This is a genomic window from Vibrio sp. D431a (assembly GCF_030248655.1).
GTDB lineage: Bacteria > Pseudomonadota > Gammaproteobacteria > Enterobacterales > Vibrionaceae > Vibrio > Vibrio alginolyticus.
In genome coordinates this window covers 57672-115342 of record NZ_JAHGAP010000017.1, presented here as the reverse complement: position 1 = coordinate 115342, position 57671 = coordinate 57672, and the positions used below count along the sequence as shown (strand labels likewise).

Below are 57671 nucleotides of genomic sequence, written 5' to 3'. Positions count from 1 at the left end.
TGTCGCCAAGAGCGATAAGCATCTCGAGTTTCGTGCAAAAGATCGAACATAGCCTCTAACTCCTCAGACTCCGCAGTCAACTCACCGGCTTTCGCTTTTTTGTCTATGGACATAGCCAGTTCACAAAGGCGATCTGCCCCAAAGCTCGCAGCACTACTTTTCAACGCGTGGCTGATTTCTTTTGAGTAAGCTAATCGCTCTGCCCCCTGCAGTTGGGATAAGTTCTCGATATAGGTATCCATTTCTCCTAGGAAGATATCGAACAGTACAGGTACGTTGTCACTGCCAATTTCCATCGACAGTTCATCTATTTTTTGCTGATTTAATACATTTACACTCATACTTTTTGCCGCTCTTCCTTGCCGTTCCATGCCTGTAACTTGCGGTAAATCGTCGACGGACTGACATCAAGATATCCCGCCGCTCGAGGAATATTGCCATCACATGCTTCAATCGCTTGCTCGATTGCCATTTTTTCCGTCATCCATAATGGCATAATCTCAGATGCGGTCATCGCTTTCGGCTCAATTAATTTAGCCACAGACGACGGACGGTCAAGCGGTTGATTCAACGGTGGCGGTAACATGTCCAACGTAATCTCTTTACCGTTGTTTAGAACAACGATGTTGCGTAGCACGTTTTGTAACTGACGAACGTTACCCGGCCACTCATAGCTGTTGAATCGCTCGATGACATCAGGCGCAAAACGTATGAAGCTTTTTCCTTCTTCGTGTGACATGTAACCTAGCAGTGAGTCTGCAATTTCAATAACATCTTCGCCTCGTTCGCGTAAAGGCGGTAAATGCAAAGGAATGACATACAAACGATAGTACAAATCTTCACGGAATCGACCTTCTTGTACCTCTTTCCAGGGATCACGGTTAGTGGCACACACAAAGCGCACATCCACGCTCTTCATTTTTGAGGAACCCACTTTTTGGAATGTGCCCGTTTGAATAAATCGTAGCAACTTGGTTTGTAAATCCAAGTCCATCTCACAAAGCTCATCTAGAAAAAGTGTGCCGCCATCCGCTAACTCAGCTGCCCCTTGACGATCATTCGCAGCGCCAGTAAAGGCCCCTTTTACGTGACCAAACAGTTCACTCTCAATCAAATCTTTTGGAATTGCAGCACAGTTAATTGCAATAAAAGGTTTGTCACCACGTTTACTTGCTGCGTGAATAGCCTCGGCACATACCTCTTTACCAGTACCACTTTCACCTGTGATAAAAATACTCGCTTTACTGCTCGCCGCTGAATCTATCGTACGGTAAACCTGCTGCATGGTTTGGCTACTGCCGATAAACCCCTGATAGCTCTGATTACCTGGATTATCGGCTTCATTTTTTAGCTTGGTCGCTTTACGAATGGCATTGTTAACCGTGACACGTAAACGGTCTGCTTCACACGGTTTGATTAAAAAGTCTTGTGAGCCATGACGCATGGCCTCGACAGCGGTATCGATAGAACCGTGAGCGGTCATAAAGATTATAGGTACGTCGGGATGACTCTTTTTAACGGCATGTAAAACGTCCATCCCCGTCATATCTGGCAGACGGAGATCGAGTAAAATAAGATCTGGAATTCGATGATTTAGGCTCTCAATGGCATCCCTACCTGTGCCGACGATATTGATATCTATGCCAAGCGGTGTCAGGTATGAGCGGTACAGAGCCGCAACAGATGCGGTGTCCTCGACCATTAAAAGGTAACGAGACTTTGGGCCTTCGGGTTTTTGTTGCATAACCTAGCTATTATTTTGTTGTGTTTTAAACAATAATCGCATTACGCTTTGCATTTTGCAAATAACATTAGCTAAATTATGGGCAAAGGAAAAAATTCAAAAATAATATCAATTATTTAAAAAGTGGCACAAACCATGCTGTAACGATAATGACCCCTCGGGTCACCTAGCCAACTGACGTTGTTAGTGAACGATATGTTCACAAAACAAGCCAATAGACCCGACTGCCTATTGGCTTCTTTTTTTTTACAAGCGGCCTAAAATGCTTGGATAGCTAAATCGGTAAGTTTGTTCAACTATTTGCGATGAACTGCGCTCGTAGTTTTTCAATCTCGTCACGCTTTTGTGCCGCTAACTCAAATTCTAAATCTTGCGCATGCTGATACATCGCCGCCTCCAGTCGACTGATTTCTTTTTCTAGCTGCTGAGGGGACAGTGCCTCGTAAGTTTGCGAAGGCTCCGCCACTTTCGATAATGGTACCTGTTTAGTGTTACGCTGGCGTTTAGACTTAGTGATATCGCCAAGTTCCATGATGTCTTTGATATTTCGTTTGAGCGCTTGTGGCGAAATACCCATTTCTTTGTTGTACGCTTCCTGCTTCTCGCGACGACGGTTAGTTTCATCCATCGCCTTTTTCATTGAGTTGGTGATTCGGTCAGCGTATAAAATCGCCTTACCTTCGATGTTTCGTGCAGCACGACCAATGGTCTGAATGAGTGAGCGTTCAGACCGCAAGAAGCCCTCTTTATCCGCATCCAAAATTGCAACTAACGAGACCTCTGGCATATCCAGGCCCTCTCTCAATAAGTTTATTCCCACCAGCACGTCAAATTCCCCAAGACGAAGGTCACGGATAATTTCCACACGCTCAACAGTATCAATGTCTGAGTGTAAATAACGTACCTTAACATCATGTTCGTGAAGGTATTCGGTGAGATCTTCAGCCATTCGTTTGGTCAGTGTTGTAACCAGAACTCGTTCATCTTTAGCAGCGCGAATACGGATCTCAGACAATAGGTCGTCGACTTGGGTCGCTACTGGGCGAACTTCCAACTCAGGGTCAAGCAAGCCTGTTGGACGAACGACTTGATCCGCCACATCACCCGCCGATTTTTCTAGTTCGTAATTTCCGGGCGTAGCAGAGACGAAAATCGTTTGTGGCGCTAGTGCTTCAAACTCCTCAAACTTCAGTGGACGATTATCCAAAGCTGAAGGTAACCGGAAACCAAACTCCACCAGCGTTTCTTTACGCGAACGGTCACCTTTATACATGGCACCTATCTGCGGTACTGTCACGTGAGATTCATCGATGATCAACAAGCCATCATGAGGTAAGTAGTCAAACAGGGTTGGTGGCGGCTCACCTTCCGAGCGTCCACTGAGATAACGAGAATAGTTTTCGATACCGGAGCAAAAGCCCAACTCATTCATCATTTCGATATCGAATTGAGTGCGCTGGCTAATTCGCTGCTCTTCCAGTAGCTTGTTGTTATCTAGAAGCTGCTTTTTGCGCACTTCTAGTTCGACTTTAATATTTTCAATCGCTTCAAGAATGCGATCTCTTGGCGTGACATAGTGCGTCTTGGGATAGATGGTATAGCGCGGCAAGTCTCGTTGTTTGACCACGCCTGTCAATGGGTCGAACACACTGATGCAATCCACCTCATCGTCAAACATCTCAACGCGCACAGCGTCTTGGTCTGATTCGGCTGGGAAGATGTCAATCACTTCACCTCGAACACGGAATTGGCCACGCTCAAATGCAACGTCATTGCGCGAGTATTGGAGCTCCGCTAGGCGACGAAGCATATCACGCTGATCAATCACATCTCCACGTCGCAAATGAAGCATCATTTGTAAGTAGGATTCCGGATCACCCAAACCATAGATAGCTGAAACCGAAGCAACGATAATAGCGTCTTTCCGTTCCAATAAAGCTTTAGTGGCAGACAGTCGCATTTGCTCAATGTGGGCGTTAACCGAAGCGTCCTTTTCAATGAAAGTATCTGTTGTGGGAACGTATGCTTCAGGTTGGTAGTAATCGTAGTAAGAAACAAAATACTCAACCGCATTATTAGGAAAGAATGACTTCATCTCACCATATAACTGAGCAGCAAGCGTTTTGTTTGGCGCAAGTAATATTGCAGGTCGTTGGGCTTGAGCAATCACATTCGCTAGTGTGAAGGTTTTACCTGAGCCTGTGACCCCCAACAAGGTTTGATGTGCTAGCCCAGCATCGAGCCCCTCAAGCAACTGATTGATCGCTCCTGGTTGATCGCCCGACGGCTGATAATCGGAGACCAATTCATAGACTTTACTCATACCCTTCCTCAATTTTACTGCGCTTTGGCTGTATATATATACACCTTAGCTAATGAAATCTACGTCTATCGAGAATTTAACCATCATTGTTAATAAATTTTCTTGTTTGTCTAGAATGCTATAGCCATACAAAAGTGACTCTGATATAGTACTTCGCCCTAGTTGAAGAGCTACACACATTCTTCACATTATAGTTTCCACAACTTTTCCCCAAAAATTAGCTTAAAACTTTCTTATCCCCAAAAGATTGATTTTTATCCACTTTGAATACCTTTTGATTAACATCGATAAATCTCTGTTTTATTTGCTTATTTTACGCATAACTCTGACTAAAGATTCATTAAATAAAAACTTAGTTGCATATCAATTTTCTTTACCCAGATCTCATCAACATACTTATCCACAAATTTAGTGGATAACTAACCTCGAGCCTTTACTGGCAAGCCATACAGAAAAGTAAAGCCCTTAACTCAATATTTTTTTCTAAAAATGTATTTTTTTACTGTTGACAGTAGTTTGAGTGCTCGGTAAGATTCTTCCCGCTTTCAAGCAAAGCAATTCCTCCTTAGCTCAGTTGGTAGAGCGACGGACTGTTAATCCGCAGGTCGCTGGTTCGAGCCCAGCAGGAGGAGCCAGATTATAGAAAAGCCGTGTCGCAAGACACGGCTTTTTTTGTATCTTAATCGCCATGAAATCTAAGCCAATCTAGGCGTCATAAAATCACACCGAAATAAGTTCAAATTACAGAACTCATAACATTGTCATAGATAGTGTTCTCACAGTACCACACATTTAATTCTGTCTCTTTTCTAGCAAAAAACAATCATAACCAATTGAATCTATTATTAATGCAATTTAATCATTGAAAAAATGAAAAGCATTCATTTTACTCATACCAAATAAATCCATACGATTAAAAGGGTTAAGAATGGTTCCGTCCTACTCGTCGCCTCCATTCTAATTATCAATAACTTAGGGATTTACTTATGACTATTCCGACAACTGACATGCTAGATGCATGGGCTGGATTTACTGCTGGTGAATGGCAAAACTCTGTCAACACTCGTGACTTCATCCAAAAAAACTATACACCCTATGAGGGAGACGAGTCTTTCTTAGCCGAGGTTAGCAAATCCACTTCAGCATTATGGAACCAAGTGCTTGAAGGCATAAAACAAGAAAGCCGCACACACGCCCCTATTGATTTTGACACAGACTTGCCCTCAACAATCACTTCCCACGATGCAGGCTACATCAACAAAGATCTGGAAAAGATCGTTGGCTTACAAACTGATCAACCGCTAAAACGTGCAATCATCGCCAATGGCGGGATTCGCATGGTAAAAAACTCGTGCGAAGTTTATGGCCGCGAATTGGATCCAACGGTTGAAAAAATCTTCACTGAATACCGTAAAACTCACAACAAAGCGTGTTTCGACCTTTACACCAAAGAAATTCTAGCCTGTCGTAAATCCGGCATCATCACGGGCCTTCCTGACGCTTATGGCCGTGGTCGTATCATTGGTGACTATCGCCGTCTCGCCCTATACGGTATCGACTTCTTAAAAGCAGACAAAAAAGAACAATACAATTCAACACAAACGTTCTTAGAACAAGGCAACGATCTTGAGAAAACACTTCGTCTTCGCGAAGAAATAGCCGATCAAGTTCAAGCACTTGAAGACATTCGTCAAATGGGTCTGAAATACGGCATTGATATGTCGCTACCTGCAAAAACAGCACAAGAAGCGATCCAATTTACCTACTTTGGCTACCTAGCGGCGGTTAAATCGCAAAACGGCGCAGCAATGTCACTGGGCCGTACTTCGACTTTCCTAGACGTCTATCTAGAGCGCGATATCGCAAACGATTTGATTGATGAATCACAAGCGCAAGAAATGATTGACCACTTCATCATGAAGCTACGCATGGTTCGCTTCCTACGCACACCAGAATACGATTCATTGTTTTCTGGCGACCCAATCTGGGCAACCGAAGCCATGGCAGGTATGGGTGTTGATGGCCGTACACTAGTATCTAAAACGACATTCCGATACTTACATACGCTACATACTATGGGCCCTGCTCCTGAACCAAATATGACGATTCTTTGGTCAGAGCAATTGCCTGAAGCGTTCAAACAATATGCTGCAAAAGTGTCGATTGATACCTCTTCGGTTCAATACGAAAACGACGATCTAATGCGTCCTGATTTCGACAATGACGACTACGCGATTGCCTGTTGTGTGAGCCCGCAGGTTGTTGGTCAGCACATGCAATTCTTTGGTGCACGTGCCAACCTTGCAAAAGCACTGCTTTACACCATCAATGGTGGTATCGATGAAAAATCGAAAGCGCAAGTGGGTCCGGTAGTGGACAAAGTTCAAGATGAAATTCTCGACTTTGACGCTTTGATGCCTCGTTTCGACAATATGTTGGAGTGGCTAGCAACGCAATACGTCACAGCGTTGAACATCATCCATTATTCGCATGACCGTTACAGCTACGAAGCATCACTGATGGCATTGATGGATCGCGACGTGCACCGCACGATGGCGTGTGGTATTGCAGGTCTGTCTGTTGTTGCAGACTCTTTAGCAGCAATTAAATACGCAACCGTGAAACCCGTTCGTGATGAAGATGGCATCGCCGTTGATTTTAAAATCGAAGGTGATTATCCAAAATTTGGTAACAACGATGCCCGTGTTGATGACATCGCTTGTGATCTAGTTGAGCGCTTCATGAAGAAAATTCAGAAGATGCACACCTACCGCGAAGCAGTGCCAACTCAATCGATTTTAACAATCACATCTAACGTGGTTTACGGTAAAAAAACGGGTAATACACCAGATGGCCGTCGCGCAGGTATGCCTTTTGGACCGGGTGCAAACCCAATGCACGGTCGTGATGAAAAAGGGGCGGTTGCGTCTTTGGCATCGGTATCTAAACTGCCGTTTGCTTACGCGAAAGATGGTATTTCTTACACCTTCTCAATTGTGCCTAACGCACTGGGTAAAGATGAATTAAGTCAGAAGAAAAACCTAGCCGCGCTAATGGATGGTTACTTCCATCACGAAGCAAGCAACGAGGGCATTGCGATTGAAGGTGGTCAACACCTTAACGTCAACGTTCTAGACCGAGAGATGTTATTGGATGCGGTTGAACATCCAGAGAAATACCCTCAGTTGACGATTCGAGTGTCTGGTTATGCGGTACGTTTTAACTCTCTAACGACAGAGCAACAGCAAGACGTCATCACTCGTACCTTCACGAATAAGATATAAACACAGTCCATCAAGCACTCAGAAAGTTTAAATAATTAGCTTGTAAATATGCATTGCCCGCCTCTCTTTTCTACCTGGGAGAGGCGGGCTTTTTTTAAAATCACACATTAGATGAAAATTAATAGGTAGTATCCTCTCGCTAACAATACATTCAGCAAACGATTCAATTTCTTATTGATTCATCAAAATAGATCAAATAGACGACTATTTTTCCATCGTGTATGTAAAACCACATCGTTCACTGGTTGTTATTGGTGTCACAAAACACGATAATATCAAGATCGGATTTTAAGAACGTAATAACTATGACCGAATATGTTTTGTTGTTGGTCGGCACTGTGCTGGTGAACAACTTTGTACTGGTGAAGTTTTTGGGCCTATGTCCTTTCATGGGCGTGTCCAAAAAACTGGAAACAGCAATAGGTATGGGCTTAGCGACAACTTTTGTGCTAACGCTCGCGTCAGTGTGTGCGTATTTAGTGGAAAGCTATATCCTTCGTCCACTGGGTATTGAGTACCTTCGAACCATGAGTTTTATTTTGGTGATAGCCGTTGTGGTGCAGTTCACCGAAATGGTTGTGCACAAAACCAGCCCGACGCTTTATCGCTTGCTTGGCATTTTCTTACCGCTGATCACAACAAACTGCGCAGTATTGGGCGTGGCACTTCTTAACATTAATGAAAACCATAACTTTATTGAATCGATCATCTACGGCTTCGGCGCCGCTGTTGGTTTCTCATTGGTGTTGATACTTTTTGCATCCATGCGAGAACGCATAGCCGCCGCCGACGTTCCTGTACCTTTTAAAGGTGCATCAATAGCAATGATTACAGCAGGTTTAATGTCACTCGCCTTTATGGGCTTTACAGGTTTGGTGAAGTAAGCGATGAGTACGATTTTAATTGCGATTATCGCGTTAGCGGTTCTGGCTGCGATTTTCGGCGCGATACTTGGTTTTGCTTCTATTCGCTTTAAAGTAGAAGCGGACCCTATTGTGGATCAAATCGACGCCATTTTACCGCAAACTCAATGCGGTCAATGTGGCTACCCTGGTTGCCGCCCTTATGCTGAAGCAATTGCAAATGGCGACCACATCAACAAATGTCCACCTGGTGGTCAGGCAACAATCGAAAAGCTCGCCGACTTAATGGGTGTTGAGCCAGAAGAATCTGCGCACGATCTCGACAGCAAAATTCCAACCGTTGCGTTTATTCATGAAGACATGTGTATTGGCTGCACTAAGTGTATTCAGGCGTGTCCGGTGGATGCAATTGTAGGCGGAACAAAGGCGGTCCATACCGTAATCAAAGACGAATGTACGGGCTGTGACTTGTGTGTTGCCCCATGTCCGACTGATTGTATTGAAATGATTCCTGTGGCAACGACCACAGAAAGCTGGAAGTGGCAACTTCACTCCATTCCGGTACTTAACATTACGGATGCTGCCGACAATGCAGCGAACGTGAAAGATTCAATTAAGTAAGGTTTCACATGTTGTCTTTGATTGAACAAATTCGTACAGGCGCGCTTTGGGATTTCCCAGGTGGTGTGCATCCGGCAGAAAATAAAAAGCAGTCCAACAAAACTGAACTCGCTCATGCGGCTATCCCGTCAGAAATTGTATTGCCGCTAAAACAGCACATTGGTAAAGCGGGTAACCTACTGGTTGCCGAAGGTGACTACGTATTAAAAGGTCAGCCATTAACGCAATCGGAGACCGGCTTTACGGTTCCAGTGCATGCTCCAACATCAGGTACGCTCACCGCGATTGAGCCACGAACTGTCGCGCACCCTTCTGGGTTAAGTGAGTTGTGCGCAGTCATCACGCCTGATGGGAAAGATGCATGGTGTGAAAGAAACCCCGTCGCAGATTACCAACAAGAAACCCCTGACGCACTGATTGATATTATTCGTCTCGCTGGTATTTCTGGTATGGGTGGCGCAGGCTTCCCTACTGCAAAAAAAATCCAATCAGGTTTTGCTCGTACCGAGATTCTTATCGTTAATGCAGCAGAGTGCGAGCCATACATCACGTCTGATGACAAGCTCATGCAAGAACATGCCGAAGAGCTTATTCAAGGTATCGAAATTGTCGAACATATCCTGACACCAAAGCTCACGATTATTGGCATTGAAGACAACAAGCCAGAAGCAATCAAAGCGCTAGAAGCTGCGGCTATAAACAAAGATATCGTTATTCGCGTTATCCCAACTAAATACCCTTCTGGCGGTGAAAAACAGCTGATCAAAATTTTAACCAATAAAGAAGTACCAAGTGGCGCGATTCCAGCCGATATTGGTATTTTGGTTCAGAATGTTGGTTCTCTTTACGCTATAAAACGCGCAGTCATCGACGGTGAGCCGATGATAAAGCGCATCGTGACTCTCACTGGTAAAACCTTCAAACAACCACGCAACGTTTGGGCATTGTTAGGGACACCAGTACAAGCACTGTTGGATGAGTTTGGCTATAAAGCAGATAAGAAGTTACAGCGTTTAATTATGGGTGGGCCAATGATGGGCTTTACCCTTCCTCACTCCCAAGTGCCGATTACCAAGACAGCAAACTGTATCCTTGCTCCGACTCGTCGTGAGATCTCTCCGCACCAGTATGAGATGGAATGTATTCGCTGTAGCCAATGTGCCGAAGCGTGCCCTGCTTCGCTGCTGCCTCAACAACTGCAATGGCATGCGAAAGCTGAAGAATATGACAAACTCGATGAATTAAACTTAAAGGATTGTATCGAGTGCGGCGCTTGTGCGTTTGTATGTCCAAGTGAAATTCCGCTCGTACAGTACTACCGCCAAGCGAAAGCAGAAATTAGAACTAGAACACAAGAAGCGGAAGCTGCAGAGCGAGCAAAAGTGCGTTTTGAAGAGAAAAAAGCGCGTATGGAACGCGAAAAAGCAGAACGTGAAAATCGCTTCAAGAAAGCTGCCGATCAGCGCCGTAAAGAGATGAAGTCTTCTGGCGGCGATGATGCGATAGCAGCAGCAATCGCACGAGTGAAAGCTCAAAAGACAGAAACCACAGAAAAAGCAGAGCCAGCAGTAAAACCCGCCGTAGCGGCAGCCATTGCCAAAGCGAAGGCGAAACAAGCTGCAGCAGCTAAAGCAGGCTCTAGTGAACCTGATAACTCAGAAATGGCAAAACTGCGCGAAGAACGCAAACGTCTTGCTCGCGAACGTAAAGCGCAAAAAGAACAAGGCGAAACGCCAGACAATAACGCTGATGATAAAAAATCGGCAGTTGCGGCCGCCATCGCCCGAGCTAAAGCGAAAAAAGCACAACAAGAAGATTCAACTGAATCTGTAGAATCGGAAACGTCTGCACAGCAAGACAGCGATCCGAAGAAAGCCGCGGTTGCTGCTGCCATTGCACGTGCCAAAGCACGTAAAGCGAAGCAAGCAGACTCAACTGAAGCGGAAGAAGCTGAAGCACCTACTGAGCAAACCGACGATCCGAAAAAAGCCGCCGTGGCTGCTGCGATTGCACGTGCCAAAGCACGAAAAGCGAAGCAAGCAGACTCAACTGAAGCGGAAGAAGCTGACGCACCTGCCGAGCAAACCGACGATCCGAAAAAAGCCGCAGTTGCCGCTGCAATTGCTCGAGCCAAAGCGCGCAAAGCGAAGCAAGCAGACTCAACCGAAGCGGAAGAAGCTGACGCACCTGCCGAGCAAACCGACGATCCGAAAAAAGCCGCAGTTGCCGCTGCAATTGCTCGAGCTAAAGCGCGAAAAGCGAAGCAAGCAGACTCAGCTGAAGCGGAAGAAGCTGAAGCACCTGCCGAGCAAACCGAAGATCCGAAAAAAGCCGCCGTGGCAGCTGCCATTGCACGTGCCAAAGCGCGTAAAGCGAAGCAAGAAACGCAAACAGAGCCTGTTGAAGAAGCAACTTCCGAAGAACCAGAAGTGGATCCGAAGAAAGCCGCGGTTGCCGCAGCAATTGCGCGCGCGAAGGCTCGTAAAGCGAAACAAGCAGACTCAACTGAAGCGGAAGAAGCTGAAGCACCTGCCGAGCAAACCGACGATCCGAAAAAAGCCGCCGTGGCTGCTGCCATCGCTCGAGCCAAAGCGCGCAAAGCGAAGCAAGAAACGCAAACAGAGCCTGTTGAAGAAGCAACCTCCGAAGAACCAGAAGTGGATCCGAAGAAAGCCGCGGTTGCCGCAGCAATTGCGCGCGCGAAGGCACGCAAAGCGCAACAAGAAGCTAATAAAAATAATACTGAGGAGAACGAGTAGTGTCGTTTTTTATTGCCAGTTCACCGCATACCCACAGTCGTCGTAATACGCCAGACTTAATGAAATGGGTGGCACTTTGCGCACTTCCAGGTTTAGTAGCTCAAACCTACTTCTTTGGCTGGGGTACGCTGATTCAGCTGATTTTTGCCATTGCAGTCGCTGTATCCCTTGAAGCCTTAGTCATGATCTGTCGTAAACGCTCACCAATGAGAGCGCTACGTGATAACAGTGCAATAGTTACCGCTTGGTTGTTAGCCGTTGCTATACCACCATGGTCTCCGTGGTGGATTATGGTGATCGGGCTTATTTTTGCGATAGTAATCGCTAAACACCTCTATGGTGGCCTTGGACAAAACTTATTCAACCCTGCAATGGTCGCTTATGTGGTCTTGTTGATCTCTTTCCCAGTACAAATGACGAGTTGGAGTGCACCGACATCACTCATACCTGATCATGTAAATTTTGCAGATACACTCTCTTTAATTTTTACGGGCTATGATTACGACGGCTTATCACTTCAGCAAGTTCGCTCAGGTGTTGACGGTGTGACAATGGCGACACCACTTGATGCATTTAAGACTGGCATTCTTACAGGTGCCACTCCAAGCGAAGTAATGTCGCAGCCGATATTTGATGGCTTAGGTGGTATTGGTTGGCAATGGGTAAACCTTGCTTACCTTCTTGGCGGCATAGTCATGATCAAAAAGCGTATCATCCAATGGTATATTCCAGCAGGTTTCCTTGCGAGTCTGACTCTGTTTAGCCTAGTGTTCACGTTGCTGACGCCAGGGGAAACTGCGTCGCCAATTTTACACTTGTTATCTGGTGCAACCATGCTTGGCGCATTCTTTATTGCAACCGATCCCGTTTCGGCGTCTACCACCGTCAAAGGACGTTTAATCTTCGGTGCGCTTATTGGTGCTTTGGTCTTTATCATTCGCAGTTGGGGCGGTTTCCCAGATGGTGTTGCATTTGCAGTGTTGCTTGCAAATATGTGTGTGCCACTGATCGATTACTACACCAAACCTAGAACTTACGGTCACTGAGGTAAACATGTTAACCGCTATTAGAAAAAATGGTCTGACACTCGCGATATTTGCCTGTGCAACAACCGGATTAGTCGCCCTTACTCAGTACCTAACAAAAGACCAAATTAAGGTACAAGAGCAAAAACAATTACTTTCTGTTTTGAATCAAGTCATTCCAGAAAACATGCATGACAACGCACTCACGCAAGCTTGTACAATGGTCACGTCTCCAGATCTGGGGACATTACGTGCGATGCCAGCCTACCTCGCCACGAAGAATGGTGAACCAACAGCAATCGCAATAGAATCTATCGCGCCAGATGGCTACAATGGTGAGATAAAAGTGATTACTGGGATTGATAATCAGGGCAATATTTTGGGGACACGCGTCCTAAACCACCAAGAAACCCCTGGTCTGGGCGATAAAATCGATCTTCGTGTCACCGACTGGATCCTGAGCTTTACGGGCAAACAAGTCACGGAAAGTAACTGGAACTCATGGAAAGTTCGTAAAGATGGTGGTGATTTCGATCAATTTACTGGTGCAACGATCACGCCTAGAGCCGTCGTAAAAGTGGTGCGAAATACCGTTAACTACGTAAACCAATCTCGTGAAGACATTCTTAGCCAGCCTTTGGGCTGTGAAGGAGAGCAGTAATGAGTGAAAATAAATTGCTGATGAAAAACGGTATGTGGAGCAATAACCCTGCTCTCGTACAGCTGCTGGGTCTGTGTCCACTACTAGCGGTTTCTTCCACGATAACCAATGCCTTAGGTCTTGGTATTGCAACCTTATTAGTGCTGGTCGGCTCCAACGTCACGGTTTCTCTTATTCGTAATTACGTACCAAAAGAGATCCGCATTCCTGTGTTCGTGATGATCATTGCCTCTCTCGTTACCTGTGTTCAGTTATTGATGAATGCCTATGCGTATGGTTTATACCTATCTCTTGGTATCTTTATTCCTCTGATTGTAACGAACTGCATTATTATTGGCCGAGCAGAAGCTTACGCGTCAAAAAATGATGTTGCACCCGCTGCGCTAGATGGTTTGTGGATGGGCCTTGGTATGACGAGCGTCTTGGTTGTTTTAGGTGCCATGCGCGAATTAATTGGTAATGGCACACTATTCGACGGAGCAGACCTTCTCCTAGGAGACTGGGCTTCAGCTCTACGGATCCAAGTTTTCCAATTTGACAATAGCTTCCTGTTAGCGCTTCTCCCACCTGGTGCATTTATCGGTGTTGGGCTGTTGATAGCGCTCAAAAATGTCATAGATAATTCAATTCAGGCACGTCAACCAAAAGAAGAAAAACCAACCATAGAACGTGCTCGCGTCACTAACGCATAACAAGATAAGGCTCTGTCATAGGAGCCTTTTTCATAAACCGCAGAGACGGTATTGGAAGTCAGCAATGAACAAAATAAAAAGAATCGAAATTCTTGAGCGATTACGAGAAAACAATCCGAATCCTCAAACTGAGCTTAACTGGAGCTCCCCTTTTGAGCTGCTAATCGCTGTATTACTATCAGCTCAAGCAACCGATGTAAGCGTCAATAAAGCCACCGACAAGCTTTTCCCTGTAGCGAATACACCTCAAAGCATTCTTGATTTGGGAGTCGATGGCTTAAAAGAACACATAAAGACCATCGGTTTGTTTAACTCAAAGGCAGAAAACACAATCAAGACTTGTAAGATCTTGTTGGAAAAACACAATGGTGAAGTTCCTGAAGATCGTGCAGCGTTAGAAGCGCTGCCAGGCGTAGGTCGCAAGACCGCAAACGTCGTGCTCAACACCGCTTTTGGTTGGCCAACTATTGCCGTCGATACGCACATTTATCGCGTGTCGAATCGCACTAAATTTGCGATGGGAAAAACGGTTGATGATGTCGAGCAGAAGCTATTAAAAGTTGTGCCAAAAGAGTTCAAACTCGATGTGCACCACTGGCTCATTCTTCATGGTCGTTATACGTGCGTAGCAAGAAAGCCTCGCTGCGGTAGCTGTATTATCGAAGATTTGTGCGAATATAAAGAGAAAGTATACCCAGATAGCTAATGCTATTTGTAAATCAAAGCTAGGAGCAAAAAATGTCAAACGGTCGAATTCTCCACACTATGCTTCGCGTAGGTGATCTAGACAAATCCATCAAGTTTTACACTGAAGTTATGGGCATGCAGCTGCTTCGTACTAACGAAAATAAAGAGTACGAATACACGCTAGCGTTTCTTGGTTATGGTGACGAATCCCAAGGTGCAGTGATCGAACTGACTTACAACTGGGGTAAAACTGAGTATGACCTAGGTACTGCTTTTGGTCATATCGCCATTGGTGTTGATGATATCTACACAACTTGCGACGCTATCAAAGCGGCGGGCGGTAATGTGACGCGTGAGCCAGGTCCAGTAAAAGGCGGAAGCACGCACATTGCATTCGTAAAAGACCCAGATGGTTATATGATTGAGCTTATTCAAAACAAGCAAGCTTCATCAGGTCTTGAAGGCTAAGCGGCACTTCTAATAATCACTTGTACTGCAAGTTGAACTCCGATTACAGGCAGGTCTGCGATCTGCCTGTCCTTTTATAAACAAAACCCTTTACTTGATAATAGTTATCGTTTAGATTTATCCGCAACTTCGATATGCGGGATTACGATAATGATCAGTGAATGGGAAAAACACACACTTCTAGCCGATACGGCACTTCAACTAGATGACCCTGTTCGCAGCATTCTTCATTACCAGCAAGCCCTAAGCCTGAGTGAAGATATCAGCGAATGTGTGGAAATTGAGGCGGACGAGCGATTATTAATTTCTGTGATTTCTTGTCATAACTTAGCTCAGTTCTGGCGTTGGGCTGGAGATACTGACTATGAACTCAAATACCTTCAACTGGCCTCTGAGAAGGTCTTAACACTTATCCCACAATGCCCAAATAAAGAGTGTGCAAGCTTTATCGACTCGATAGGATGCTGTACTAAGGCGTTGATAGACTTTATGAAGCGTCACCCTAATCCGGCTATTGCCAAACAGGTTGAAAAAATCGATACCGCCACCAATTGCGAAGTCATTGCCAAATTCCGCTTAAACTAACATTCAAATTATACAGCAGGAATCACCGAAACGTGCTTGGCAAAATACCACTAAAATATTATTAACAACGTCAGTAAATCAAAAATGCCGAAGCTTTCAGCTTCGGCGTTTTTATATGCATCACACTTGGGTTCGCCCTAGAGATATCACGACTCGGCGGTTTTTGTCTTTTCCTATTGGCGAACCGTTATCTGCAATAGGACGACGCTTGCCGTACCCTTGCACTTGAATTCGATCTTCCGGTAGCCCTAGAGACTGAAAATAGTCACGAAGTGACTCTGCACGTCGCTCTGATAAACTTTGACTCGCACTTTTACCATCGGTTGAATCTGTGTAAGTCGCCACCAGCACGAGATCGATATCTTGATTATGTCGGATATAATCTGCAATTTGTGATAAACGCTTTTTAGAGGCCTTGGTTAACTGATCACCTTGTCTTTCGTAGTGCAAAATCGTAAAAGCAATGTCCTCAAAACTGTATTTCAATAAGTTGGAAATACAGTCGCTAAACGCGTTGTACTTGTTTTGAAATAGTACTGATGACAATGCGACTTCAATTCTCTGATCTCGGCTCTGCCAATCTTGGTAACTAAAAGTCGGATAACGGCCTTTTTCCAGCTCAGACAAAATGCCCCATGCTGTTTGCCCTCCGACATAACCATCAAACTGTTTAAAAAACTTTAGGTTTGTAATTCGATCGGCGTGTTCACCTGGTCGCCAAGGTGGCGGCATAGAAATGAGACTGACGTTACGTGTTTCTCCCATCGGGCGACGCATTTTTAACTCAAAGTCTAAATTGATTTTTTTGTTCGCACGAGATGAAAATACCGCATCTCCAAAGCTTGGAATGGGGTGTACAAGCTGACATTCTAATGGTGTATTGACCACCATTTCCCATTGAGATTGCTGTGGAGTTGCAGCATAACGTTTGCCCATCAAAGCGAAGCTGCTTGTGCTAAACAACGAAAATACAACACCACTGGTAATCAGCCATTTCTTCATCTAATACTGTCTCTTAAACGGCAGTCTGTTGCCGTCAATTTGCATCAATAAAACCACTTCAACCGGCATGCAAAAATCTCGCCAATATAGGGTTATATGTCACACTGCCATTAATGTGAGCCACCGTGTTCCAATCACCTTAACCGCCACTTAGCGTTTTACTTCCTCATGTTTTATCGGTTTACATGATGCAAAGTATGGCGAATAAACGTCTACATAATATGCAATACAAACTTATTGATTGGATGCAAAATAGAATTCCGGTTTTCTCTTAAATTGCGGTTTTTCTCATCGGTATAATCTGCAATAATGCAGCCTTCGTCACACAAAAATAAGCCAACATGACACTAGAAAATGAAGCTCTAACCTTGAAAAAACGCTTTCGTGGTTATTTCCCTGTGGTAGTAGACGTTGAGACCGCTGGTTTCAATGCTCAAACTGATGCACTTTTAGAAATCTGTGCCGTTACGTTGAAAATGGACGAACATGGCGTGTTGCATCCGGCCTCCACCATTCATTTTCATGTGGAACCATTTGAAGGCGCTAACTTAGAAAAAGAAGCGCTTGAATTCAATGGTATTCGTGACCCTTTCAGCCCTCTTCGTGGTGCTGTTTCTGAGCAAGAGGCGCTAAAGGAAATTTATAAGCTTATTCGCAAAGAACAAAAAGCCGCAGATTGCTCACGTGCAATTATGGTTGCTCATAACGCAGCATTCGACTTGGGTTTTGTAAATGCAGCAAATGAACGCTGTAAACTAAAAAGAGTCCCTTTTCATCCCTTTGCTACTTTTGATACGGCTACATTAAGTGGCCTTGCTTATGGCCAAACAGTTCTCGCTAAAGCTTGCAAAACAGCCGGGATGGAATTTGATAACCGTGAAGCACACTCTGCGCTTTACGATACACAAAAAACAGCAGAATTATTCTGCGGTATTGTCAACAAATGGAAGGCCCTCGGCGGTTGGCCGCTTGTCGACGAAGAATAATAAGTAAACACAACATATTAGGAAAAGTATGAATCCTGTCGTTATATCAGTGTGCGTCATGCTCGTGTTAGCATTGATGCGCGTAAACGTGGTGGTTGCCCTCACGTTTAGTGCCATCGTAGGCGGCCTAGTCGCAGGCATGAGCCTTGGGGATACGGTTGCCGCATTTGAAAGTGGTCTAGGTGGCGGTGCAACTATCGCGCTAAGCTACGCCATGTTAGGTACTTTCGCTGTTGCCATCTCGAAATCAGGCATCACGGATCTACTGGCCAAAAGTGTTATCAAGCGCTTAAATGGCAAAGAAAACTCCGCCTCCACTACTGGCTTAAAGTACGCCGTGTTGGTGGCATTAGTGCTTGTTACGATGTCGTCTCAGAACGTAATTCCGGTCCATATCGCCTTTATTCCAATTTTGATTCCACCTCTTTTGGGCGTATTTGCGAAACTTAAGCTCGATCGACGTTTGGTCGCGTGTGTTCTTACCTTCGGTTTGATCACACCTTACATGATCTTGCCTGTTGGTTTCGGCGGTATTTTCTTAAACAACATTCTGTTAAAGAACCTACATGACAACGGTTTGGAGAATGTGGTTGCAAGCCAAGTCCCAACCGCCATGTTACTGCCTGGTGCAGGTATGCTGTTTGGTCTATTACTGGCTATCTTTGTTAGCTATCGTAAACCGCGTGTCTACAAAGAAACTGAGTTGACTGTCGTTGACGAAACCGATCATGTCATCAATAAAAAGCACATCTTGGTTGCGGCACTTGGTATTGTCGCTGCATTGGGTGTTCAGCTTTACACGGGTTCAATGATTATCGGTGCTCTAGCTGGCTTTATGGTGTTCACTTTCGGCGGCGTTATTGCATGGAAAGAGACGCACGACGTGTTCACTAAAGGTGTACACATGATGGCAATGATTGGCTTCATCATGATCGCAGCGGCAGGTTTTGCAGCAGTAATGAAGCAAACTGGCGGTGTTGAAACACTAGTACAATCGCTATCAACCAGCATCGGTGACAATAAGCCTCTAGCTGCACTACTGATGCTGATCGTTGGTCTATTAGTAACAATGGGCATTGGTTCATCGTTCTCTACGATTCCAATCCTTGCAACTATCTATGTGCCTCTTGCGCTAGCATTCGGTTTCTCGCCGATGGCAACGATTGCACTGGTAGGTACTGCAGCTGCGTTAGGTGATGCAGGCTCTCCAGCTTCTGACTCTACATTAGGCCCTACATCTGGTCTAAATGCCGACGGTCAACATGAGCACATTTGGGAAACAGTCGTTCCAACCTTTATCCATTACAATATCCCTCTAATCATCTTTGGTTGGATTGCAGCAATGGTGCTTTAATACTATTGTTTGGATGGATATACATTAGTTACGAAAAAGCCGCTCAATGAGCGGCTTTTTGTTATTCATAACTGTGGTTATTGCGCTGGCATATTGTCAATAATACGCTCACGAATCAGCTTCAAGGTTGGTTCTGTCGACAGGTAATCGATGGCAATCGGAAAATAAGCGTCGTTAATTTTAAGAACCAAGCTAGGGTAAGAGCTCACTCCTAGGCTCTTTGCAAGGCTCAATTGATCTTCGAATACACCTTCTAAGAAAGAGCCATCCATGTCATTCTTGAATTGCTGAACGTTCAAGCCAATTTCTCTCGCTAGTTGCAAGTGAGTGGCTTCTTCATGAGGAGGCATCGCACGTAAGTAATACGCATGCTGAATCGCTTCTAGCATCTGCTCATAAGAATCTTGAAAGCCCGCTGCAATAACCGCACGACAAGATTGGTAAGTGCTTCTAACTGGCGTACAAAGCTTCCAGAAATCGTAGTTAAACTTAGTGCCTAACTGGCGCTCAATCTGCTTCCAAATACCTTCGAGTTTTTGTTGCATCTCGGGCGGCATCGGTAAATTAGTATCTGGCGCAAGACCACCAACCACATACTCAAACTGAATCACACCTGGCAGTTGCTGTTTTAGTTTATCCAGCGTTGGTTTGTAACCCCAACACCAACTGCACATTGGGTCATGCACGTAGTAAAGCTTTATGTTCATTCCACTAACCTAAAAAGAAAAAGGAGCCAGTACGGCTCCTTCGTATTCTATCGCTAAATGTGAGTATTTACGAATTACTCAGCTTGATCTTCAGCGCGCGCTGCTGCTTCTTTGATTAGAGGCTGCAGTTCACCTTTTTGGAACATTTCTAGAATAATGTCACAACCGCCGATAAGCTCACCTTCAACCCATAGTTGAGGGAAAGTTGGCCATTGCGCGTACTTTGGTAACTCAGCACGGATATCTGGGTTTTGCAGAATGTCTACGTAAGCGAACTTCTCACCACATGCCATTAGTGCCTGTGACGCTTGAGAAGAGAAACCACAGCTAGGTAGTTTCGGTGATCCTTTCATGTACAGCAGGATTGAGTTTTCAGAGATCTGCTGTTTGATTTTGTCGATAGTTTCCATCGCTTCCTCATTCATGGGTTTGAACTTTATTTATTTGCCACATTCTACTCAATAACGACAGAATAAAAACCATATAATTAATAAGGCTTAATTTTAGATTGCTCATTGGCGAGCAATGCAGCACTTCACCACTGCTAACCTCTTAAAATATTTTCATATCGGGGTTTTAATAAAGTAAAAACTTGCTAAAATACTTAGCAAGTCAGCCTTAAAGGCGACATAGCTATAAAAAAACACTGGAAGCAATCGAAAGGTCATCCTTTCAAATCAATGGAGAATCGAGTAATGGCATTTGAACTACCAGCTCTTCCTTACGCGAAAGACGCACTAGAACCACACATCTCAGCAGAGACTCTAGACTACCACCACGGTAAGCACCACAACACTTACGTTGTTAAGCTTAACGGTCTTATCCCTGGTACTGAGTTCGAAGGCAAAACTCTAGAAGAGATCATCAAGACTTCTACTGGTGGCGTATTCAACAACGCAGCGCAAATCTGGAACCACACGTTCTACTGGCACTGTCTTGCTCCAAATGCGGGCGGCGAGCCAACTGGCGCAGTTGCAGACGCAATCAACGCAGCATTCGGTTCTTTTGAAGAATTCAAAGCGAAGTTTACTGATTCAGCAATCAACAACTTCGGTTCTTCATGGACTTGGCTTGTTAAGAAAGCTGATGGCTCTCTAGAGATCGTTAACACTTCTAACGCTGCTACTCCTCTAACAGAAGAAGGTACAACACCACTTCTAACTGTTGACCTATGGGAACACGCGTACTACATCGATTACCGCAACGTACGTCCTGATTACATGAACGGCTTCTGGGCTCTAGTAAACTGGGACTTCGTAGCTGAGAACCTAGCGAAGTAATATACTTCCCCCTAAGTTCAATTTAGTCTTATTCAAAAGCTCGCTATTTAGCGGGCTTTTTTGTTTCGCCTTCCCTAGCACCTTTAAATAATTCCCTCTTTTACTAAAGTTCTTCTTATCCACGCCGTTAAAAGAGCATCGAGCGAGGAACATCATGCAAATTCATACGTTAGACAAAGCTGCAATTATCAACGAACTTCAGTTCGGTAATGGTATTAACCATGCCGTACACGAAGGTCGTCGTGCGGATTTCTCGCTGATTCTGTCTATGTTCTCTAATGATGTTCGCGATGTGGTCCCAGTTGAAGAGGTCCAGGAAGTCATCACCAGTGACAGTATTCTTCGCCAACAATTGGGTTTATCGCAACCTCAAGCTCTTCGCTCTGATAGCAGCAGCTATGAACTCGCAGCTGAACAAGCGAAACAGTTTCACGATGCAGGATTGCCTTCCGCAAAGCTGAGCCATTACCTAAAACCAGATGCGCTGACTTACCTGCCTGAAGACACATTCAACCTACCAGAGGAGGTTTATCACAACCTATCTGGTCATGAGCGACGCAGATTGGGCGAACGCAACAAACAACTGATCCCAGATGCTGGGCTATATAATCAGCTAGTGACGGCTCAACGTCAGCATCAAATTCAAGCTAAAGCATAGAGATCCGCTTTTTATCCAATAGCTTGCAATACCTACACGTCAGAAATGTGACATCTTACAAATTACCGCACAATAGTCCTCACTCGAAAGCGTTAGTTTGAAGCCTTTCACACTGAACCCAACGAATTTCAACCATGCTATTAGCACAAACCACTGGTGTATTGTTTTTCACATATGGATACAGTGAAGGTGCTATGGATATCAAAGAATCAATTATTCTCGTCACGTCTGCAGGTTCGGTTATAGGAAGAACCTGTGCAAATCACTTTGCTCACCTTGGAGCAACGTTGATTCTTTGTGACCAAAATTCTAGCGCTTTGAGAGCGAGCTATGAGCAAATCAGCGCTTTCACTGACAAAGTGTATGCGATGAATGTGTGTAGTGATAACACAACGTCCATTAACTTATTGTTTGACCAGATAGAATCACAGCTACGTGCGACACCAGATGTGATTGTTAATTGCTGGACCAGCTCCCCTATGCCTGGCTTAATGGCGCCAGAACCAATGAGTACTTACATTGATCACTTGTCGTCTGCGGCACGCTTCCTTTATACCTACGGCCAAGTAGGAGCAGAGCGCTTTCGAGCCAGAAACAAGAAAGGCGTCATTGTTAATGTCATTTCTCATGACAACCATGAAGACTTTACGGGAGTTGAAAGCATGGCGGCGTTGGTGTCCGGTTTTACTCACAGCTGGGCAAAAGAACTCACACCATTCAACATTCGAGTGGGCGGCGTTATTCCCTCGGTAAATCATACAAAAGAAGAGCTCAACGAGAGGCACTGGGCTGAGATCCAAGACGAACTAGTCCGCAACACAGCATACATCGTCGCGAATGAATACTTCAGTGGCCGAGTAGTTGCGACCGAAGTGTAAGCATACACAGCAACTCTGTTTTCCCGAGCCAGATGTAACTCCTGCACCAAAATAAAAAAAGCCCCAGTCATTTGACTGGGGCTTTAACCTTTTCCCGATTAAGGTTCCGTGCTAGCGAAAACCTTGCTCACTCGATTTTTTAATTACGCGTCAGCTTTTTCTTTCTTTGCTTTAGGTGCTGCTTTTGCTGCTTCTTGGTCTGCTTTCTTCTTGATAACAGTTGTACCTTCGAAAGTTTCGCCTTCAACAAATGCTTTACCGTAGTAAGAAGCCATCAACACATCTTTAAGTTCGCTGATTAGAGGGTAACGTGGGTTCGCACCAGTACATTGGTCATCGAACGCTTCTACTGCTAGCTCATCCAGTTTCGCAATGAAATCAGACTCAGCAACACCAGCCGCTTGGATAGACATTGGGATGTCTAGGTTAACTTTTAGCTCATCCAACCATGCTAGTAGACGTTCAATCTTCTGAGCAGTGCGGTCACCTTCTTGGCTTAGGCCTAGGTGGTCAGCAACTTCAGCGTAACGACGACGTGCTTGTGGACGGTCGTATTGAGAGAACGCAGTTTGTTTAGTTGGATTGTCGTTCGCGTTGTAACGTACCACGTTAGAGATAAGTAGTGCGTTAGCTAGGCCGTGTGGCAAGTGGAACTCAGCACCCAGTTTGTGAGCCATTGAGTGACAAACACCTAGGAATGCGTTCGCAAATGCAACACCAGCGATAGTAGCTGCGTTGTGTACTTTCTCACGAGCGATTGGGTCATTTGCACCGTTCGCATAGCTTGATGGTAGGTACTCTTTTAGCATCTTAAGTGCTTGAAGAGCTTGGCCATCTGAGTATTCGTTAGCAAGAACAGAAACGTAAGCTTCTAGAGCGTGAGTTACTGCATCGTAACCACCAAATGCTGTTAGAGACTTAGGCATGTTCATTACTAGGTTCGCATCAACGATTGCCATGTTTGGCGTGATTTCGTAGTCAGCTAGTGGGTATTTAGCACCAGTCTTGTCGTCAGTAACAACCGCGAATGGAGTAACTTCTGAACCAGTACCTGAAGTTGTAGTGATACATACAAGCTCAGCTTTTTTACCCATTTTAGGGAACTTGTAGATACGTTTACGGATGTCCATAAAGCGCATTGCGAGTTCTTCAAAGTGAGTTTCTGGGTGCTCGTACATTACCCACATGATTTTCGCAGCATCCATTGGTGAACCACCGCCTAGCGCTAGGATAACGTCAGGTTGGTAGCTAGCCATTTGAGCTGCACCTTTTTCTACTACAGATAGTGTTGGGTCAGCTTCAACATCGAAGAATGTTTGAACTTCCATGCCTTGAGCTTTAAGTAGGCTTACTACATCATCTGCATAACCGTTGTTGAATAGGAAACGGTCAGTTACTAGGAATGCACGTTTCTTACCTTCTAGGTCGCCCAGCGCGATTGGAAGGCTACCACGACGGAAGTAGATTGACTTAGGTAGTTTATGCCACAACATGTTTTCAGCTCGCTTCGCTACAGTTTTCTTGTTGATTAGGTGTTTAGGACCTACGTTCTCAGAGATAGAGTTACCACCCCAAGAACCACAACCTAGCGTTAGAGATGGCGCAACGTTGAAGTTGTACAAGTCACCGATACCACCGTGAGTAGTCGGGATGTTGATTAGGATACGAGCTGTCTTCATCTTGTCACCGAAGTAACGGATACGGTCAGCGTTAGTATCTTGGTTAGTGTAAAGACCAGATGTGTGGCCGATACCACCGATCTCAACCATAGTTACCGCTTGAGCAACCGCGTCTTCGAAGTTGTCAGCACGGAATAGACCTAGTGTTGGAGATAGTTTCTCGTGAGCAAATGCGTCATCGTAAGAAACTTTACCCAGACCTTCACCAACAAGTACTTTAGTATCTGCAGGAACCTTAACACCCGCCATTTCAGCGATTGCATGTGCTGGCTGACCTACGATTTTCGCGTTTAGCGCGCCATCGATAAGAAGAACTTTACGAACTTTTTCTGCTTCTGCTTTGCTTAGTACGTAAGCTTTGTGAGAAGCAAAACGCTCTTTTACTTCGTCGTAAACTTCGTCAACTACAATTGCAGCCTGCTCAGAAGCACATACTACGCCGTTGTCGAAAGTCTTAGACATAAGGATAGAAGCCACTGCACGTTTGATGTCAGCAGTTTCATCGATAACAACCGGAACGTTACCTGCACCTACACCGATTGCTGGCTTACCAGAAGAGTAAGCGGCTTTAACCATGCCAGGACCACCAGTTGCAAGGATAAGCGCGATGTCATCGTGTTTCATTAGAGCGTTTGAAAGCTCAACAGAAGGCTGGTCGATCCAACCGATGATGTCTTTTGGTGCGCCTGCTGCTACTGCTGCATCTAGAACGAGTTTAGCTGCATCGTTAGTTGAGTTTTTCGCACGTGGGTGTGGTGAGAAGATGATACCGTTACGAGTCTTCAAAGAGATTAGAGATTTGAAGATCGCTGTAGAAGTTGGGTTAGTCGTTGGTACGATACCGCAGATGATGCCTACAGGCTCAGCGATAGTCATAGTACCTAGGTTGTCATCCTCTTCTAAGATGCCACACGTTTGTTCGTCTTTGTATTTGTTGTAGATAAACTCAGAAGCGAAGTGGTTCTTGATTACTTTATCTTCAACAATACCCATACCAGATTCTTCTACCGCTTGTTGAGCTAGCGGGATACGGGCCTGGTTAGCTGCAAGCGATGCTGCACGAAAGATTTTATCTACTTGCTCTTGAGAGTAAGTAGCGAACTCTTCTTGCGCTTTCTTAACGCGAGCAACCATTGCATCTAGTTCAGCCATATTAGTTACAGGCATAGGGAATCTCCTAAAATTAACAAATATTAAAAACTTTTTACTAAGGCTATTACTTATCGTTTTTACTGTTTATCAGTCACTTAGAAAACAAACGTCTTAGTAAATTGCTTTCAGGACTGAGTATAATATTTCAGAGTGTGAAAAAAATTGACTTGGATCAGTTCTCACCACCTAAATACTACCAAAGTGGTGCCTCATCACACCAAAATGACATAAATCACTGATAAACAAATAAATTAACTTTCATTTTTTATTGAGTAAAAAAGAAGCAAATGGACAAATAAATAAAAGAAACTACAACAACCTGTAAAAAAGTTTCATTTTTGACCAACAAAATTACATGTAGGCCCAATTCTTTGTGCTACTGAGAGTATATCGAACCGAATACATCTCTCTACAAACCACCTTGGTTTTTATCAAAAATGTGCGAATGTTAACGTTTATGTAAAACAGTGCAATTTATCAGCAACTTTATAGGTAACATTTCCTTTCCAGATTAGATACAGTTTATTAAAGAATTAGTTTTTCTCACTTAAATGGCAGGTAATGCGTTAGTTTTTTTCATTTCTTACAACCTAACTTTTGCCTTACATTACGCCCAAATTACCCCTTCTCCTTTTCACTAATGTGAGCTTTGATGAGTAAGCAACATGCAAACTTTTGAACTTGCTATCTTCTTGCAGTTTTTTCTCGGTTTGGTCGCCGCAGTAAACCCTGTTGGTATCATGCCTGTGTTTGTGTCACTAACCGGGCATATGACACCCGACGAAAAGCGCAATACGGCAACAACAGCAAATGTGGCTGTTGCGATCATCCTGATCATTTCGCTTTTTGCTGGTCAGTTACTGTTAGACATGTTCAGTATTTCTCTGGATTCGTTTCGTGTGGCTGGCGGGTTGCTATTACTTAGCATCGCATTCTCGATGATGAGCGGTAAACTGGGGGAAGATAAGCAGAACAAACAAGAGAAAACGGAATACGTCAGTCGTGAACAGATTGGTGTGGTCCCTCTTGCAATGCCTTTAATGGCAGGGCCTGGTGCAATCAGTTCGACTATTGTTTATGGTGCACGCTACCCAAGCATGTTCGATACCGTGGGCATTAGTATTACGATTGGTTTGTTCTGCCTTTGTTCATGGCTATTGTTCCGCTCTGCCCCATTGATCGTACGATTTTTAGGTCAAACTGGAATCAACGTCATTACTCGTATCATGGGTTTGATATTGGGCGCGCTTGGCATAGAGTTCATTGCGAATGGCTTACGCAACTTATTTCCAGGATTAGCCTGAGTTTCTATAAAATTGTATGATAGAGCGATTCAACAATGGATCGCTTTGTCATGACGACTGACTCTCTTAAACATACTCTATATGTCACCATTTTTGGTACTCATACCAAAGCTGGTAAAACGTTCGATATTGCTCTCATTATCGCGATCATCAGCTCGTTAATCGTACTGGTGTTAGATTCGATACCCTCCGTTCGGGCCGAGTGGGAAAAAGAGCTGAAGTTTATTGAATACACATTTACTGGCCTATTCACGATTGAATACCTTCTAAGGCTTTATTGCTCTCCTAAACCTGCCGCCTACGCAAAGAGTTTTTATGGTGTCGTCGATTTACTTGCGATTTTGCCCACTTATTTAGCACTCTTCTTCCCATCCGCTTCGTTTATGGGTGTGATCAGGGCGCTGCGAGTGATGCGAATATTCCGCATACTCAAGTTAGTCCGATACCTCCAAGAGTCCAATATCCTCTTACGTTCACTGCTTATGGCGCGCAGAAAGATTTTTATCTTCTTTAGTTCCGTCGCCATTATGGTAACGATTTTCGGCTCGTTGATTTTTATCATTGAAGGACCTGAAAACGGATTTACTAGCATTCCTAAGAGTATTTATTGGGCGATCGTGACCATCACAACGGTTGGGTATGGTGACTTGGTCCCTCAAACAGACCTAGGTAAAGGGCTTGCATCACTCACCATGTTACTGGGTTATTCCATTTTGGCGGTACCTACAGGTATTTTCACTGCCGAACTGCACCAAGAGATGCAATCGCACAAAGTATTGGTGAAATGCCCAAACTGCTCCCACGCAGGGCACGACTCTGACGCAATTTACTGTAAACATTGTGGTAGTGAACTGGCCGATCCAGACAAAAGAGTCGTTCGAACGGAAGACGACGCATGAAAAAAGAGCTCCCTAAGGAGCTCTTTTATTTTGTCATCAAATAAAGGATTGATGTGATTATGCTTTCTCAGACAGAATAATTCGCAGAGTACGACGCAATGGCTCCGCAGCACCCCAAAGCAGTTGGTCACCAACAGTGAAAGCATTTAGGAAATCATCACCCATTGCCATCTTACGTAAACGACCCACTGGTACAGACATTGTGCCCGTAACTTTTGCCGGTGTTAGCTCTTGAGCAGTGATGTCACGGTCGTTAGGAATCACTTTCACCCAATCGTTATGAGTGGCGATGATTTCTTCGATTTCGTCCATTGGTACATTTTGTTTAAGCTTGATAGTAAGTGCTTGAGAGTGACAACGCATCGCGCCAATACGCACACAAGTACCGTCAATTGGAACAGGTGAACTTTGAGAACCCAAAATTTTATTCGCCTCAGCGCCCGCTTTCCACTCTTCTTTACTCTGACCATTATCGCGCTTCACATCGATCCATGGGATCAACGAACCAGCTAGTGGCACACCGAACTTATCGGTAGGGAAAGAGCCGCTGCGCATTGTATCCGCGACTTTCTTATCGATATCTAGGATAGAGCTTGATGGGTTTGCAAGTTCAGAGCTAACAGAGTCATTGATAACGCCCATTTGCGAGATCAATTCACGCATATTTTGCGCACCAGCACCAGATGCGGCTTGGTAAGTCATTGCGCTTGTCCACTCAACAAGGCCTTTCTCAAATAGACCACCTAGCCCCATTAGCATTAAACTAACCGTACAGTTACCACCGACAAATGTGTTCGTGCCACCGTGGATGCCTTGTTGGATTTGCTTTAAGTTCACTGGATCAAGTGTGATGATCGAATCTTCAGCCATACGTAGCGTAGAGGCCGCGTCAATCCAGTAGCCTTTCCAACCAGCCTGACGAAGTGCAGGGAAAACTTTTTCTGTATAGCTACCACCTTGACAGGTGATTACCGCATCAAGCTGTTTTAAGCTTTCAATATCATACGCGTCTTGCAGTAAGCCTGCGTCTTTTCCTAAGTTAGGAGCAGGAATACCAACTTGAGAAGTACTGTAGAATACTGGTTCGATTAGGTCGAAGTCTTTCTCTTCAACCATACGCTGCATAAGGACTGAACCAACCATACCGCGCCAACCAACTAAACCAACTCTCATCGTATTAACTCTCCATGTATTAAAAAAACCTACCCCATAGTTAATTTTTCACAGCAAAATCTCAACCCCTATTTTGTAAATAAGCGCGTTTTTTAACCTTTTCCTCTGAAAAACCGGGTTACACGAGATCTTTTAGTGTTTGGTTTGCGGTTTTAACCATTTTTCAAGTAGGGAAAGCACTTTAGCCCCCTAATTGGTCTTACCACTCAATGAGAAAATAACACATGAAGCACAATAATTTCACATTACACAACATTTAAAACCAAAAAAGTTAAAACAAACTAACAGTTAATTTCACAAGCAAACGTTTTTACCGACGAACATCAAGATAAAACACCAAATGTTCGAAATATAATTTTTGTTAATGTATGTTATGCGCGATTACAACAAGGAGCGCCTTCCTCTATTGCTCCAAGATTGACAGAGGCACATATGAAGCAAGTTACACCACGCCTACCAAGCTTGATACAGGTATTTATCTCGCTCGGTTTATTTCTCCTGCTGGCATTTTCGTTCACAGCCAAGCTAGACCTACCGATTCAGCTAGCGCTATACATCGGTTGGTTCATTGTCATGATATTGGGCATAAAGCTTGGCCATCAGTATAAAGATCTGGAAAAAGCAGCACTAAATGGCATTTCCAATGGACTTGGAGCCGTTTTAATCCTTTTGGCCGTTGGCGCGCTTGTAGGTACTTGGATCTCTGGTGGTATTGTTCCAACCATTATTTACTACGGCCTTAAAGCAATCCACCCTTCCATCTTTTTGCTCGCGACCATGATCATCTGTTCATTGACTGCGCTAGCGACCGGCACATCTTGGGGTGCGGCTGGCACGGCAGGTATTGCAATGATGGGTATCGGTCAAGGTCTTGGTGTTCCTGCGCCAATCACTGCAGGTGCCGTACTTTCAGGCTGTTACTTTGGTGACAAAATGTCGCCTCTATCGGATTCAGTAATCCTTGCTTCATCTATGTCTAACGTTGAAGTGATGGAACATATTAAAGGCATGTTGCCGATAGCACTCATTAGCTACATTATTACAGGCATTATGTTTACTGCATTTGGCTTCCACTACGCAGGTCAAGTTGACATGAGCCAGGTAGACTCTGTCATCAAAGCGATGGAACAGCAGTTCTACATCACCCCTTACTCATTTGTTCCTGTGATCATCGTATTGTCACTTCTAGCGATGCGTATGCCTTCATTCCCAGTGATCAGTTTTGGTTCTCTGCTAGGTATTATTTGGGCAGTGATGATCCAAGATGTCGATTTCCTAACCGCGTTCAACACGGCTTGGGCTCCGTTTGCAATCTCATCTGGCGTAGATTTCATTGACTCAATCCTTAACCGTGGCGGCATGTCTTCAATGCTTGGGTCGGTAGCGGTTATCGTATTTGGCCTTGGTTTTGGTGGTCTACTAGATAAAGTAGGCGTGCTAGAGACTATCGCGAAGCTGTTTGAAAAACGCGTTCAAAGTGCAGGTTCATTGGCAACAAGCACAATTGGTACGGCCTTTATGGGCAACGTATTTGGTTCAGCGATGTACGTTTCACTTATTCTGACCCCAAAAATCTGTGCGAAGAACTACGACCGTCTAGGCTACAAACGTAAGAATTTGTCTCGTAACGCAGAATTTGGCGGCACGCTAACCTCAGGTATGGTCCCTTGGAGTGACAACGGTATCTACATGGCCAGTATTTTGGGTGTTGCTACACTGTCTTATGCCCCGTTCATGTGGCTGAGTTTTGTATGTATCATCGTAACGATCTTCACTTCTTACATGGGTTGGTTTGTTGATAAGTGCGAACCAACAGCAGAAGCAGTTGAAGAAGCTGAAGGCGAATTAAAGCAGCAAACCGCTTAATTTCGCAGAGATAGGAAGAACCTCCCTTTCGAATTCAATACTAAAAAAGAGCGCTTTAAAGCGCTCTTTTTTTATTTCCAAAACAAATCGTTAGCTTTGTTTGACTGGCGTTTTCACGGCTGCACGCTTCCCAAACCAATAGCCCAAGCCAAGCGGTGCAAAGAATATAACGGCAATGAACAGAATAAAGTAGATGATGGTACTTTTGACAAGTTCAATCAGCTTAGTCATTGCGAGATTCACAACCTCTTGCGACACTCGATCCATATCTTGAGCAAACTTCTCGCGCTCATGGGTAATGATCTGTGCGATTTCTTGGCGCTCTCTGGCAACCATCAGCTCTATAGCTTGGCGTTCTTCACCCAACTGAGATAAACGCGCCTCCGTCCTTTGATCGATATCGTCAACCAAAGGTTGTAACTCCAGCGCCATTTGTTCTGCCAAATAACGCATGTACTCTGGGTTGTTATCGATAAAATCCCTCATCGAATCAGCGGTAACTTGCAAACTATTGAGCGCCGCATTGACTTTTTCGATACTGGCAGAGCTATTCAAGGCCAACAACTGCGCTTTCCACGTCATAATTTTTGGTGTCTGTTCTGATACCAGACTTAGACGATCAGAGACATCCCCAAGTGCTTCTGGCATCGTGCCTAGCGTTGTAACGGCTTCCTCTTCGCTAATTTGGTTTGCATCTAACCACCTACGGTAAGCCGGAGTCCTAATCATGCTTAAATCAGCGAATGGATGCTGCTTGGCGAACTCTGCAACAAACGTTTGTGTCTTGATGTATGCTTCTTTCTTCAATAAAGATTGAGCCAGTTTATCTACCTCTTTCGCTAAATAAACGGAAACTAACTTGGCCTCATCAGACGCAAAGAGCTCATTACCAGAAGCGGTAGTAAAGAACTGTTCCATTTGCAGCGTGAAAGTCCATGTATCAATCAGTGCAGCCATTGGGGACACTTGATACGCAGAAGCTTGGATGCCTTCTTCAGCATTTATCTTCCAAAGTAAAATATAAGATTGATGAACTTTATCATGAGGATCATATTGTTCGTGTAGTGCATCTGCTGCTTGCTCAACCTGAGCAAAAAACTGCTGCGCATACTCACGAGTCAAAAGACGCATATTGAGCTCTTGTTTGGTAAGAGGGACGGTTTGACTCTCGATCTTGACTTCGAGCAGGGAGCACCCTGAAAGCATCATAACCAGCCCTATCAACATCATTGAAGACATTCGGCGAACGGACATGAAAACACCTTTAACAAATTGTATAGAACAGGAATAAAGCGAACTAAGTCATATAGTTCGAGCCTTTATTACCTCAACTCTTATGACATTAAGTCAGAGCAATATCAATCTGTTAGCGCTTCTGTTATCTTTTCACTATTGAGAACATTATTAGCAAAAAGTATGGTTTGTTTTAGGACATCATCTAAACATGCCAACTTCTCTTCCGGCACTTTTTGCCCTTGTTTAATCAACAGTTCAATATCACCCGAAATACAGTGCAATGGCATTGCACCTAAACTCCCTGAGACCCCTTTAAGACTGTGTGCGGCTCTTTGCGCTTGCTCTTTATCCTCTTCTAACAGCTGATACATTTTAGTGCCATCGCCAGAGTGATCCTGAATAAAGACCTCCAGTAACATCCGCACAGCGCCCTCGTCACCAGACAGAGAATCTAACATTTTATTGATATCTATGTACGGCTCACGTTCCACTACTTCCACTTGTGATGAATTCACCTCATTACAACTTTCTTCGTTCATTTGGACGTTTTGAAAATTTTCTGACTGAGCTGAGGGAACAGCGTTAGCTCCATTTTCATCATCGCCAACTTGCTCTGACTTTTTATCATCGGTTCTGGGTAGTGGTATCGGTTGAATCGTTTTTGGGGAGAAGGCTCCCCATGAAATGAGGAAAAGGAGCAAACCACTGATTACAGACAACCAAACAATAAAAGTCATTAGCTTCTGTTCCAACTGATCATTTATCGAAGTTAACTGGTTCGGGAAATCTGGATTAAGCAGTTGATTGGATAAATAACTACCCTGTGCCTGAGCAGATAGTGCGCTTGAGGTTTGAGCAAGCTGGCGCTGAAGAGCACTTCGCTCTTCGGGAGAGAGCGTCTCTGATTCAATAAAAAGTCGGTCTAAGTCACGGTAAGTATCGCTATTCGTTGCAGAGTCACTAAAGACAGACTCAAAAACAAGCGCACCTAAGCGATAGTACATTGCCTGAATTTGCTCAGAGTTTTCTGTTCGAGCACGGCTGCTTCGTAACTGTTCTGCTAACGAAACCAATTCACTGTCACTTCTTACAAAAGCTCGAGCACTTTCTAAAAATCGGTCGGTCGTATAAAGTAATTGAGTGATGTCTGGTGTGATTTTCCCTTCAGAAAACTCACTTTCAAGCTGTAAGCGAACTGCATAAGCCAACTGAAGTTTCAGTGAAATTTGGTCGACGTGTTTAACACGGTAAGGCAGATCGAAGTTAAAAAAGTGCCTGACTTCTTCAACTTTACTTCCTAACTCATTTACAGTCGAAATCGTTTGAATCGTTTGTTTGGCTTGCAGCCAAATGCCAAGTGCTAAAACACACCACAAAACGAACCAGAACCAAACAAACCGCCGTATTCCTTCTTTTAGCTTCAGCAACACTTGCCCCTCGCATATCTCCATTAATTACAAGCATATACTATGGATGTTTCTTATTCACATAAAAAAAGAGAGCCGTTTGCTCTCTTTATTTAACGATATGATTTTAATTGCGACTTAACTGATCTTTTAGATTTGGAGGCGTCCCTTTAATCGTTAAGGTATCCGTCTCTGGATCATAAAAAATACGCTCGCCAAGTAAGAGACTATCGAAGCTAATATTCAAACCACCACCAGCTCCAACAAATTTAGTCAGTTTGCGAACCGTCGCACGATCACCTGGGAAAGACTCTTCAAGTTCGTACCCTTGCTCTTTGGTGAAATCCATAAAGCTCGTGCCATCTTGGCTTTGAGGAAGCTCTCCGGAAAGTTCTGAGATTTGAACTTCATCACCGGATTTAATTTGCTCATTGCAGTAGTCGTAAACTTGTTTCTTGTACTCGTTCACTTCTTGCTTTTCTAGCTTCGAGTCAGCACAAAAATCATCCACCGCCTGCATCAACACTAAGTTTTGTTGTTTAGTATCTAAGCCAATATCCGCTTGCAGAAAATCTAGGAAGAAGTCCGCCACTTTACGGCCAACGCGTCCTTTAATGTATTGCAGATAACGATTGGATTCCTTGTCGGTCTCGTAGCTCGACAGGTCGATGCGTGCGGCAATATCCATTTTGGTGATATCTAAGTAATCTGTCGCACTGATGTCCAAACCTTCGGTCACTTTTAAACTTTGATTCATTGGTAGGATACCGATGAACAAGTAGTCCGTTGCTAAACTCTGATACTCAGCGAAAACCAAGATACCTTCATCCGCAAATGGGTACTTAATCAACTCTTCTTTCAAGCGATTTGCACTAATTTGTGAGAAGTCGTAAAAATCTCGCTCTCCTTTGCGCATTTCTTGAAGCCAAAATTGAAATTCGCTGTCTGACTGGAAAGCGCCAAAACCTTTACCAGCTTTAGAATGGAATACTCGGTGAAGCTCAGCGACTAAGTTTTCTGTAGATGCATCGTTCTCTAATGATGCTGGACGAAAGTTTACAACCAGCTCGTCCTGATCGTTTTTGCACAGTTGATGCAGAATAACGTTTGAAAGATGAAGACTCATAGTGATTTTATCTTGCTACAAGGTTTTAGTTGATGGGCATTGTAGGTTATCATAAGCCGCTTTTACTATCATTATTAGAGTCTTTATGCCGATTACATCTAAATATACTGACGAGCAAGTAGAAAAAATTCTTGCTGAAGTAGCAACAGTTCTTGAAAAACACGCTGCTTCTCCTGAGTTGACGCTAATGATTGCCGGAAATATCGCAACCAATGTCTTAAATCAACGTGTTGCTGCTTCACAACGCAAAGCGATTGCTGAAAAATTTGCTCAGGCGCTGATGTCTTCTTTAGAAACACCAAAAACACACTAATCACGGACAATAGAACACATACATGGTAGACAGCGGAAACTCATACGGCGAACGTGTATCTCGACTAGTTGGTTGGGGTCACTGGTTTGCATTCTTCAATATCGTTGCATCGATGTTGATAGGCACACGCTACATTGTTCAGTCTCCTTGGCCCGAGACGTTACTTGGTCAGTTTTATCTGGCGGTTTCTTGGGTTGGTCACTTTGGCTTTCTAGTTTTCGCACTTTACTTGCTTGTTCTATTCCCGTTGACGTTTATCCTGCCATCGCGGAAGTTGTTCCGTTTGGTGGCAGTGATTTTCGCAACCGTTGGGCAAACCATATTATTAATTGATACCCAAGCGTATCAGTCGATCAATTTGCACTTAACTCCCGTTGTCTGGGAGTTACTATTCAGCGAAGACAAAAGTGCGCTCAGCACTGACCTACAACATTTATTTGTTGTGATGCCGCTGATCTTCCTTATTCAACTCGCACTATCCGAATGGGTATGGCGAAAACAGCGCAAACTATCTCATAAGCACGTAGGACGCCCTCTCGCGGCCGTCTTTTTCCTCAGCTTTATGACCAGCCATTTGGTTTACATTTGGGCAGATGCGTATTTTTACAACCCAATTACTAGCCAGCGTTCAAACTTCCCGTTGTCTTACCCGATGACAGCGAAGAGTTTTATGGAAAAACATGGTCTACTTGACCGTGAGGAATACCTAAAACGTTTAGCAGAAAACGAAGGCAACGTAGAGTTAGTCAACTACCCTCTTGAAAAGCTTGAGTTTAACCGCCGAGTTAATAAGCTCAATGTGTTGATGATCAGCATAAACAATTTACGAGCGGATGCGCTGAACCAAGAAGAGATGCCTAACCTCTATGAGTTTGCTGAAAACAATCAGAACTTCCGTAATCATTACAGCTCAAGTAATGATACATACGGGGCCTTTGGTTTGTTCTATGGCTTACCGACCAGTTATGCATCAAGCATCAAGGCGCAAGGTGCTTCCCCAGTATTGCTCGATGTACTGAAAGATCAGGGCTACAACTTTGGTTTATTCAGTGGCAGTGGGTTTGAAGATGATCTCTACTCAGAAATTATTTTCCGCGACTTGAACTTAGCGGAAGACCTAGATGGCACGCAAGCTCATACCGATAAACAATCTATCGCAAACTGGAATACATGGTTAGCAGAGAAAGCAAGTCAGCCATGGTTTAGTTACATCGAAGTCACCACCGTTGATAATTTTGAATCGATTCCTTCAAATAATGACGAAGAAATGCCCGCAAGTGAGCGATTCAAAAAAGCTTATGAATATGCAGTGAAGTCGGCGGATAGAACTATCGCCGGTATTATTGATGAACTAGAAACGACGGGACAACTGACAAACACCATCGTAATCATCACTTCTAATCACGGTAGTGAATTTAACGAAACCAATACGAACAGCTGGGGAGCAAACAGCAACTACAGCCGTTATCAATTACAAGTTCCGATGGTGATCCATTGGCCTGGAATGCTGGCTGGCGAATTTAATCACAGCACAAGTCACTTGGACCTCTCAGTTACACTGTTGCAAGATATGCTCGGCGTATCTTCCAACCCATATGATTACAGTAGTGGTCGCAACCTATTCGATGAAAGTCGTCGTCGCTGGATCTTGGCGGGCGATACTCGCGAGCTTGCCTTAATTACTAGCTCGCAAACCACAGTGATCGATAAGTTTGGCAACTACAAGCTGTATGACAAAAACTACAAACGACTTAGAGATGATGCACCGAAGTTGCCAGTTTTGATGCAAGGTTTAACTGAGTTACAGCGTTTTTATTCTAAAAACGATTAATACCTAGCAATCCATATACTATTCAAACTCCCCTTTTTGGGGAGTTTTTGTTTATTTAAACAACACAAACCACAAATTTGCGCAGTAAACATCCAATCAGTTCAACTAGGGGTTTACAACATTTTCAAAGCCTTATATTATGCGCCTCAACAATGGAGAGATGGCTGAGTGGTTGAAAGCACCGGTCTTGAAAACCGGCATACGTTAATAGCGTATCTAGGGTTCAAATCCCTATCTCTCCGCCACTTTTAGAAAAAGCCCGCTAAGAAATTGGCGGGCTTTTTCGCATCTCCAGACTTAAAAGATTTGTACAAATCACTTATCACTTCTTGAACGCAACTAAGCACTCCGCCACACTCCGAAAGAACCCACAAAAAATTAATGCCCTTTTCGTTCGTTCCAGTGTTGAATCAATTTGATATTTACATCTAGTTGTATCTACTCATCAATAAAGACTTCTTTAGCGGCATTGATAAGCTGCAAATGGATTGGGACGAGGTCAGCATGATTCGTTCGATATCCACCTCCAACGACAGCTGCGACAGGGATACCTCGAGATTTCACTGTTTGCATTAAAAATCTATCACGTTCTAAAATCCCTTGAGTCGACACATCAAAATATCCAAGCTCATCGTCTTGATGTATATCGACACCAGCATCGTAGATAACTAAATCAGGGCGATGAAGATTAAGTGCCATATCGACCACTTCTTTAAACGCCATTAAAAAGTCCTCATCACCTGTTCCTCGCACCAAAGGCACATCGAGATCAGACTGAGGCTTCCTCGCTGGGAAGTTTTTATCACAGTGGAAAGAAAGCGTGATGATATCTGGCTCATCGTCACATAAAGTTGCTGTTCCATCCCCATGGTGAACATCACTATCAATGATCAATACTTTATCGACATGCTCGACTTCGAGCGCTTGCCTGGCCGCGATCACTAAGTCATTAAATAAACAAAAACCACTGCCAAACTCTTTGTGTGCGTGGTGATACCCACCACTCAAATGAATGGCCACACCGTACTCAAGTGCCTTTTTTGCGGTCAGAGCCGTGCCCGCTGCTGACGTTAGCGTTCTGGTAATGAGAGACTCACTCCAAGGAAAACCTATTCGGCGCATCTTCGCAGCTGGTATGTTTCCACTAACAAGTAACTCGACGTATTCCTCGTCATGAACACGTTTTACTTCCCCAACAGTTAATGCTTCGGGCTGGAAAAACTGCGTGTGCTCTTTCCAGTTATCTTTCTCTATATGCACCAATACCGATTCATAGAGGTACTGGTATTTCATAATTGGGTAACGATGCCCCTCTGGCAACTCAAGTTGAGAATAAATCGGGTGGTAGATAAATGGCAGCATGAGAAATTCTTAATAACAATGGTAACGAAATAGTATCAACTGAAAGGGTTGAATAAAACGCAATTTAATTGATAATGATTTTCAATATCAATTAAATTTAATATACATATGAATTCTACTTTCTTTGCTATTCTCGGCGCACTGTTTGGCTCTCTTTGTGCTCTGTCCCTATTTTCATCTCTCGTTGTTGGTGCGTGGTGGTTGGTTGATTTTATTGTGCTTAGCTAACACAATGACTTTCAACTGAAATCAAAAAAACATAGGTGTTTGTATGAGTCAAACCGTCTTTATTACCGGAGCAAATCGCGGCATTGGCCTTAGCTTAACTGAGCTGTACCTGAAGCAAGGCCACCAAGTACATGCTACTAGCCGTTCCTTAGAGAACAGTTCAGAACTACAAACTCTAGCCTCACAATTCAGCAATCTAGTTTTGCACGAACTGGATGTCACGCACTACGAACAAGTCGCTAAGCTTGCCGATAAACTCCCTGCCATCGACTTACTCATCAATAACGCAGGATATTACGGCCCCAAGGGATATGGCTTTGGAAATACTGACGTAGAAGCATGGCGTAAAGTCTTCGAAGTAAACACCATTGCTCCGTTAAAACTGGTTGAGTACTGTTACCCTCGCTTACAACAAGGCAAGATGAAAAAGATTGCTTGTATCTCATCAAAAGTCGGCAGTATGACCGAAAATACGTCCGGCGGCGGCTATATTTATCGCTCATCGAAAGCGGCGCTTAACTCGGTTGTTAAAAGCTTAAGTAATGATTTAACACCTGAAGGGTTTACTGTTTTGGCGCTTCACCCTGGTTGGGTAAAAACGGCGATGGGCGGGCCAAATGCTTTGATAGATACGCAAACCTCCGCGCAAGGCCTAGCGAACGTGATAGAACTGAGCACACCGCAGCTTTCAGGTCGATTTATTAACTACGATGGTACTGAGTTACCTTGGTAGCAGCATTAAGACACAACCATCACTAAACCAAATACCATCAAAGCCAGGCTTCATAATCGTGACTTGGTTGGCAAACATAATGTTCATCAGTGATCCACCAGCATAATTCGCGCAATCTAACTTGAATTTATCTACATCCAATCCAGACTTAGGAAAAAGTAGAACAAATAAGGAGAAAGCTCGATGGCAGCAGATAGGGATTTGGTTAATTTTAGCGAAGAGCACGAACTAAATTACTGCTTGAGAAGTGCTGGTAAACGCCAAACTCAAGCGAATCGAGATACATTAGTTGACTTGGGCAACCAGGTGAAAGAGGTACTGGACAAACGCGTGTTAACTCAAGGTGAAGTAAGAGGCGCGATCCAAAACCACGGTGACCTGTTCGAGTAATCTATTTTCAAGCATGCGCGGTGTTTAATTACACCGCGCTTGTCCTATGCCTGCTTACCTTTGGTTGCACGAGATTTAGTCGCGCCACCATTCTTTGAATAACTGCGCTTTTTACGTTTAAACGCAGGACGTTCCACCTTGGGTAAATGACGTAATGAATCAGGGATAGGGCCTGCTTTTACTTGTGCCATCAAGCTATCAATGCGTTGTTCCAGTGCTTGCATGAACGGCTGATATGCTTGATTTCTCTCTGCCATACCTTGTAACTGGTGCTCCCAATGAGCCGTCATATCAGGGTATGTTGAATCTTCTGGCAAGGCATGAATGAGACCTCTTCCCGCAGGAGAACTGAGAATTGACTTACCTTGACGCGTAAGCAGTTGGCGTTTGAACAGCGTGTCCAAAATACCAGCGCGAGTCGCTTCCGTGCCTAGCCCATCAGTGTCACGAAGGATTTTTTTCAGTTCTTTATCCGCAACATAACGGGCGATCCCGGTCATCGCTTGCAACAGCGATGCCTCGGTAAAATGCTTTGGTGGCTCGGTTTTTCGGTCTTTTATTTCCCCTTCACGACAAGTTAACACGGTGCCTTCGGGTAGCGGTGGCACGGCATCAATACCTTCATCTTCCTTGTCAGTTTTGCCCATTAGCGCTTTCCAACCCGGCGAAACTAACTGACGACCTTTCGCGACAAACGTACCACCAGCGATATCGAAAACCAATTTCGCTTCTGCGTAAACCGCCGCCGGATAGAACTGCATGAGGTACTGGCGCGCAATCAATTGATACACTTTCATCTCATTGCCGGAAAGCGCATTCACATTAGCTTGCTTCGGTGTAGGGATAATCGCATGGTGTGCATCCACTTTTTTATCGTTCCAGGCTTTGGACTTTAATGTTAAGTCTGCTCCCTGAACGGCAACTTGCAACTCTTTTGCGTTATTCGCAATAGCAGTTGTCACCGTCCCTGCTTGTGAGTAGTGTTCCATCGGCAAATAGCGACAATCTGAACGCGGGTAAGTGATCAGCTTGTGCTTTTCATACAATGCCTGACAAGTATCTAGTACTTGTTGCGCACTCATACCATAGCGCTTCGCGGCATCGATCTGTAAAGCAGATAACGAATAAGGTAATGGTGCTGATTGCTTGGTTTGCTTTTGTTCCGACTCTGTCACTTTTGCGGGTTGATTTGCAATACGGTTTGCAACATTTTCTACCAACTTACGGTTTAATACTCGACCTTCTTCGTCCTGCCAAGGCTTGCATGCCTCACTTGGCTTCCAACGAGCACGAATATCAAAAGTACCATTGGCATCTTGATATGGGATCAGAGCATGTAGGGTAAAATAGTCCTTCGGGACAAAGTTTTCGATTTCTTCATCACGACGCACCACTAAGCCAAGAACTGGCGTTTGCACTCGCCCTACCGAGAGAACACCTTGATACCCTGCTTTTTGACCAAGCAAGGTATAAGCACGAGACATGTTCATACCATACAGCCAATCAGCCCGAGAGCGGGCCAATGCAGAAACTGAAAGTGAGATAAACTCGCGATTACTGCGCATAGAACTGAGTGCGCGTTTAACCGCAGGTAAGTTCAAGTCGGAAATCAGCAAACGCTGTGTGGATTCCTTCTTGGTTTTAGATAACTTGTAATAGTCCAGAACTTCATCAACTAACAGCTGACCCTCTCGATCTGGGTCTCCTGCATGAATGACTTCGTTAGCTTCTTTGAGCAATTTACGAATCACTGTTAATTGCTTACTTGCGCTTTTCCTCGGTCTGAGCTGCCATTGCTGCGGAACAATTGGTAAATCTGCCATATTCCACTTTTTATAACGCTCATCGTAAGCGTCAGGTTCGACTTGTTCGAGCAAATGGCCGATACACCAAGTAACGATATCCCCGTTCCCACAGCGGATGAATCCTTGATCTTTCTTTTGAGGGTTTGGCAGTGCAGCGGCAATCGCACGGCCTAAGCTTGGTTTTTCAGCAATAAACAGACGAGACATAACGTTTTGGAAATAAATATAATTAGGGCCACATTAACGAATGTAGCCCTAATAAATCAAGAAAAACTGTATAAATAAACAGTCAGTTTATTTAAGTTTTTAGTTATAGGAATTCAACAAACTGAGAAAGGTCACGCTCAGGAACTTTCATCGGTGTACAACCAGGCGTGCCTAAGTACAAGAAACCAACAATCTCATCGTCACCCTCTAAACCAAATGCTTGATGAACTTCTGGATGGAACATCCACTTACCTGAGCGCCAAAACCCTTGAAAGCCTTGCGCTACAGCTGCCATTTGCATCGCTTGTACAGCGCATCCCGCAGATAAGTGTTGCTCTAGTGCTGGTACTTTCTCATGTTCTGTTACTTTAGCAATCACCGTGATCACCATTGGTGCGCGAAATGGGGCATTCTTTACCTTTTCGACCACCGCTTCATCACTATTTTCAGCTTCTGCCGCTTTTACCAATATATCTGACAGTTTTTTCAAACCATCGCCCTGTGCGATAACGAAACGCCAAGGGGTTAATCCCGCATGGTCAGGCGCACGAAGGCCAGCACGAATGATGTTCTCAAGTGCTTTACCTTCTGGAGCAGGCGCGGATAACTTCGCGATAGATCGGCGATTGAGCAAAAGATCGAGAGCGTCCATGAAAGAATCCTTATTGAATATCGTTGTTATTTTGTTTACGCCACTTTAGCACAATCTGCTCCTGCGAATAACAACCGGTTTTCTGTGGGCTTGATAACGTGCTTCACTTAACATCAATCTGGGTTTAATGTTAATTTATTCGCGAAATGAATAAGTTGAACATAGGCAGGTTGATGAACAAGGACAAACAAAACAGCATTTACGAAAAGATCGTTAATGACGAAGATGCCCGTGCCTGTAAGGCGATTCCTGAATCAGCTTGTCATCAAGTTCCCGGCAACTTTCTTAAAATAATTCTCGCTCAGTTTTTAACGAAAGTCGGCGATGCGTTAATCAATCCTAAAGTCACGTTGCCGTGGATACTACAAAGTCTCGGGGCACCGGTTTACTTAATTGGTTGGCTCGTTCCTATTCGTGAATCAGGTTCCCTTATCCCACAACTTAGCATCGCGCACTACATCCGACGCATTCCAGTAAGAAAATGGGTCTGGGTAATTGGCAGCATCTTGCAGGCTCTTTCCATATTTGCAATCGGAGTGGTCGCATTAACTCTGACAGGAGCTGCTGCGGGTTATGGTGTAATTGCATGTCTTGTGATCTTCAGCCTCTCACGCGGTTTAAATTCCGTCGCATCAAAAGATGTATTGGGCAAAACCATCCCTAAAAACCAACGAGGTCAAGTCAACGGCTGGTCTTCAAGTGCTGCTGGCCTGGTTACGCTGCTTTTCGCGAGCCTTCTGGCACTAGCCTGGTTATGGGACGTAGAGCCGACAGAGCGCTTTTACGGTCTGAGTTTAGGCTTAGCGGGCGTCATATGGCTCATCGCGGCATTCGTCTATGCGCGAATTAATGAGTATGCCGGTGAGGTAGACGGTGGTCGAAATGGCGTCCTCGAAGCATTTAAACAACTCGCGTTACTTAAGACAGACGTGACCTTTCGTCGATTCGTTATCACGCGGACACTATTTTTATGTTCTGCGCTGAGTGCACCGTACTACGTTGTGCTGGCACAGCAATCTCTGGGTGGACAGCTCTGGGTGCTAGCTCTCTTTATGTTTGCGAGTGGCTTAGCCTCCTTTGTGTCAGGTCCTTTCTGGGGAAGAATGTCCGATCGCTCTAGCCGCAGTGTGATGGTCATAGGCGCAATGATGAGCGCGCTACTTGGTGTTGTGTTATTTGTTTACGATACATGGGTCACCGCTAGCCAAAGCTTCCTATTCGTGATTCCTCTGCTTTACTTTTGTGTTTGTATTGCCCACGACGGAATACGAGTCGGACGAAAAACCTATTTAGTTGATATCGCAGAAGGTGACAAACGGACGAGCTATGTAGCCGTGAGTAACACAGTGGTTGGGATAATGCTGCTTCTAATGAGCTCTCTTGGTGTTATGTCGAACTTCTTGAGCCTTTCAGCTGTGGTGTTAGTGTTCTCTTTTATTACTTTTGCTGGCGTGGTAATGGCCAAACAACTGCCAGATATCAGTGACTAGTTCTATACAAAAAAAGCTGCGCTCAAAGCGCAGCTTTCATGGTAAACACACATTAAAAAGCTAGAGTTTTACCGCCAATTTAACACCTTGACGAATCGCACGCACAGCATCAAGTTCACCCGCATGGTCAGCTCCGCCAATGATATGAATCTTCTCTCCGAGTTCAGACCATTTATCTTCAAATGGACGAACAGACTCTTGCCCCGCACAAATGACGACTTTGTCCGCGTTCAATAATTGTTCTTTTCCGTCTACATGAATGTGCAAACCTTGATCATCAATTTTATCGTAAGACACACCACCGACTAAATGTACGCCCCGTTTTTCAAGGGTACGTTTATGGATCCAACCTGTCGTTTTACCCGGACCTTTACCTACACGACCTTTACGACGCTGAAGTACCCAGACTTCTTTATCGCTGACCGCATCAGGGTAAGGATATAAACCACCCGGCTGAGACATCTCCTTGTCGATTCCCCATTCATGCAACCAGTCATCCAACGTTTGTCCAACTGGCTCTGTGAGCATGGTCGCGACATCTACGCCAATGCCACCAGCACCAACGATAGCCACTTTCTCACCGACTGGCGTTTTGTCTCGAATGAGAGTTTGATAGTCGACGACTTTCTCTGGGTTATCAATTCCATCAATATTGACTTTACGTGGCTCAACACCCGATGCCATCACTATCTCATCGTATTCTGTGAGTAAGTCATAGTTCGCTTCCGTCGATAAGTGCAGATTCACGCCTGTTTCATCAATACGGTTAGCGAAATATCGTATCGTCTCCCGAAACTCTTCCTTACCAGGGATCTGCATCGCAAGACGGAACTGACCACCGATGCGGTCGTTCTTTTCGAACAAATCAACCTTATGGCCACGTTCAGCCAGTGTGGTCGCACAAGCCAAGCCCGCAGGTCCAGCACCAACAACTGCAATGTTTTTCTTTTTAAAGGCTGGTTCAACAACAATTTCGGTTTCATAGCACGCTAGAGGGTTCACTAAGCAACTGGCGCGCTTACCTTTAAACACGTTATCTAGACACGCCTGATTACAACCAATACACGTATTAATAAGCTGCGCTTTTTCCTGTTCGGCTTTAGCAACAAAGTAAGGATCGGCCAAGAATGGGCGCGCCATCGAAACCATGTCGGCATGACCGGAAGATAAAATGCGTTCTGCTTCATCTGGCGTATTTATACGGTTGCAAGTGATAATAGGAACCGAAACGTGAGGTTTAACTTTTTCCGTAACCCATGTAAACGCACCGCGTGGTACTTGAGTCGCAATGGTCGGAATTCGAGCCTCATGCCAACCGATACCCGTATTAATAATCGTGACGCCAGCCTCTTCAAGTGCTTTCGCCAATTCGATAACGTCTTCAAAAGTGCTGCCCTGCTCGACAAGATCCAGCATAGAAAGACGGAAGATGATGATGAACTTGTCACCCACCGCCTTGCGTACCGCTTTAACAATTTCTAGCGGAAAACGCATACGTTTTTTATAGCTGCCACCCCATTCGTCGTAACGCATATTAGTACGTTTACATAAGAATTGGTTTATCAAGTAACCTTCCGAGCCCATTAACTCGACGCCATCATAACCAGCAAGCTGTGCTAACTCCGCACTATTAGCAAACGCGTCGATGGTTTTCTTTATCTGGCGGTCGCTCATTTCACTCGGAGCAAACTTTGCAATCGGCGCTTTAATGCCAGATGCACTTTGCGAGAATGGATGCATTGCATAACGCCCAGCATGGAGAATTTGCAACGCAATTTTACTACCGTGCTTGTGCACCGCTTCTGTCACAACTTTATGGGCTTTAGCATGTTTTGGCTTGCTGAATTCAGCACTCAACGGGTGTAAACGACCGCGTAAGTTAGGTGAAAAACCTCCGGTTACAATCAGTCCGACACCGCCTTTCGCGCGTTCTTCATAAAAAGCAGCGAGCTTGTGTAATCCTTCTTTGTGCTCTTCTAAGCCCGTGTGCATTGATCCCATCAGAACTCGGTTTCGTAATTGTGTGAAACCGAGATCCAGTGGCTTTAATAGGTTTGGGTACATGGCAGACATCACTTAACATCCATTGTTATTATCATGGTCTGACCAGATTAAGCCTGCTCAACCAAAAAATCAAACAAGCGTTTACATTTTTGTAACACCGATCAATCTCGTGTGAAAATATGCCAATTGTTGAGTGGTCGTGATAAGCTAAAAAAATGTTATCTTTTGAGATCTTAGAGATAAGAACCCATACTTTGTTAGACTCGGCGTAACTATCTCGTTATGGAGACAAGATGAAAAAACTCTTCAAATTTATTGGTTTGATATTTAAAGGGATATGGAAAAGTATCACTTTCATCAGACTCGCACTGGCAAACCTAATTTTCTTGCTGATGATTGCCGTTTTCTACTTTGCCTTTACTTATACCGGAGACGGTCAACCTGTCGTCGAAAAAGAATCGGCATTGGTGATGAACCTTTCAGGCCCAATTGTCGAACAAAGACGTTATGTAAACCCAATGGACTCTTTTGCTGGTTCCCTTTTGGGTAATGAGCTACCGAAAGAAAACGTCCTTTTCGATATCGTTGATACTATTCGCTACGCGAAAGACGATCCTAAAGTATCTGGATTAGTGCTAGCACTGCGAGACATGCCAGAAACAAATCTCACGAAACTACGTTACATCGCGAAAGCGTTGAACGAATTTAAAGCGTCAGGCAAACCCGTTTACGCCGTAGGTGATTTCTACAACCAAAGCCAATATTACTTGGCAAGTTACGCCGATAAAGTTTATCTGGCACCTGATGGTGGTGTATTGATTAAAGGTTACAGCGCTTACTCAATGTACTACAAAACGTTACTTGAAAAGCTTGACGTTTCTACTCATGTTTTTCGCGTAGGTACTTATAAATCCGCTATCGAACCGTTTATTCGTGATGACATGTCCGATGCGGCGAAAGAGTCAGCAACACGTTGGGTTACTCAATTATGGAGTGCTTTTGTTGATGACGTAACAACAAACCGAAACATTGATGCGAAAGTGCTTAATCCAACCATGGATGAGCTGATTAACGAGATGAAGTCTGTAAATGGCGATATTGCTCAGCTCGCAGTCAAATTGGGGCTAGTGGATGAACTTGCGACACGCCAAGACATTCGCACTCTATTCGCAAAACAGTTTGGTAGCGACGGCAAAGACAGCTACAACGCGATTGGTTACTACGACTACCTTGCAACGATTCGTCCCGATTACACACTACCTCAGCACGACATCGCCGTTGTTCTAGCCAGTGGCGCGATTATGGACGGTCAACAACCTCGCGGAACTGTTGGTGGTGACACGGTCGCAAGCTTGCTGCGTCAAGCACGCAATGATGAAAAAGTGAAAGCGGTCGTGTTACGAGTAGATAGTCCAGGAGGCAGTGCCTTTGCTTCTGAAGTGATTCGTAACGAAGTAGAAGCTCTGAAGCAAGCAGGTAAGCCGGTTGTTGTATCCATGTCGAGTTTGGCCGCTTCTGGTGGTTATTGGATTTCAATGAGCGCAGACAAAATCGTTGCTCAGCCAACAACCCTGACGGGCTCCATTGGTATATTTAGTGTCATCACCACGTTTGAAAAAGGCTTTAGCAAGTTAGGTATTAATACTGATGGCGTTGGCACATCGCCGTTCTCAGGTGACGGTATTACCACTGGCCTTTCTGAGGGCGCGTCTCAAGTGTTCCAATTAGGTATCGAGCACGGTTACAAGCGCTTTATTTCTCTAGTTGGCGAGAATCGCGATATGTCTCTAGAGGAAGTTGACAAGGTTGCTCAAGGTCGAGTTTGGACTGGCCAAGATGCACTATCCTTTGGTCTTGTCGATCAAATGGGTGACTTTGATGATGCTGTAGAGCTAGCGGCGAAACTAGCGAACGTGACCGATTACGGCATTTACTGGGTAGAAGAGCCTCTTTCACCTACTGAACTATTTCTGCAAGAGTTTATGAAACAGGTGAAAGTCTCTCTAGGTATTGATGCAACAAGCTTGCTACCAAAAAGTCTTCAACCCGTAGCTCAACAATTCGAACAAGACGCAAGCTTGCTCCAAAGCTTCAACGATCCTAAAGGTCAATACGCATTTTGTTTGAACTGCCAAGTGCAGTAGTTTTTCCATCAATATTACAAAGGGCACTTCTACTTGAAGTGCCCTTTTTATTAGGCTTTGCATCTCCTCAGATGACTTTCTGATGCTGTGCGTATAGCCTCGCATCTCAAGGTTATTTAGGTATATAATCCCCGCCTCTGTTCCCCTACACGAAAGAAAAAACGATGACTAGAAAACACATCTACATCGCTTACACCGGTGGTACCATCGGAATGCAAAAATCCGACCACGGCTATGTGCCTGTTGCTGGCTTTATGGAAAAGCAATTAGCAAGCATGCCCGAATTCCATCGTCCTGAAATGCCGGATTACACCATCCACGAATACGACCCTCTGATTGACTCATCAGATATGACACCTGCTGACTGGCAGCAGATTGCGAATGATATTCGTGACAACTATGACAAATACGATGGTTTCGTTATTCTACATGGTACTGACACCATGGCGTACACTGCGTCCGCATTGTCTTTCATGCTTGAAAACCTTGGTAAGCCAGTGATTGTAACGGGTTCACAAATCCCTCTCGCAGAGCTGCGTTCTGACGGCCAAGCAAACCTATTAAACGCGCTACATATTGCGGCAAACTACCCGATCAACGAAGTAACTTTGTTCTTCAATAATCAATTGATGCGTGGTAACCGCAGCACAAAATCTCATGCAGACGGTTTTAATGCCTTTACTTCACCAAACCTTCCTCCACTATTGGAAGCTGGGATCAATATTCAAGTTAGCAACAGCGTAACCGTTGGTGCACAACCAGAAGGTGAGTTTAAGGTTCACAACATCACGCCACAACCAATCGGTGTGATCACCATGTACCCTGGTATTTCACACGAAGTTATCCGCAACACGCTTCGTCAGCCCGTGAATGCGATGATTCTTCTGACTTTTGGTGTCGGCAATGCTCCTCAGAACCCTGAGCTGCTTGGTCACCTGAAAGAAGCCTCTGAGCGCGGCGTTATTGTTGTCAACCTGACTCAGTGTTTGGCGGGTAAAGTGAATATGGGCGGATATGCCACAGGTTGTGCGCTCGCAGACTCTGGTGTTATCAGTGGCTTTGACATGACGCCCGAAGCGGCGCTGGCAAAACTACACTACCTTCTAAGCCAAAACCTTTCTTACGAAGAAGTAAAAGAGAGAATGCAACAAGTACTGCGTGGTGAAATGAGCCTGTAAGTTCAAGCTTTCTACGATCTAAAAAGCCCAATACAATTTGGGCTTTTTTCTTTCAAAATCAAAATAATAAAATTTTGAGAAATAAGGCGTAAGGATTAATCAATGTTCGGATTCACACGAACAATATCGCTCTCTTCTCCGCTGAATTGTTTTTTAAGCTCTTGTTTTGATTTAAAACTGATTTCACCACCGGCTGCAACCGTCATATGCTGCGCATCAGTATTATGTTTTGATTGATACAACATCACAGCTTGCATACACGAATCTCGCTGCTCTTTAGAAAGTGTTGTACCCTCAGGCCATCTTCCCGTTTCTACTGCATAGACTAAGCGATCATAAACTTCTGGAGTCATCGCTTGTAATAGTTGTTCTGCGTCCATAGTGTACCTTCTTATTACATTCTATTTACAGAACATAACGGGTTAAGAAACTGAGTCAAGAATACGAAAATGAATTGGTGTAACGGATCACAAGCAAAGCCATGAAAAGAACAAACTGGTTACTTCTCAGCCTCGCATGTTTTGTGCTATCGGGCTGTTTTGAAGGTAACGTGACAACCGAAGAGTTGTGCCAAAAAACACCAGAGCTGCGTTGCGAGCAGCTCAATATGGATGACGGCCAATGTCGAATTCCAAGAACAAATTTGGTTTGGCATCGGTTTGAGCAATTGAAAAACCCATCAGAGGCCAACCAAATCATCGAATACGGTCTGGTAGCTGAATATAGGAAATGCTTAGAACTCGCCTCCCAGATCACCCCTATTGATCAAAGTGCTCTCAAAAGACAACGCTTTAATGCATTGGTACACAGTATTGATGAGCTAGAGCGCATCGTAAACGAGTTAAAAGGCTCAGAAGACCCGGCTACTTTGTATTTCTTATGGTCTCAAACGGGAGATACTCAAGCTCGGCGCGCATTTTTACAAATGGAAGGGTCTCCCCAATTAAATAATGCTGAGATGCAATATGCATTAGCCACTTTTTATACCAACCGAGATACCAAGAAAACCCTGGAGCTTCTTAATAACGCGTTGTCTTTATCTGATGAAGACAACATCAATCCGGTCATTCTCAAGTCAATGGCAAGTATTCATCAGGGGCTTGGAGACAAAGAGCAAGCGTATCTATGGGCAATGGTCGCGAAGAGATTCGACGTACCGCTTGCTGATGAAAAGCAGCTCCAACGTATGTTCAATTTCAGTCATCCAGAGCGATATAAGCAGTTGGATGAATTAGCCGAATCGGTGGCGAAAGCCATAGAGAAAGGTATCTATTCCCCAGCAATGATACCCAGTGAGATATAAACGAAAAACTCCCGCAATGAGCGGGAGTTTTTATTTAAGTCGAGCGACACTCAGATCACTGTTGAGCATGAATCATCCTGAAAGGATAAAACAATCTCGAGCACAATTTTGTCGTTATTATTCTGATTTGTTGAAAATTAACGACACAGAATTAACACAAAAACGCTCTCCTGTGGTCTGTGGGCCATCTTCAAAAACGTGCCCTAGATGGCTATCACACGTTGCACAACGAATCTCTGTACGTACCATTCCGTGACTTAGATCTTCTAAATAACGCACCGCTTGGTCGTTGATAGGCGCATCAAAACTTGGCCATCCGCAGCCAGAGTCATACTTGTTATCAGAGACAAAGAGAGGGGCATTACAACAAGTACAAGCATAAACACCAGTTTCCTTATTATGCAGTAGCTTACCGCTGAAAGGAGGCTCTGTACCTTGCTCTCGGCAAACACGGAACTCTTCATCAGACAGTTGCTCACGCCACTGTTCATCTGACTTCGTCACTTTTTTCCCGCTTTGTTCCACGACTTTCGGCTCCTTATTTACTGTTCTTGGTATTGACTTTTTTAGCAAAAAACTTGCTTCTCTTAACAGTTGTAGCACATACTTTCTCACCAGGACACCATGCGTAATTAATTTGATAAGAGCACTTATCTCACCAGTTATATTACGCCAACTGGGCTACAGAAGAATCAGTGAAAAGTTTAAAAAACGTACATTTGCAAAGAATTGTTAAAAAAAGCGTCGCTTTTTTTTGACTTTAAACAAGTTAAGTCCGATTATCACTTGCAGATGTTTACTGGATTCTGTAATTTTACTACCAGTTATCTTTAATCAGAAATTAAGTTGTGGAGCAACTATAATGACTATCAAAGTAGGTATTAACGGTTTTGGCCGTATCGGTCGTTTCGTATTCCGTGCAGCGCAAGAGCGCAACGACATCGAAGTAGTAGGTATTAACGACCTTATCGATGTAGATTACATGGCATACATGCTTAAGTATGACTCAACTCACGGCCGTTTCAACGGTACTGTTGAAGTTGAAGGCGGTAACCTAATCGTTAACGGTAAAACTGTACGTGTTACTGCAGAGCGCAACCCTGAAGACCTAAAATGGGACGAAATCGGTGTTGACGTTGTAGCTGAAGCAACTGGTCTTTTCCTAACTGACGAGACTGCACGTAAGCACATCACTGCTGGCGCGAAAAAAGTTGTACTAACTGGTCCTTCTAAAGACGCTACTCCAATGTTCGTTAACGGCGTAAACTTCGACACTTACGCTGGTCAAGACATCGTTTCTAACGCTTCTTGTACTACTAACTGTCTAGCGCCTATCGCTAAAGTTCTTAACGACAAGTTCGGTATCGAATCTGGTCTTATGACTACAGTTCACGCAACTACAGCAACTCAAAAAACTGTAGATGGTCCTTCTGCTAAAGACTGGCGCGGTGGTCGTGGTGCTTCTCAAAACATCATCCCATCTTCAACTGGTGCTGCTAAAGCTGTAGGCGTTGTACTTCCAGAAGTAAACGGCAAACTAACTGGTATGGCTTTCCGCGTACCAACTGCTAACGTTTCTGTAGTTGACCTAACTGTTAACCTAGTTAACGGTGCTTCTTACGAAGACATCTGTAAAGCGATGAAAGAAGCTTCTGAAGGCGAACTAAAAGGCGTTCTAGGCTACACTGAAGATGCAGTTGTATCTCAAGACTTCATCGGCGAAGTTTGCACTTCAGTATTCGATGCTAAAGCTGGTATCGCGCTAACTGACAAATTCGTTAAAGTTGTATCTTGGTACGACAACGAAATCGGTTACTCAAACAAAGTTCTAGACCTAATCGCTCACATCTCTAAGTAATTAGAAAGTTAGCAATTAGCGAATAACTTCGTTAAAGAAAAGGCGGCTCTAGGGTCGCCTTTTTTGTATCTGGAATTTGAGAGAATGCAGGCTCGATGTTGCATTTAATGTGAGAAGCGCGTCTAAAAGCTCTCCCCAGCGATAGGAAACTATACATGGATTTAAAAACTCTCCCAGCCCTAACGGTGCTATCTGATAACGTCACTATCGTTGAAGTTGATCAGATAAAAATCATCCGCGTGATTCATGACAAAGCAACGGCAGGCATCTCGCTACACGGTGGTCATGTCGTGTCGTTCACGCCTGAAGGTCAAGAAGATCTGATCTGGATGAGCGAAAAAGCTGTCTTCGATGGTAAAGCTGCTCTTCGCGGTGGTATTCCGATTTGTTGGCCTTGGTTTGGGCGTATTGCTGCTCCAGCTCACGGCTTTGCCCGCACCGCAGAATGGGAGTTGGTTGAACATCGTGAGAACCATAACGGTGTGATTGTTGAACTTGCTCTGTTCCCGACAGAAGAAATCCACGATATTTGGCCCCATATGTTTGACGCTCGTTTGGTGATTGAAGTGGGCGATGAGCTAAAAGTGACGCTCAAAGTCATGAACATCGATGACGAGGCTTGGACCTTCTCTGGCGCATTACATACTTACCTAAACGTTGGAGACATTAAGCAAGCACAAACGACAGGCATGGGTGCCGAGTACATTGATAGCTTGAAAGCTGATGCGGTATGCCAAGGTGGTAATGTTCTACAACTAACTGACACCATTGATCGCGTTTACACGCAACCAGAAGCGAAAATTTTGGTAAAAGACCCGGTATTGGATCGTACGCTAAGCGTACACAACCAAGGCCACAACTCAGCAGTATTATGGAACCCTTGGGCAGAAGGTGCGCAAAGCATGGGTGACATGGCTGACGATGGTTATCAAACCATGTTGTGTGTGGAGTCTGCTGTTCATGCACCAAGTATTGAGCAAGGTCAAACGCTCCAACCAGGTGAGACACATGAACTTGTCACTGTCATTTCAGCGCAGTAAGAATCACCATATAAAGGCCGGGGATACCCGGCTTTTTTGTAATAAAAGCTCTGCTTAGATGGTCCTATCTTTACTAACTTATTGGTTACTGGTCACTTTTGACGGTTTCATTAATAAATATCAAAAAAATTGATCATATAAACCGATAGCATACCGATACAAAACTCATAAATAATAAAAATATCAGGAATTAGTCTATGTTAGAGAGATACCGAAATCAAAGTGTCGGATTCCAGTTGAAACTGGTGATCACTTTGTGTCTATTCATTGCTTTCAGCAGTATTGCAGCGCTTGTTTACCGCAACGCTTCCGGTGTTCTATTGGAAAGCACACTGAAAGAACACCAATCTAAAGTAGAATCAATGGCAAAAACCATTGCTGGCCAATTCGATGCTTACCTGCACACCGCTAAAGTCCTCGAATCTACTTTTCGCAATGGCTACCTTGCCGGTGTCTATGTCGAAAATTACACGGTTGACTTCATGGGACATGAAGTACCAAACATCACTCAATACAGTGAAAGCTTAATTAATGACACCAAGTTGGTCGACAGTTTCACACGTGATACCGGCGCTATAGCAACGCTATTCGCACCATTGGGTGACGACTTTATTCGGGTGTCCACCTCCCTAAAAGATCCACAAGGTCAACGAGCGGTCGGAACCACGCTAGGCATCAACCATCCTGGTTATCAGCAACTTAAAGCAGGACAACCGTATTACGCTCAAATTAAATTGTATGGCGAGCGCTACATTACCTACTATGCCCCAATCAAAGATGCGACAGGAAAGGTAGCAGGCCTATCGTTTATTGGCTTACCAGTAGACCAAGCGACACAAACCTTGTTCGATGCACTCGCAGAGATAAAATGGGGCGACACTGGTTACACCATTATCGTTGATAACGACGAAAACAATCTTGGTAAATACCTACTTCATCCAGCAAAAAGCGGCTCAGATTCGTCAATACTAGAAGTCACCGACTACAATGGTCACAAGCCTTTTGGTCAGATTTTCGAACAATCTAGTGGATTAATTCGCTACCCTTTCGAGTACCAAGGTAACGTAGGCGAAAAGTATCTTGTCTACACAGAGGTTCCAGGTTGGAATTGGAAACTGCTAGGCGGTACGTTTATCAAAGAAGTTACAAAAGGTAGCGACACGCTTCTCACACTCATTGCCATCATTTCTTCGGTAGCGGCAATCATTACTTTTGTTGTACTGACGCTTTTCTTGAATCGCAGCTTACAACCTCTCACGACTCTAAACTCATACATGACTCGCTTAGCGGGCGGCGAAGTCAGCTTGAACATTCCAGCGTCTCGTAAAGCATCAAAGAATGAAATTACGAACCTGAGCTCGGGTGTCGCCAGTATGGCAAGTCAGCTCAATGAGCTCGTTGGTAAGATCCGTTCAACAAGCGACTTAGTGGAGAGCAACTCCACCAGCGTTGCCAACGATGCACATAGCAATTTGACCCAAGCCGACCGACAACAACAAGAAGTCGAGCAAGTTGTGACAGCGATTGAAGAAATGGCCTCTTCCGCTCAATCTGTCGCACAACAAGTCGAAAGCATTGCGGAAAACGTACGCTCAGCAAATACCGATAGCCAGTCTGGTCTCGCGATTGTTGAAGGCGTATGTATCGACGTTGCTCAACTTAACGATCAATTGGATCAATCAGCAACGGCTATCGAGCAAGTAAATCGCGATAGCGAGAGTATTCAAACCGTCACTAAAATGATTGATGAAATTGCTGAGCAAACCAATTTACTTGCCTTGAATGCCGCCATTGAAGCAGCACGAGCAGGTGAGCAAGGCCGTGGCTTCGCAGTTGTAGCAGATGAAGTGCGCACACTTGCGCACCGAACCCAAAGCTCAGTTCAAGATGTCGTGGAAATTATCGAGAAACTAAAAGGGTCGACTCATAATGCAGTTAATATGATGACAGACAGCCAACGCAGTGCAAACCAGGTCTTGGACAAAGCACAAGACGCGGGCACAGCATTAGAAGCCATCGCAGTACAAGTGCAGTCGATAGCCTCTCAAGCCGACACCATTGCAGCGACTTCAGAAGAACAAGCTCAAGTTTCACAAGAAATTGCAGCAAATGCCCATTCTATCAGTGAACTTAACCGAGAAAGCCGCAACACGAGCGCAAAAACCTCGCAAAGTGCCATTGAACTTCAACAACAAGCACGAAACTTGAAAGAGCAAGTCGACTTCTTCCACTAATACTTAATAAGAGCCGACCCAGTCGGCTCTTTTTGTTTCACTTGAGACCATGCTTTTTGATAGAATTTGCCGCCCTACTTTCTGTTCGAGATCGTCATGAACTATCAATGCCCTCTATGCCACCAAGCTCTAGCGTTAAATGAAAAAACGTTTAAGTGCGAAAACAATCATCAGTTTGACTTAGCAAAAGAAGGCTACGTTAACTTGATGCCAGCGCACCACAAACGTTCTAAAGATCCTGGTGACAACAAAGAGATGATGCAAGCTCGTCGTCGATTCCTTGAAGGAGATTACTACAACCCAATGCGCCAAGAAGTGGCGCAGCTGTGTGCAACATACACTGAGGGGAGCACCCATCAATTATTAGATATTGGTTGTGGTGAAGGTTACTACACAGATCAAGTACAAAAGACGATAGAAACACAAGCGAACCATGCCACGATTTATGGCTTAGACATTTCCAAAGTTGCCATTCGTTACGCGGCGAAGCGTTACACGCACTGCAACTTTAGTGTGGCTTCTAGTCACCGACTTCCCTTCGCAAATGAATCCTTAGATGCCATTTTGCGCATTTATGCCCCGTGTAAAGCTGAGGAGCTGCAGCGCGTTGTAAAAAACGACGGCGTTGTTGTCACGGTTACTCCTGCTAGCCGCCACTTATACCAACTGCGTGAGCGCATTTATCAAGAAGTTCGTCTTCACAATGAAGAACCAGAACATATTGAAGGGTTTGAATTAGAGCACCAGCAGCATCTTAACTATGTTATGGACTTGAAAAACGGAGCCGCAATCGATTTATTGCAAATGACGCCATTCGCATGGAAAGCAACCGATGCTCTTCGTGAAGAGTTGAAATCCGCTACACTTTTCCAATGTGAGGCTGATTTTATGTTGCGTGTATATCGCAAAAAAACACTCAATTAATAAGTCAAAAAAAACAACAAACGCAAATAGTTATCATTTATATTGATTCATTGCTCAGCCTCCATTAATATCATCCGGACATTTTTGGAGGCTTTTCAATGCGCTTTTCTACTTTGAGCTTGCTCTTTGCAGGCTTACTTACTGGTTGCTCTTCATATACGCACACCGACTCTCACGCAACCTCAGCGGAAGTCACTAGTTTTTACGACTACCAACTATACACCCCTTCTGGCGAGCACATCGCTCTAAGCAAACTGCCAATTGAGCTGCAACAAGCAGATGTCATTCTTATTGGTGAATGGCACACACACGCCGGCGTTCATCGCTTTCAAACCGATATGCTCAAACAACTTACGTCCTACGACCGCTCACTCGCGTTATCTATGGAACAATTTACCCGCGACAAACAACCTGTTGTTGACGCTTACCTACGTGGGGAGATCGGCGAACAGTACTTAATGAAACAAGCCAACGCTTGGCCCAATTATGAAAGCGACTATCGCCCTCTCGTGGAGTTTGCTAAGCAGAAAAATCTCCCGGTCATTGCAGCAAATGCACCAAAGAGCATTGTCCGATGCATTGGTCGACAAGGGCTAGATTACATTAACAAGCTCGATGATGATCAGCGGATGTTCATTGCACAAGCCATCAACACTGGTAGTAGTCCGTACAAAGAAAAGTTCATGGCATCCATGCATCACGGTAAGCCAGAGCAGACGGAAAAACAGTTTGCAGCTCAAGTTACTTGGGATGAAACTATGGCGGAATCTATCGTTAGCTACCTAGACGACAACCCAGGCGCTCAGGTTGTCCATGTTGCAGGCAAGTTTCACACCGAGCAAGGGTTGGGTACGGCAGCATCAATCTTAAGCCGCAACCCGAGCTTAAAAGTGGTTGTAATTAGCCCAACAGATAACGTGCTTTCTGATAATACTGACTATCAGTTAGAGGTTCTCGCACCACCAGTACGGTATGTACAAGATGCTCACCGCATGGCGGCATATCAACATCTAACTAAACGCAATAACGATCTTCAATGTAAGTAGCTGCTCTTCAATTTAAGTTACTACCTTGCCGTTGCGTTGCATCATCACACCGCTCCGAGTTCATCGAGTGACAAGGGTCTGCTTCCTGCTGGTCTATTTTTTGCTAATGATCACCAATAGAAACTAGAAGCGGCAAAAGCAGACCTGTTTTTATCCAAATAGCTTCAGAAATAAACTTTGCCGCCGATAAAAATATAACTGCTTTTTACCCGCACTCAGTGACCGAGTGTCGATGTTCCAAGGAGTATTCGATGAATCCAGTAGGAAGCACTTCTGTTAATAGCTATGCCAAACAATCTGTCGCCTCTAAACAAGCAAGTATTGCACAAGAAGAAACTAGTGCTTCGCCGCTGAAAGTCGAACACAATAAGGTGACGCTTTCGACCGAAGGCAAAGCGCTACTTGCCGCTCTGCAACAAATCGAGCACGACAGCAAAAAAATAGAAGCAGAAGATAAATCTGTTGGTGAAAAGGTCGAATCTTTCACACATGGTGCGCTTGGCATGGATCA

The 57671-nt window shown here is 44.4% G+C and carries 49 protein-coding genes and 2 tRNA genes (2 of these 51 cut by a window edge); 34 read left to right on the top strand and 17 right to left on the bottom strand.

The annotated features are described in order from the left end of the window. The 3 genes from luxU to uvrB all read right to left on the bottom strand — a co-directional run. Positions 1-341, bottom strand: the 5' portion of a protein-coding gene (luxU, locus tag KJB35_RS15850; RefSeq protein WP_017636054.1) for a quorum-sensing phosphorelay protein LuxU. 4 nt of this gene lie to the left of the window's left edge; 341 of the gene's 345 nt are visible here — the first part of the coding sequence; its start codon is at positions 339-341; its stop codon lies off the left edge, out of view. After that, positions 338-1744 (bottom strand): quorum-sensing sigma-54 dependent transcriptional regulator LuxO, encoded by a 1407-nt coding sequence (gene luxO / locus KJB35_RS15845; RefSeq protein ID WP_285469442.1) that lies wholly within the window; start codon positions 1742-1744, stop codon positions 338-340. The genes luxU and luxO overlap by 4 nt, the downstream gene beginning before the upstream one ends. 292 nt (positions 1745-2036) lie before the next feature. Further along, the gene (uvrB, locus tag KJB35_RS15840) at positions 2037-4067 is read right to left on the bottom strand and encodes an excinuclease ABC subunit UvrB (protein ID WP_213908062.1); all 2031 of its coding nucleotides are present in this window, start codon (positions 4065-4067) and stop codon (positions 2037-2039) included. Between the two features lie 559 nt (positions 4068-4626). Between uvrB and KJB35_RS15835 the strand changes: the two genes are divergently transcribed. The 11 genes from KJB35_RS15835 (at position 4627) to KJB35_RS15785 (ending at position 15712) form a co-directional block, all read left to right on the top strand. Beyond that, positions 4627-4702 (top strand) — tRNA-Asn (locus KJB35_RS15835). A 351-nt stretch (positions 4703-5053) separates the two neighbouring features. Continuing rightward, positions 5054-7351, top strand: coding sequence for a formate C-acetyltransferase (gene pflB / locus KJB35_RS15830; protein WP_213908063.1), 2298 nt, complete (start codon positions 5054-5056; stop codon positions 7349-7351). A 305-nt stretch (positions 7352-7656) separates the two neighbouring features. After that, on the top strand, positions 7657-8235 hold the full coding sequence (gene rsxA, locus KJB35_RS15825; RefSeq protein WP_005380762.1) for an electron transport complex subunit RsxA: 579 nt from the start codon (positions 7657-7659) through the stop codon (positions 8233-8235). 3 nt (positions 8236-8238) lie between these two features. Further along, positions 8239-8835 carry an electron transport complex subunit RsxB gene (gene rsxB, locus KJB35_RS15820; protein ID WP_005380760.1) on the top strand — a complete coding sequence of 199 codons (597 nt, stop codon included), beginning with the start codon at positions 8239-8241 and terminating at the stop codon, positions 8833-8835. Between the two features lie 8 nt (positions 8836-8843). Further along, positions 8844-11594: an electron transport complex subunit RsxC gene (gene rsxC / locus KJB35_RS15815; RefSeq protein WP_213963177.1), complete on the top strand. Its 2751-nt coding sequence runs from the start codon at positions 8844-8846 to the stop codon at positions 11592-11594. Then, entirely contained in the window at positions 11594-12640 is a 1047-nt protein-coding gene (gene rsxD / locus KJB35_RS15810) for an electron transport complex subunit RsxD (RefSeq protein ID WP_033907336.1), read from the top strand. Before rsxC ends, rsxD begins: the two co-directional genes overlap by 1 nt. Positions 12641-12647: 7 nt before the next feature. Then, a complete protein-coding gene (gene rsxG / locus KJB35_RS15805; RefSeq protein WP_033907338.1) occupies positions 12648-13280 on the top strand; it encodes an electron transport complex subunit RsxG in 633 nt (210 codons plus the stop codon). Further along, the gene (locus tag KJB35_RS15800; protein WP_005384881.1) at positions 13280-13972 is read left to right on the top strand and encodes an electron transport complex subunit E; all 693 of its coding nucleotides are present in this window, start codon (positions 13280-13282) and stop codon (positions 13970-13972) included. The genes rsxG and KJB35_RS15800 overlap by 1 nt, the downstream gene beginning before the upstream one ends. A gap of 64 nt (positions 13973-14036) precedes the next feature. Further along, on the top strand, positions 14037-14678 hold the full coding sequence (nth, locus tag KJB35_RS15795; RefSeq protein ID WP_033907339.1) for an endonuclease III: 642 nt from the start codon (positions 14037-14039) through the stop codon (positions 14676-14678). Positions 14679-14710: 32 nt separating this feature from the next. Further along, positions 14711-15127 (top strand): lactoylglutathione lyase, encoded by a 417-nt coding sequence (gloA, locus tag KJB35_RS15790; RefSeq protein ID WP_017635317.1) that lies wholly within the window; start codon positions 14711-14713, stop codon positions 15125-15127. A 150-nt stretch (positions 15128-15277) separates the two neighbouring features. After that, on the top strand, positions 15278-15712 hold the full coding sequence (locus KJB35_RS15785) for a DUF2753 domain-containing protein (RefSeq protein WP_005384886.1): 435 nt from the start codon (positions 15278-15280) through the stop codon (positions 15710-15712). Between the two features lie 120 nt (positions 15713-15832). Here the strand turns inward: KJB35_RS15785 and KJB35_RS15780 are convergent, their stop codons facing one another. Further along, positions 15833-16714 carry an OmpA family protein gene (locus tag KJB35_RS15780; protein ID WP_005384887.1) on the bottom strand — a complete coding sequence of 294 codons (882 nt, stop codon included), beginning with the start codon at positions 16712-16714 and terminating at the stop codon, positions 15833-15835. Positions 16715-17055: 341 nt separating this feature from the next. On the opposite strand from KJB35_RS15780, the gene rnt reads away from it, so the two are divergent. Both rnt and KJB35_RS15770 read left to right on the top strand, forming a co-directional pair. Next, complete coding sequence (rnt, locus tag KJB35_RS15775; protein ID WP_005384888.1) at positions 17056-17700, top strand: ribonuclease T; 645 nt, start codon at positions 17056-17058, stop codon at positions 17698-17700. A 28-nt stretch (positions 17701-17728) separates the two neighbouring features. Further along, positions 17729-19054 carry a Na+/H+ antiporter family protein gene (locus KJB35_RS15770; RefSeq protein WP_017821192.1) on the top strand — a complete coding sequence of 442 codons (1326 nt, stop codon included), beginning with the start codon at positions 17729-17731 and terminating at the stop codon, positions 19052-19054. A 77-nt stretch (positions 19055-19131) separates the two neighbouring features. Here the strand turns inward: KJB35_RS15770 and KJB35_RS15765 are convergent, their stop codons facing one another. Next, positions 19132-19761, bottom strand: coding sequence for a DsbA family protein (locus KJB35_RS15765; protein WP_132936849.1), 630 nt, complete (start codon positions 19759-19761; stop codon positions 19132-19134). Between the two features lie 74 nt (positions 19762-19835). Further along, positions 19836-20171, bottom strand: a complete 336-nt coding sequence (locus tag KJB35_RS15760) for a Grx4 family monothiol glutaredoxin (protein WP_017635833.1) — start codon at positions 20169-20171, stop codon at positions 19836-19838. Between the two features lie 285 nt (positions 20172-20456). Here KJB35_RS15760 and sodB point away from each other — a divergent pair, with 285 nt between their 5' ends. The 3 genes from sodB to KJB35_RS15745 all read left to right on the top strand — a co-directional run bounded on the left by sodB (position 20457) and on the right by KJB35_RS15745 (position 22577). Then, positions 20457-21041 carry a superoxide dismutase [Fe] gene (gene sodB, locus KJB35_RS15755; protein WP_005396533.1) on the top strand — a complete coding sequence of 195 codons (585 nt, stop codon included), beginning with the start codon at positions 20457-20459 and terminating at the stop codon, positions 21039-21041. Positions 21042-21195: 154 nt separating this feature from the next. Beyond that, positions 21196-21699: a VC2046/SO_2500 family protein gene (locus KJB35_RS15750; RefSeq protein ID WP_033907342.1), complete on the top strand. Its 504-nt coding sequence runs from the start codon at positions 21196-21198 to the stop codon at positions 21697-21699. 134 nt (positions 21700-21833) lie between these two features. Beyond that, the gene (locus tag KJB35_RS15745) at positions 21834-22577 is read left to right on the top strand and encodes an SDR family oxidoreductase (protein ID WP_005380732.1); all 744 of its coding nucleotides are present in this window, start codon (positions 21834-21836) and stop codon (positions 22575-22577) included. 143 nt (positions 22578-22720) lie between these two features. On the opposite strand, the gene adhE is transcribed toward KJB35_RS15745, so the two are convergent. After that, positions 22721-25423 carry a bifunctional acetaldehyde-CoA/alcohol dehydrogenase gene (gene adhE, locus KJB35_RS15740; protein ID WP_258494086.1) on the bottom strand — a complete coding sequence of 901 codons (2703 nt, stop codon included), beginning with the start codon at positions 25421-25423 and terminating at the stop codon, positions 22721-22723. 650 nt (positions 25424-26073) lie between these two features. Here adhE and KJB35_RS15735 point away from each other — a divergent pair. Further along, on the top strand, positions 26074-26712 hold the full coding sequence (locus tag KJB35_RS15735) for a YchE family NAAT transporter (RefSeq protein ID WP_005380729.1): 639 nt from the start codon (positions 26074-26076) through the stop codon (positions 26710-26712). Positions 26713-26747: 35 nt separating this feature from the next. Continuing rightward, positions 26748-27611, top strand: a complete 864-nt coding sequence (locus KJB35_RS15730; RefSeq protein ID WP_005380728.1) for an ion transporter — start codon at positions 26748-26750, stop codon at positions 27609-27611. Between the two features lie 57 nt (positions 27612-27668). Here the strand turns inward: KJB35_RS15730 and asd are convergent, their stop codons facing one another. After that, positions 27669-28784 (bottom strand): aspartate-semialdehyde dehydrogenase, encoded by a 1116-nt coding sequence (gene asd, locus KJB35_RS15725; protein WP_005380727.1) that lies wholly within the window; start codon positions 28782-28784, stop codon positions 27669-27671. A gap of 432 nt (positions 28785-29216) precedes the next feature. On the opposite strand from asd, the gene nhaC reads away from it, so the two are divergent. Next, positions 29217-30650 (top strand): Na+/H+ antiporter NhaC, encoded by a 1434-nt coding sequence (nhaC, locus tag KJB35_RS15720; protein ID WP_005380726.1) that lies wholly within the window; start codon positions 29217-29219, stop codon positions 30648-30650. 90 nt (positions 30651-30740) lie between these two features. On the opposite strand, the gene KJB35_RS15715 is transcribed toward nhaC, so the two are convergent. From KJB35_RS15715 to yejK, 3 genes are all read right to left on the bottom strand, one after another. Beyond that, complete coding sequence (locus KJB35_RS15715) at positions 30741-31904, bottom strand: chemotaxis protein (RefSeq protein WP_085569750.1); 1164 nt, start codon at positions 31902-31904, stop codon at positions 30741-30743. A 104-nt stretch (positions 31905-32008) separates the two neighbouring features. After that, positions 32009-33337 carry an Hpt domain-containing protein gene (locus tag KJB35_RS15710; RefSeq protein ID WP_081007968.1) on the bottom strand — a complete coding sequence of 443 codons (1329 nt, stop codon included), beginning with the start codon at positions 33335-33337 and terminating at the stop codon, positions 32009-32011. An 82-nt stretch (positions 33338-33419) separates the two neighbouring features. Continuing rightward, a complete protein-coding gene (yejK, locus tag KJB35_RS15705) occupies positions 33420-34418 on the bottom strand; it encodes a nucleoid-associated protein YejK (protein ID WP_005380723.1) in 999 nt (332 codons plus the stop codon). Positions 34419-34503: 85 nt separating this feature from the next. On the opposite strand from yejK, the gene KJB35_RS15700 reads away from it, so the two are divergent. The 3 genes from KJB35_RS15700 to KJB35_RS15690 all read left to right on the top strand — a co-directional run bounded on the left by KJB35_RS15700 (position 34504) and on the right by KJB35_RS15690 (position 36807). Then, positions 34504-34731 carry a YejL family protein gene (locus KJB35_RS15700; protein ID WP_005380722.1) on the top strand — a complete coding sequence of 76 codons (228 nt, stop codon included), beginning with the start codon at positions 34504-34506 and terminating at the stop codon, positions 34729-34731. A gap of 22 nt (positions 34732-34753) precedes the next feature. Next, positions 34754-36562 (top strand): DUF3413 domain-containing protein, encoded by a 1809-nt coding sequence (locus KJB35_RS15695; protein WP_005380721.1) that lies wholly within the window; start codon positions 34754-34756, stop codon positions 36560-36562. A 154-nt stretch (positions 36563-36716) separates the two neighbouring features. Further along, positions 36717-36807 (top strand) — tRNA-Ser (locus KJB35_RS15690). A gap of 193 nt (positions 36808-37000) precedes the next feature. Here the strand turns inward: KJB35_RS15690 and KJB35_RS15685 are convergent. Beyond that, the gene (locus KJB35_RS15685; protein ID WP_104975508.1) at positions 37001-37924 is read right to left on the bottom strand and encodes a histone deacetylase; all 924 of its coding nucleotides are present in this window, start codon (positions 37922-37924) and stop codon (positions 37001-37003) included. A gap of 271 nt (positions 37925-38195) precedes the next feature. Between KJB35_RS15685 and KJB35_RS15680 the strand changes: the two genes are divergently transcribed. Both KJB35_RS15680 and KJB35_RS15675 read left to right on the top strand, forming a co-directional pair. Further along, positions 38196-38885, top strand: a complete 690-nt coding sequence (locus tag KJB35_RS15680) for an SDR family oxidoreductase (RefSeq protein ID WP_005384911.1) — start codon at positions 38196-38198, stop codon at positions 38883-38885. A gap of 183 nt (positions 38886-39068) precedes the next feature. Then, positions 39069-39275 (top strand): hypothetical protein, encoded by a 207-nt coding sequence (locus KJB35_RS15675; RefSeq protein WP_005380717.1) that lies wholly within the window; start codon positions 39069-39071, stop codon positions 39273-39275. Positions 39276-39319: 44 nt separating this feature from the next. On the opposite strand, the gene KJB35_RS15670 is transcribed toward KJB35_RS15675, so the two are convergent. After that, complete coding sequence (locus tag KJB35_RS15670) at positions 39320-41287, bottom strand: DNA topoisomerase III (RefSeq protein WP_285358108.1); 1968 nt, start codon at positions 41285-41287, stop codon at positions 39320-39322. Positions 41288-41390: 103 nt separating this feature from the next. Continuing rightward, positions 41391-41939, bottom strand: coding sequence for an NAD(P)H nitroreductase (locus KJB35_RS15665; protein ID WP_005380711.1), 549 nt, complete (start codon positions 41937-41939; stop codon positions 41391-41393). A 173-nt stretch (positions 41940-42112) separates the two neighbouring features. Here KJB35_RS15665 and KJB35_RS15660 point away from each other — a divergent pair, with 173 nt between their 5' ends. Beyond that, positions 42113-43429 (top strand): MFS transporter, encoded by a 1317-nt coding sequence (locus tag KJB35_RS15660; RefSeq protein WP_064376890.1) that lies wholly within the window; start codon positions 42113-42115, stop codon positions 43427-43429. 60 nt (positions 43430-43489) lie between these two features. Here the strand turns inward: KJB35_RS15660 and KJB35_RS15655 are convergent, their stop codons facing one another. Next, positions 43490-45502 carry an NADPH-dependent 2,4-dienoyl-CoA reductase gene (locus KJB35_RS15655; protein ID WP_285358105.1) on the bottom strand — a complete coding sequence of 671 codons (2013 nt, stop codon included), beginning with the start codon at positions 45500-45502 and terminating at the stop codon, positions 43490-43492. Positions 45503-45726: 224 nt separating this feature from the next. Here KJB35_RS15655 and sppA point away from each other — a divergent pair, with 224 nt between their 5' ends. Together sppA and ansA are read left to right on the top strand one after the other, a co-directional pair. Further along, on the top strand, positions 45727-47577 hold the full coding sequence (gene sppA / locus KJB35_RS15650) for a signal peptide peptidase SppA (RefSeq protein WP_005380705.1): 1851 nt from the start codon (positions 45727-45729) through the stop codon (positions 47575-47577). 164 nt (positions 47578-47741) lie between these two features. Beyond that, on the top strand, positions 47742-48755 hold the full coding sequence (gene ansA / locus KJB35_RS15645; protein WP_017635822.1) for an asparaginase: 1014 nt from the start codon (positions 47742-47744) through the stop codon (positions 48753-48755). 95 nt (positions 48756-48850) lie between these two features. Here the strand turns inward: ansA and KJB35_RS15640 are convergent, their stop codons facing one another. Beyond that, positions 48851-49135, bottom strand: a complete 285-nt coding sequence (locus tag KJB35_RS15640; RefSeq protein ID WP_005380700.1) for a YeaC family protein — start codon at positions 49133-49135, stop codon at positions 48851-48853. Between the two features lie 101 nt (positions 49136-49236). Between KJB35_RS15640 and KJB35_RS15635 the strand changes: the two genes are divergently transcribed. Further along, positions 49237-50058, top strand: coding sequence for a DUF2989 domain-containing protein (locus KJB35_RS15635; protein ID WP_005384926.1), 822 nt, complete (start codon positions 49237-49239; stop codon positions 50056-50058). A gap of 117 nt (positions 50059-50175) precedes the next feature. On the opposite strand, the gene msrB is transcribed toward KJB35_RS15635, so the two are convergent. Next, positions 50176-50583 (bottom strand): peptide-methionine (R)-S-oxide reductase MsrB, encoded by a 408-nt coding sequence (gene msrB / locus KJB35_RS15630; RefSeq protein ID WP_005380698.1) that lies wholly within the window; start codon positions 50581-50583, stop codon positions 50176-50178. A 337-nt stretch (positions 50584-50920) separates the two neighbouring features. On the opposite strand from msrB, the gene gap reads away from it, so the two are divergent. The 6 genes from gap to KJB35_RS15600 form a co-directional block, all read left to right on the top strand. After that, positions 50921-51916 carry a type I glyceraldehyde-3-phosphate dehydrogenase gene (gene gap, locus KJB35_RS15625; RefSeq protein WP_005380697.1) on the top strand — a complete coding sequence of 332 codons (996 nt, stop codon included), beginning with the start codon at positions 50921-50923 and terminating at the stop codon, positions 51914-51916. A gap of 155 nt (positions 51917-52071) precedes the next feature. After that, the gene (locus KJB35_RS15620; RefSeq protein WP_005384929.1) at positions 52072-52956 is read left to right on the top strand and encodes a D-hexose-6-phosphate mutarotase; all 885 of its coding nucleotides are present in this window, start codon (positions 52072-52074) and stop codon (positions 52954-52956) included. Between the two features lie 197 nt (positions 52957-53153). Continuing rightward, positions 53154-55190, top strand: coding sequence for a methyl-accepting chemotaxis protein (locus KJB35_RS15615; protein WP_225491490.1), 2037 nt, complete (start codon positions 53154-53156; stop codon positions 55188-55190). A gap of 96 nt (positions 55191-55286) precedes the next feature. After that, entirely contained in the window at positions 55287-56114 is an 828-nt protein-coding gene (rlmA, locus tag KJB35_RS15610; RefSeq protein WP_005380691.1) for a 23S rRNA (guanine(745)-N(1))-methyltransferase, read from the top strand. 98 nt (positions 56115-56212) lie between these two features. Continuing rightward, a complete protein-coding gene (locus tag KJB35_RS15605) occupies positions 56213-57160 on the top strand; it encodes a ChaN family lipoprotein (RefSeq protein WP_042522507.1) in 948 nt (315 codons plus the stop codon). A gap of 251 nt (positions 57161-57411) precedes the next feature. Then, positions 57412-57671, top strand: partial view of a hypothetical protein gene (locus KJB35_RS15600; protein WP_005380688.1) — the 5' portion only. It continues 100 nt past the right edge of the window; 260 of the gene's 360 nt are visible here — the first part of the coding sequence; its start codon is at positions 57412-57414; its stop codon lies beyond the right edge, outside the window.

What these genes read in the sequence shown, in the direction of transcription:
- luxO (WP_285469442.1), bottom strand. Translation starts at nt 1,744, where the DNA reads ATGCAACAAAAACCCGAAGGCCCAAAGTCTCGTTACCTTTTAATGGTC.
- uvrB (WP_213908062.1), bottom strand. Translation starts at nt 4,067, where the DNA reads ATGAGTAAAGTCTATGAATTGGTCTCCGATTATCAGCCGTCGGGCGAT.
- pflB (WP_213908063.1), top strand. Translation starts at nt 5,054, where the DNA reads ATGACTATTCCGACAACTGACATGCTAGATGCATGGGCTGGATTTACT.
- rsxA (WP_005380762.1), top strand. Translation starts at nt 7,657, where the DNA reads ATGACCGAATATGTTTTGTTGTTGGTCGGCACTGTGCTGGTGAACAAC.
- rsxB (WP_005380760.1), top strand. Translation starts at nt 8,239, where the DNA reads ATGAGTACGATTTTAATTGCGATTATCGCGTTAGCGGTTCTGGCTGCG.
- rsxC (WP_213963177.1), top strand. Translation starts at nt 8,844, where the DNA reads ATGTTGTCTTTGATTGAACAAATTCGTACAGGCGCGCTTTGGGATTTC.
- rsxG (WP_033907338.1), top strand. Translation starts at nt 12,648, where the DNA reads ATGTTAACCGCTATTAGAAAAAATGGTCTGACACTCGCGATATTTGCC.
- KJB35_RS15800 (WP_005384881.1), top strand. Translation starts at nt 13,280, where the DNA reads ATGAGTGAAAATAAATTGCTGATGAAAAACGGTATGTGGAGCAATAAC.
- nth (WP_033907339.1), top strand. Translation starts at nt 14,037, where the DNA reads ATGAACAAAATAAAAAGAATCGAAATTCTTGAGCGATTACGAGAAAAC.
- gloA (WP_017635317.1), top strand. Translation starts at nt 14,711, where the DNA reads ATGTCAAACGGTCGAATTCTCCACACTATGCTTCGCGTAGGTGATCTA.
- KJB35_RS15785 (WP_005384886.1), top strand. Translation starts at nt 15,278, where the DNA reads ATGATCAGTGAATGGGAAAAACACACACTTCTAGCCGATACGGCACTT.
- KJB35_RS15780 (WP_005384887.1), bottom strand. Translation starts at nt 16,714, where the DNA reads ATGAAGAAATGGCTGATTACCAGTGGTGTTGTATTTTCGTTGTTTAGC.
- rnt (WP_005384888.1), top strand. Translation starts at nt 17,056, where the DNA reads ATGACACTAGAAAATGAAGCTCTAACCTTGAAAAAACGCTTTCGTGGT.
- KJB35_RS15770 (WP_017821192.1), top strand. Translation starts at nt 17,729, where the DNA reads ATGAATCCTGTCGTTATATCAGTGTGCGTCATGCTCGTGTTAGCATTG.
- KJB35_RS15765 (WP_132936849.1), bottom strand. Translation starts at nt 19,761, where the DNA reads ATGAACATAAAGCTTTACTACGTGCATGACCCAATGTGCAGTTGGTGT.
- KJB35_RS15760 (WP_017635833.1), bottom strand. Translation starts at nt 20,171, where the DNA reads ATGGAAACTATCGACAAAATCAAACAGCAGATCTCTGAAAACTCAATC.
- sodB (WP_005396533.1), top strand. Translation starts at nt 20,457, where the DNA reads ATGGCATTTGAACTACCAGCTCTTCCTTACGCGAAAGACGCACTAGAA.
- KJB35_RS15750 (WP_033907342.1), top strand. Translation starts at nt 21,196, where the DNA reads ATGCAAATTCATACGTTAGACAAAGCTGCAATTATCAACGAACTTCAG.
- KJB35_RS15745 (WP_005380732.1), top strand. Translation starts at nt 21,834, where the DNA reads ATGCTATTAGCACAAACCACTGGTGTATTGTTTTTCACATATGGATAC.
- adhE (WP_258494086.1), bottom strand. Translation starts at nt 25,423, where the DNA reads ATGCCTGTAACTAATATGGCTGAACTAGATGCAATGGTTGCTCGCGTT.
- KJB35_RS15735 (WP_005380729.1), top strand. Translation starts at nt 26,074, where the DNA reads ATGCAAACTTTTGAACTTGCTATCTTCTTGCAGTTTTTTCTCGGTTTG.
- KJB35_RS15730 (WP_005380728.1), top strand. Translation starts at nt 26,748, where the DNA reads ATGGATCGCTTTGTCATGACGACTGACTCTCTTAAACATACTCTATAT.
- asd (WP_005380727.1), bottom strand. Translation starts at nt 28,784, where the DNA reads ATGAGAGTTGGTTTAGTTGGTTGGCGCGGTATGGTTGGTTCAGTCCTT.
- nhaC (WP_005380726.1), top strand. Translation starts at nt 29,217, where the DNA reads ATGAAGCAAGTTACACCACGCCTACCAAGCTTGATACAGGTATTTATC.
- KJB35_RS15715 (WP_085569750.1), bottom strand. Translation starts at nt 31,904, where the DNA reads ATGTCCGTTCGCCGAATGTCTTCAATGATGTTGATAGGGCTGGTTATG.
- KJB35_RS15710 (WP_081007968.1), bottom strand. Translation starts at nt 33,337, where the DNA reads ATGGAGATATGCGAGGGGCAAGTGTTGCTGAAGCTAAAAGAAGGAATA.
- yejK (WP_005380723.1), bottom strand. Translation starts at nt 34,418, where the DNA reads ATGAGTCTTCATCTTTCAAACGTTATTCTGCATCAACTGTGCAAAAAC.
- KJB35_RS15700 (WP_005380722.1), top strand. Translation starts at nt 34,504, where the DNA reads ATGCCGATTACATCTAAATATACTGACGAGCAAGTAGAAAAAATTCTT.
- KJB35_RS15695 (WP_005380721.1), top strand. Translation starts at nt 34,754, where the DNA reads ATGGTAGACAGCGGAAACTCATACGGCGAACGTGTATCTCGACTAGTT.
- KJB35_RS15685 (WP_104975508.1), bottom strand. Translation starts at nt 37,924, where the DNA reads ATGCTGCCATTTATCTACCACCCGATTTATTCTCAACTTGAGTTGCCA.
- KJB35_RS15680 (WP_005384911.1), top strand. Translation starts at nt 38,196, where the DNA reads ATGAGTCAAACCGTCTTTATTACCGGAGCAAATCGCGGCATTGGCCTT.
- KJB35_RS15675 (WP_005380717.1), top strand. Translation starts at nt 39,069, where the DNA reads ATGGCAGCAGATAGGGATTTGGTTAATTTTAGCGAAGAGCACGAACTA.
- KJB35_RS15670 (WP_285358108.1), bottom strand. Translation starts at nt 41,287, where the DNA reads ATGTCTCGTCTGTTTATTGCTGAAAAACCAAGCTTAGGCCGTGCGATT.
- KJB35_RS15665 (WP_005380711.1), bottom strand. Translation starts at nt 41,939, where the DNA reads ATGGACGCTCTCGATCTTTTGCTCAATCGCCGATCTATCGCGAAGTTA.
- KJB35_RS15660 (WP_064376890.1), top strand. Translation starts at nt 42,113, where the DNA reads ATGAACAAGGACAAACAAAACAGCATTTACGAAAAGATCGTTAATGAC.
- KJB35_RS15655 (WP_285358105.1), bottom strand. Translation starts at nt 45,502, where the DNA reads ATGTCTGCCATGTACCCAAACCTATTAAAGCCACTGGATCTCGGTTTC.
- sppA (WP_005380705.1), top strand. Translation starts at nt 45,727, where the DNA reads ATGAAAAAACTCTTCAAATTTATTGGTTTGATATTTAAAGGGATATGG.
- ansA (WP_017635822.1), top strand. Translation starts at nt 47,742, where the DNA reads ATGACTAGAAAACACATCTACATCGCTTACACCGGTGGTACCATCGGA.
- KJB35_RS15640 (WP_005380700.1), bottom strand. Translation starts at nt 49,135, where the DNA reads ATGGACGCAGAACAACTATTACAAGCGATGACTCCAGAAGTTTATGAT.
- KJB35_RS15635 (WP_005384926.1), top strand. Translation starts at nt 49,237, where the DNA reads ATGAAAAGAACAAACTGGTTACTTCTCAGCCTCGCATGTTTTGTGCTA.
- gap (WP_005380697.1), top strand. Translation starts at nt 50,921, where the DNA reads ATGACTATCAAAGTAGGTATTAACGGTTTTGGCCGTATCGGTCGTTTC.
- KJB35_RS15620 (WP_005384929.1), top strand. Translation starts at nt 52,072, where the DNA reads ATGGATTTAAAAACTCTCCCAGCCCTAACGGTGCTATCTGATAACGTC.
- KJB35_RS15615 (WP_225491490.1), top strand. Translation starts at nt 53,154, where the DNA reads ATGTTAGAGAGATACCGAAATCAAAGTGTCGGATTCCAGTTGAAACTG.
- rlmA (WP_005380691.1), top strand. Translation starts at nt 55,287, where the DNA reads ATGAACTATCAATGCCCTCTATGCCACCAAGCTCTAGCGTTAAATGAA.
- KJB35_RS15605 (WP_042522507.1), top strand. Translation starts at nt 56,213, where the DNA reads ATGCGCTTTTCTACTTTGAGCTTGCTCTTTGCAGGCTTACTTACTGGT.